The sequence below is a fragment of the Paraciimarium castrense LEGE 11436 genome, assembly GCF_056633055.1.
This window is the reverse complement of the sequence record NZ_JBSJOW010000002.1, coordinates 1-55,479: the sequence shown is the minus strand read 5'-3', so window position 1 is coordinate 55,479 and position 55,479 is coordinate 1. Positions and strand designations below refer to the sequence as shown.

The 55,479-nt window shown below is 68.5% G+C and carries 55 protein-coding genes and 1 pseudogene (1 of these 56 only partly in view); 33 read left to right on the top strand and 23 right to left on the bottom strand.

Annotated elements, in window-relative coordinates:
* From ACWJIO_RS04090 to ACWJIO_RS04075, 4 genes are all read left to right on the top strand, one after another.
* Positions 1-917, top strand: partial view of a S9 family peptidase gene (locus tag ACWJIO_RS04090; protein ID WP_480311603.1) — the 3' end only. Its footprint begins 1,024 nt before the window's first position; only the last 917 of its 1,941 coding nucleotides appear in the window; the start codon falls outside the window, past its left edge; the stop codon is at positions 915-917.
* Between the two features lie 71 nt (positions 918-988).
* Entirely contained in the window at positions 989-1,546 is a 558-nt protein-coding gene (locus ACWJIO_RS04085; RefSeq protein WP_480311601.1) for a hypothetical protein, read from the top strand.
* Entirely contained in the window at positions 1,543-2,430 is an 888-nt protein-coding gene (locus ACWJIO_RS04080) for a hypothetical protein (protein ID WP_480311600.1), read from the top strand. Before ACWJIO_RS04085 ends, ACWJIO_RS04080 begins: the two co-directional genes overlap by 4 nt.
* A gap of 63 nt (positions 2,431-2,493) precedes the next feature.
* Positions 2,494-3,912: a sodium/glutamate symporter family protein gene (locus ACWJIO_RS04075; protein WP_480311598.1), complete on the top strand. Its 1,419-nt coding sequence runs from the start codon at positions 2,494-2,496 to the stop codon at positions 3,910-3,912.
* A gap of 24 nt (positions 3,913-3,936) precedes the next feature.
* Here the strand turns inward: ACWJIO_RS04075 and ACWJIO_RS04070 are convergent, their stop codons facing one another.
* The 8 genes from ACWJIO_RS04070 to ACWJIO_RS04035 all read right to left on the bottom strand — a co-directional run bounded on the left by ACWJIO_RS04070 (position 3,937) and on the right by ACWJIO_RS04035 (position 11,737).
* The gene (locus ACWJIO_RS04070; RefSeq protein ID WP_480311597.1) at positions 3,937-4,611 is read right to left on the bottom strand and encodes a class II aldolase/adducin family protein; all 675 of its coding nucleotides are present in this window, start codon (positions 4,609-4,611) and stop codon (positions 3,937-3,939) included.
* A gap of 48 nt (positions 4,612-4,659) precedes the next feature.
* Entirely contained in the window at positions 4,660-5,868 is a 1,209-nt protein-coding gene (mtnA, locus tag ACWJIO_RS04065) for an S-methyl-5-thioribose-1-phosphate isomerase (protein WP_480311595.1), read from the bottom strand.
* Positions 5,865-6,494: a sulfotransferase family 2 domain-containing protein gene (locus tag ACWJIO_RS04060; protein WP_480311594.1), complete on the bottom strand. Its 630-nt coding sequence runs from the start codon at positions 6,492-6,494 to the stop codon at positions 5,865-5,867. The genes mtnA and ACWJIO_RS04060 overlap by 4 nt, the downstream gene beginning before the upstream one ends.
* A 33-nt stretch (positions 6,495-6,527) precedes the next feature.
* On the bottom strand, positions 6,528-7,778 hold the full coding sequence (locus ACWJIO_RS04055; RefSeq protein ID WP_480311950.1) for a SufS family cysteine desulfurase: 1,251 nt from the start codon (positions 7,776-7,778) through the stop codon (positions 6,528-6,530).
* A gap of 93 nt (positions 7,779-7,871) precedes the next feature.
* Entirely contained in the window at positions 7,872-9,011 is a 1,140-nt protein-coding gene (gene sufD / locus ACWJIO_RS04050) for a Fe-S cluster assembly protein SufD (protein WP_480311592.1), read from the bottom strand.
* Complete coding sequence (sufC, locus tag ACWJIO_RS04045) at positions 9,011-9,826, bottom strand: Fe-S cluster assembly ATPase SufC (protein WP_480311590.1); 816 nt, start codon at positions 9,824-9,826, stop codon at positions 9,011-9,013. The genes sufD and sufC overlap by 1 nt, the downstream gene beginning before the upstream one ends.
* An 87-nt stretch (positions 9,827-9,913) precedes the next feature.
* Positions 9,914-11,353, bottom strand: a complete 1,440-nt coding sequence (gene sufB / locus ACWJIO_RS04040) for a Fe-S cluster assembly protein SufB (RefSeq protein WP_480311589.1) — start codon at positions 11,351-11,353, stop codon at positions 9,914-9,916.
* Positions 11,354-11,374: 21 nt separating this feature from the next.
* Entirely contained in the window at positions 11,375-11,737 is a 363-nt protein-coding gene (locus ACWJIO_RS04035; protein ID WP_480311587.1) for a ferredoxin-thioredoxin reductase catalytic domain-containing protein, read from the bottom strand.
* Positions 11,738-12,203: 466 nt separating this feature from the next.
* Between ACWJIO_RS04035 and sufR the strand changes: the two genes are divergently transcribed.
* Entirely contained in the window at positions 12,204-12,854 is a 651-nt protein-coding gene (sufR, locus tag ACWJIO_RS04030; protein ID WP_480311948.1) for an iron-sulfur cluster biosynthesis transcriptional regulator SufR, read from the top strand.
* A gap of 38 nt (positions 12,855-12,892) precedes the next feature.
* The gene (locus ACWJIO_RS04025) at positions 12,893-13,261 is read left to right on the top strand and encodes a hypothetical protein (RefSeq protein ID WP_480311586.1); all 369 of its coding nucleotides are present in this window, start codon (positions 12,893-12,895) and stop codon (positions 13,259-13,261) included.
* Positions 13,262-13,288: 27 nt separating this feature from the next.
* Here the strand turns inward: ACWJIO_RS04025 and ACWJIO_RS04020 are convergent, their stop codons facing one another.
* Positions 13,289-14,194 (bottom strand): EamA family transporter, encoded by a 906-nt coding sequence (locus ACWJIO_RS04020; protein ID WP_480311585.1) that lies wholly within the window; start codon positions 14,192-14,194, stop codon positions 13,289-13,291.
* Positions 14,195-14,243: 49 nt separating this feature from the next.
* Between ACWJIO_RS04020 and ACWJIO_RS04015 the strand changes: the two genes are divergently transcribed.
* The 8 genes from ACWJIO_RS04015 to ACWJIO_RS03980 all read left to right on the top strand — a co-directional run bounded on the left by ACWJIO_RS04015 (position 14,244) and on the right by ACWJIO_RS03980 (position 20,800).
* On the top strand, positions 14,244-14,849 hold the full coding sequence (locus tag ACWJIO_RS04015; RefSeq protein WP_480311583.1) for a phycobiliprotein lyase: 606 nt from the start codon (positions 14,244-14,246) through the stop codon (positions 14,847-14,849).
* A gap of 88 nt (positions 14,850-14,937) precedes the next feature.
* Positions 14,938-15,696, top strand: coding sequence for a phycobilisome rod-core linker polypeptide (locus ACWJIO_RS04010; RefSeq protein WP_186698546.1), 759 nt, complete (start codon positions 14,938-14,940; stop codon positions 15,694-15,696).
* Positions 15,697-15,947: 251 nt separating this feature from the next.
* Complete coding sequence (locus ACWJIO_RS04005) at positions 15,948-17,060, top strand: DUF4912 domain-containing protein (RefSeq protein WP_480311581.1); 1,113 nt, start codon at positions 15,948-15,950, stop codon at positions 17,058-17,060.
* Positions 17,061-17,066: 6 nt separating this feature from the next.
* Positions 17,067-17,267: a hypothetical protein gene (locus ACWJIO_RS04000; RefSeq protein ID WP_480311579.1), complete on the top strand. Its 201-nt coding sequence runs from the start codon at positions 17,067-17,069 to the stop codon at positions 17,265-17,267.
* 194 nt (positions 17,268-17,461) lie between these two features.
* On the top strand, positions 17,462-18,787 hold the full coding sequence (locus ACWJIO_RS03995; protein WP_480311578.1) for a phospholipase D-like domain-containing protein: 1,326 nt from the start codon (positions 17,462-17,464) through the stop codon (positions 18,785-18,787).
* 16 nt (positions 18,788-18,803) lie between these two features.
* Positions 18,804-19,046, top strand: a complete 243-nt coding sequence (locus tag ACWJIO_RS03990; protein ID WP_186698543.1) for a hypothetical protein — start codon at positions 18,804-18,806, stop codon at positions 19,044-19,046.
* Between the two features lie 49 nt (positions 19,047-19,095).
* Positions 19,096-20,331, top strand: a complete 1,236-nt coding sequence (locus ACWJIO_RS03985) for an FAD-dependent monooxygenase (protein ID WP_480311575.1) — start codon at positions 19,096-19,098, stop codon at positions 20,329-20,331.
* A gap of 34 nt (positions 20,332-20,365) precedes the next feature.
* Positions 20,366-20,800 carry a hypothetical protein gene (locus ACWJIO_RS03980; RefSeq protein WP_480311574.1) on the top strand — a complete coding sequence of 145 codons (435 nt, stop codon included), beginning with the start codon at positions 20,366-20,368 and terminating at the stop codon, positions 20,798-20,800.
* A gap of 31 nt (positions 20,801-20,831) precedes the next feature.
* On the opposite strand, the gene ACWJIO_RS03975 is transcribed toward ACWJIO_RS03980, so the two are convergent.
* Positions 20,832-21,200 carry a hypothetical protein gene (locus ACWJIO_RS03975; protein ID WP_480311947.1) on the bottom strand — a complete coding sequence of 123 codons (369 nt, stop codon included), beginning with the start codon at positions 21,198-21,200 and terminating at the stop codon, positions 20,832-20,834.
* A gap of 220 nt (positions 21,201-21,420) precedes the next feature.
* Here ACWJIO_RS03975 and ACWJIO_RS03970 point away from each other — a divergent pair, with 220 nt between their 5' ends.
* The gene (locus ACWJIO_RS03970; RefSeq protein ID WP_480311573.1) at positions 21,421-23,094 is read left to right on the top strand and encodes an alpha-D-glucose phosphate-specific phosphoglucomutase; all 1,674 of its coding nucleotides are present in this window, start codon (positions 21,421-21,423) and stop codon (positions 23,092-23,094) included.
* Positions 23,095-23,114: 20 nt separating this feature from the next.
* Here ACWJIO_RS03970 and ACWJIO_RS03965 read toward each other — a convergent pair whose 3' ends face one another.
* The 5 genes from ACWJIO_RS03965 to ACWJIO_RS03945 form a co-directional block, all read right to left on the bottom strand.
* Entirely contained in the window at positions 23,115-26,414 is a 3,300-nt protein-coding gene (locus ACWJIO_RS03965; RefSeq protein WP_480311572.1) for an efflux RND transporter permease subunit, read from the bottom strand.
* 6 nt (positions 26,415-26,420) lie between these two features.
* Positions 26,421-27,449, bottom strand: a complete 1,029-nt coding sequence (locus ACWJIO_RS03960) for an efflux RND transporter periplasmic adaptor subunit (RefSeq protein ID WP_480311571.1) — start codon at positions 27,447-27,449, stop codon at positions 26,421-26,423.
* 163 nt (positions 27,450-27,612) lie between these two features.
* Positions 27,613-27,912, bottom strand: a complete 300-nt coding sequence (locus ACWJIO_RS03955) for a hypothetical protein (protein ID WP_480311569.1) — start codon at positions 27,910-27,912, stop codon at positions 27,613-27,615.
* Positions 27,913-27,921: 9 nt separating this feature from the next.
* Positions 27,922-31,353 carry an efflux RND transporter permease subunit gene (locus ACWJIO_RS03950; protein WP_480311567.1) on the bottom strand — a complete coding sequence of 1,144 codons (3,432 nt, stop codon included), beginning with the start codon at positions 31,351-31,353 and terminating at the stop codon, positions 27,922-27,924.
* Between the two features lie 51 nt (positions 31,354-31,404).
* On the bottom strand, positions 31,405-32,505 hold the full coding sequence (locus ACWJIO_RS03945; RefSeq protein ID WP_480311566.1) for an efflux RND transporter periplasmic adaptor subunit: 1,101 nt from the start codon (positions 32,503-32,505) through the stop codon (positions 31,405-31,407).
* Positions 32,506-32,656: 151 nt separating this feature from the next.
* Between ACWJIO_RS03945 and ACWJIO_RS03940 the strand changes: the two genes are divergently transcribed.
* On the top strand, positions 32,657-34,864 hold the full coding sequence (locus ACWJIO_RS03940) for an AAA family ATPase (RefSeq protein WP_480311946.1): 2,208 nt from the start codon (positions 32,657-32,659) through the stop codon (positions 34,862-34,864).
* A gap of 47 nt (positions 34,865-34,911) precedes the next feature.
* Here the strand turns inward: ACWJIO_RS03940 and ACWJIO_RS03935 are convergent, their stop codons facing one another.
* Positions 34,912-35,586 (bottom strand): alpha/beta hydrolase, encoded by a 675-nt coding sequence (locus tag ACWJIO_RS03935; protein ID WP_480311565.1) that lies wholly within the window; start codon positions 35,584-35,586, stop codon positions 34,912-34,914.
* 176 nt (positions 35,587-35,762) lie between these two features.
* Between ACWJIO_RS03935 and bcp the strand changes: the two genes are divergently transcribed.
* On the top strand, positions 35,763-36,230 hold the full coding sequence (gene bcp, locus ACWJIO_RS03930) for a thioredoxin-dependent thiol peroxidase (protein WP_480311564.1): 468 nt from the start codon (positions 35,763-35,765) through the stop codon (positions 36,228-36,230).
* Here bcp and ACWJIO_RS03925 read toward each other — a convergent pair.
* Together ACWJIO_RS03925 and ACWJIO_RS03920 are read right to left on the bottom strand one after the other, a co-directional pair.
* Positions 36,208-36,924 (bottom strand): type III pantothenate kinase, encoded by a 717-nt coding sequence (locus ACWJIO_RS03925; RefSeq protein ID WP_480311563.1) that lies wholly within the window; start codon positions 36,922-36,924, stop codon positions 36,208-36,210. The two genes, bcp and ACWJIO_RS03925, sit on opposite strands and share 23 nt — an antisense overlap.
* Positions 36,911-37,678 (bottom strand): phosphoadenylyl-sulfate reductase, encoded by a 768-nt coding sequence (locus tag ACWJIO_RS03920; protein ID WP_480311562.1) that lies wholly within the window; start codon positions 37,676-37,678, stop codon positions 36,911-36,913. The genes ACWJIO_RS03925 and ACWJIO_RS03920 overlap by 14 nt, the downstream gene beginning before the upstream one ends.
* A 73-nt stretch (positions 37,679-37,751) precedes the next feature.
* On the opposite strand from ACWJIO_RS03920, the gene ACWJIO_RS03915 reads away from it, so the two are divergent.
* The 5 genes and pseudogenes from ACWJIO_RS03915 (at position 37,752) to ACWJIO_RS03895 (ending at position 43,201) form a co-directional block, all read left to right on the top strand.
* Positions 37,752-38,975, top strand: a complete 1,224-nt coding sequence (locus ACWJIO_RS03915) for an NAD(P)/FAD-dependent oxidoreductase (protein WP_480311561.1) — start codon at positions 37,752-37,754, stop codon at positions 38,973-38,975.
* The gene (locus tag ACWJIO_RS03910; protein ID WP_480311560.1) at positions 38,965-39,603 is read left to right on the top strand and encodes an HAD-IA family hydrolase; all 639 of its coding nucleotides are present in this window, start codon (positions 38,965-38,967) and stop codon (positions 39,601-39,603) included. The genes ACWJIO_RS03915 and ACWJIO_RS03910 overlap by 11 nt, the downstream gene beginning before the upstream one ends.
* Positions 39,522-41,180: pseudogene (gene hflX, locus ACWJIO_RS03905) on the top strand (GTPase HflX); the annotation flags it as partial. The gene ACWJIO_RS03910 and the pseudogene hflX, both read left to right, overlap by 82 nt.
* A gap of 165 nt (positions 41,181-41,345) precedes the next feature.
* Positions 41,346-41,981 carry a peroxiredoxin gene (locus ACWJIO_RS03900; RefSeq protein WP_480311945.1) on the top strand — a complete coding sequence of 212 codons (636 nt, stop codon included), beginning with the start codon at positions 41,346-41,348 and terminating at the stop codon, positions 41,979-41,981.
* A gap of 41 nt (positions 41,982-42,022) precedes the next feature.
* Positions 42,023-43,201, top strand: a complete 1,179-nt coding sequence (locus ACWJIO_RS03895) for an anhydro-N-acetylmuramic acid kinase (protein WP_480311944.1) — start codon at positions 42,023-42,025, stop codon at positions 43,199-43,201.
* On the opposite strand, the gene ACWJIO_RS03890 is transcribed toward ACWJIO_RS03895, so the two are convergent.
* Positions 43,187-43,507 (bottom strand): ribbon-helix-helix domain-containing protein, encoded by a 321-nt coding sequence (locus ACWJIO_RS03890; RefSeq protein WP_480311559.1) that lies wholly within the window; start codon positions 43,505-43,507, stop codon positions 43,187-43,189. The two genes, ACWJIO_RS03895 and ACWJIO_RS03890, sit on opposite strands and share 15 nt — an antisense overlap.
* A gap of 187 nt (positions 43,508-43,694) precedes the next feature.
* On the opposite strand from ACWJIO_RS03890, the gene ACWJIO_RS03885 reads away from it, so the two are divergent.
* Positions 43,695-43,946: a hypothetical protein gene (locus ACWJIO_RS03885; protein WP_186698509.1), complete on the top strand. Its 252-nt coding sequence runs from the start codon at positions 43,695-43,697 to the stop codon at positions 43,944-43,946.
* A 93-nt stretch (positions 43,947-44,039) separates the two neighbouring features.
* Positions 44,040-44,303 (top strand): hypothetical protein, encoded by a 264-nt coding sequence (locus ACWJIO_RS03880; RefSeq protein WP_480311558.1) that lies wholly within the window; start codon positions 44,040-44,042, stop codon positions 44,301-44,303.
* Here ACWJIO_RS03880 and ACWJIO_RS03875 read toward each other — a convergent pair.
* Complete coding sequence (locus ACWJIO_RS03875; RefSeq protein WP_480311557.1) at positions 44,281-44,520, bottom strand: hypothetical protein; 240 nt, start codon at positions 44,518-44,520, stop codon at positions 44,281-44,283. The genes ACWJIO_RS03880 and ACWJIO_RS03875 overlap by 23 nt on opposite strands.
* A gap of 187 nt (positions 44,521-44,707) precedes the next feature.
* Between ACWJIO_RS03875 and ACWJIO_RS03870 the strand changes: the two genes are divergently transcribed.
* The gene (locus ACWJIO_RS03870; protein ID WP_480311556.1) at positions 44,708-46,441 is read left to right on the top strand and encodes an ABC-F family ATP-binding cassette domain-containing protein; all 1,734 of its coding nucleotides are present in this window, start codon (positions 44,708-44,710) and stop codon (positions 46,439-46,441) included.
* Positions 46,442-46,569: 128 nt separating this feature from the next.
* The gene (locus tag ACWJIO_RS03865; protein WP_480311554.1) at positions 46,570-46,797 is read left to right on the top strand and encodes a hypothetical protein; all 228 of its coding nucleotides are present in this window, start codon (positions 46,570-46,572) and stop codon (positions 46,795-46,797) included.
* 24 nt (positions 46,798-46,821) lie between these two features.
* On the opposite strand, the gene ACWJIO_RS03860 is transcribed toward ACWJIO_RS03865, so the two are convergent.
* Positions 46,822-47,937, bottom strand: a complete 1,116-nt coding sequence (locus tag ACWJIO_RS03860; protein WP_480311943.1) for a trypsin-like peptidase domain-containing protein — start codon at positions 47,935-47,937, stop codon at positions 46,822-46,824.
* Between the two features lie 476 nt (positions 47,938-48,413).
* Here ACWJIO_RS03860 and ACWJIO_RS03855 point away from each other — a divergent pair, with 476 nt between their 5' ends.
* From ACWJIO_RS03855 to ACWJIO_RS03825, 7 genes are read left to right on the top strand one after another with little or no spacing between them, the layout of a single operon-like run.
* Complete coding sequence (locus ACWJIO_RS03855; RefSeq protein WP_480311553.1) at positions 48,414-48,716, top strand: DUF2973 domain-containing protein; 303 nt, start codon at positions 48,414-48,416, stop codon at positions 48,714-48,716.
* A gap of 57 nt (positions 48,717-48,773) precedes the next feature.
* Entirely contained in the window at positions 48,774-49,157 is a 384-nt protein-coding gene (locus tag ACWJIO_RS03850) for a hypothetical protein (protein ID WP_480311551.1), read from the top strand.
* A gap of 51 nt (positions 49,158-49,208) precedes the next feature.
* Entirely contained in the window at positions 49,209-51,761 is a 2,553-nt protein-coding gene (gene hrpB / locus ACWJIO_RS03845; protein ID WP_480311550.1) for an ATP-dependent helicase HrpB, read from the top strand.
* Between the two features lie 12 nt (positions 51,762-51,773).
* Positions 51,774-51,968: a hypothetical protein gene (locus ACWJIO_RS03840; protein WP_480311548.1), complete on the top strand. Its 195-nt coding sequence runs from the start codon at positions 51,774-51,776 to the stop codon at positions 51,966-51,968.
* A 4-nt stretch (positions 51,969-51,972) separates the two neighbouring features.
* Entirely contained in the window at positions 51,973-53,172 is a 1,200-nt protein-coding gene (xseA, locus tag ACWJIO_RS03835; protein ID WP_480311547.1) for an exodeoxyribonuclease VII large subunit, read from the top strand.
* 2 nt (positions 53,173-53,174) lie between these two features.
* Positions 53,175-53,432 (top strand): exodeoxyribonuclease VII small subunit, encoded by a 258-nt coding sequence (xseB, locus tag ACWJIO_RS03830; protein ID WP_480311545.1) that lies wholly within the window; start codon positions 53,175-53,177, stop codon positions 53,430-53,432.
* Positions 53,429-53,821: a DUF2834 domain-containing protein gene (locus ACWJIO_RS03825; protein WP_480311544.1), complete on the top strand. Its 393-nt coding sequence runs from the start codon at positions 53,429-53,431 to the stop codon at positions 53,819-53,821. The genes xseB and ACWJIO_RS03825 overlap by 4 nt, the downstream gene beginning before the upstream one ends.
* 64 nt (positions 53,822-53,885) lie before the next feature.
* Here ACWJIO_RS03825 and ACWJIO_RS03820 read toward each other — a convergent pair whose 3' ends face one another.
* Together ACWJIO_RS03820 and ACWJIO_RS03815 are read right to left on the bottom strand one after the other, a co-directional pair.
* Positions 53,886-54,290: a zinc ribbon domain-containing protein gene (locus tag ACWJIO_RS03820; RefSeq protein WP_480311543.1), complete on the bottom strand. Its 405-nt coding sequence runs from the start codon at positions 54,288-54,290 to the stop codon at positions 53,886-53,888.
* A 144-nt stretch (positions 54,291-54,434) separates the two neighbouring features.
* Complete coding sequence (locus tag ACWJIO_RS03815; RefSeq protein ID WP_480311542.1) at positions 54,435-55,313, bottom strand: YhjD/YihY/BrkB family envelope integrity protein; 879 nt, start codon at positions 55,311-55,313, stop codon at positions 54,435-54,437.
* Positions 55,314-55,479: the final 166 nt, after the last annotated feature.

Below are 55,479 nucleotides of genomic sequence, written 5' to 3'. Positions count from 1 at the left end.
ATCTGGCGGGCCTGGATGCCGCCGCCGGCACCGTGCTGGCCCTGGCCGGCAATCCAACCACCCCCCAGGGGTTGCTGGAGCTCGGTCTGGCCAGCGGCAGCTGGCGCCACACCCCTGCGGCCCCCGCCCCCCTCGCAGCCGAGCAGATCGAGCCACCCCGGGCCCTCTGGTTCGAGGGCCACGGCGGGGCCCCCACCCATGCCTGGTTCCATCCGCCCTGGGGAGGCGCCACGGCTGCTTCCCCCCTGCTGGTGAAGGGCCACAGCGGCCCCACCGGCATGGCCCGCCGGGGCCTGCAGCTGGCCATCCAGTTCTGGACCAGCCGCGGCTGGGGGGTGGTGGATGTGAACTACGGCGGCTCCACCGGTTTCGGCCGCGCCTACCGGGAGCGGCTCGATGGCCAGTGGGGCGTGGTGGATGTGGCCGACTGCGCCGCTGCGGCCCAGGCCCTGGTGGCCGCCGCGGCAGCCAGCGGCCGGCGGATTGCCATCGAGGGTGGCAGCGCCGGTGGCTTCACGGCCCTGGCGGCGCTCTGCTTCACCGACGTGTTCCAGGCCGGCGCCAGCCGTTACGGAGTAGCCGATCCGGCGGCCCTGGCACGGCAGAGCCATCGCTTCGAGGCCCGCTATCTCGATGGGCTGATCGGCCCCTGGCCCACAGCCGAAGCCACCTATCGGACCAGGTCTCCCCTGGAGCACGCCGGGCAGATCCACTGCCCGGTGATCTTCTTTCAGGGCCTCGAGGACACCGTGGTGCCACCCGAGCAGACCGACACCATGGCCGCCGCCCTGGAAGCCCAGGGGGTGCCGGTGGAGGTGCACCGCTTCGCCGGCGAAGGCCATGGCTTCCGCAGCGGCAGCGTGCAGGTGCAGGTGCTGGAGGCCACGGAGGCCTTCTTCAGGCGTCACTTTGCATGACGACTCCAGCCGGCACCAGGACAGATGGCCTGGCGACGACTAGCAACAGTTCAGCCTCATCACTGCTCGCCATGTCCCGCCTGCTGCGCTGGGGCCTTGCCCTGGTCCTGGGCTCCGCACTCCTGATCGCGGGCCTGCTGCTGCTGCCGTTCTCGCAGTGGATGCCCGGCGGCACGGTGGGCGACATCCCCACCAGCGCCGTGGTGAACGGCAGCGCCTTCAACCGCCTGTTCCCCAGCCCCGGCCCCGGCGAGGAGCTGGTGTTCACCCAGGAGAAGCGGGGCTTCAGCCAGGCCCGCCTCAAGCAGGGTGGTGAGGCCCTGGCCCTGCTGGCCATCTCCGACACCACCACGGCGCCTGAGGCGCGTGAGAAGTTCCGGAGCAGCGCCGACAGCCTCAAGGGCTGGCCCCTGGTGGAGCAGGGCCAGCAGGCCAGCGCCCTGCTGGTGGCCGAGCGCTTCCAGGTGAAGGTGATCGGCCAGGAGAAGGGGCTGGACCTCACCCAGCGCCATGAGCTGCTGGAAGCCTTCGACCTGCCCGGCCTGGCCGCCCTGCCCCAGCCCAAGGGAACCCGCCAGGCCCTCAAACCGGCCCGGCCGGCGCTCGATCCCGCCCCTAACCCCGCATGAGCCGCACCGTTCTGGAACGACTGGAGCGCCTGCCCCGGCGCAACCTCACCGTGCTGGCCCTCAAGGGCATCAGCACCCTGGTGCCGGGAACCTGGCAGAACACCACCCAGCCCGAGCTGCTGATCGCCGAGGTGCTGGGCAGCAGCGATCCCCAGCTGATCGCCCAGGTGCGTGCCCGCGCCGACACGCTCAGCCGCGCCCGCCATGAGGGCTATGGCCGCGCCCTCAGCCTCTACGACGCCGTCAACCGCTCCCAGAAGGCCAGCGGTGGACTGCGGCTGGCGGCCAACATCGGCGCCGCCCTGCCCCTGGTCAAGGGCCTGGCCAACCTCACCCCCGCCAGCGACACCCTGCAGGCCACCGACCTGGCCCTCAAGGTGTCGGCCGAACTGCTGGCCTTCACCCAGGTGAACGGCCTGCCGGGAGACAGCTTCGGTGACTTCAGCGCCTCCCTGGCCGACTACGCCGGGGAGGCCCGGGTGCGGATGGCGGCCATGCTCTGCTTCGACGCCCTGCTGCCCCTGGGTGATCGGGCCCTGGAGCGCCTCGATGGCCTGCTGGGCCAGGTGGGCAGCGGCGATCTGAACCAGCTGCCGGGCTACCGGGCCATGGCGCCCCTGATTCCCGGCCGCGGCGAGCAGGCCCACCTGGGCTTCCTGCGGAGCGGGGTCGACTCCTGGCTGGGCTGGGCCGGGGGCTTCGTGAGCAGCCTCGGCCTCAGCGGCCAGAAGGCCGTGCAGGCCCTGGAGGGCAGCCTCGGGCCCTGGCAGGGACGCTTCGAGCAGCTGGCCACCTTCCTGGATGCCTTCACCGACACCTACCAGCACACCGGCACCCAGGCCGTGGCCAGAAGGCTGGTGGAGCGCGCCGCCGCCGAGATCTGAAGCCCCCTCCAGGCCCGAAACCGAGCCCTAAGATCCCGAGGTCAGCCAGAACCGGCTGATGTGATGGGCCTGCAGGCGTTGGTGAGTTCGGAACTGATCGCGCGGGGTTCGGCTGTGCTCGGGGCCGGGGGTGCCGTGCTTCTTGAACGGGGCGCCTGGCTGCTGCTGGCCCTGGGCCTGCTGGCTCTGCTGCTGCTGCTGGCCGGCTGGGTGGCGCGGCGCCTGTCGCTGATGGTGTGGGGCATTCCCGAGGCGCTGCTGGCCGGGGTGCTCGGCCTGCTGCTGGCGCCGGCGGGAGTCCTGCCCTGGTTGCCCCAGCCGGTGATGGACATCTGGGCAGAGCTGCCCCAGGTGCTGCTCACCCTGGTGTTCGCCTGCCTGATGCTGGGCAAGCCCCTGCCCACCCTGGCCGGGCTGTGGCGGCCGGTGTCGGGGCAGGTGTCCCTGGCGCTGGTGCTCGCCTTCGGCCAATACCTCGTGGGAGGCCTGGTGGTGCTGTGGATCCTCGAACCGCGGCTGGGGGTGAGCCCGGTGATGGCCTGCCTGATTGAGGTGGCCTTCGAGGGTGGGCACGGCTCCGCCGCCGCCATGGGGCCGAGTTACGCAGCCCTCGGCTTCCCGGGTGGCCAGGCTCTGGGCCTCACCCTGGCCTCCGCCGGTCTGGTGGCCTCCACCCTGGTGGGGGGCCTGGTGGTGCTGCTGGGCCGGCAGCGCGGCTGGCTCTCGATCGACAACGCCGCCAGCCTCAGCGCGCTGCCCCGCACCGGCGGCCTCGAACCCAAGCCACGCCCTGGCGCCTCCGTCTGGCTGGTGAATCTGGCCCTCTCGGGCTGTGCGGTGCTGGTGGGGCTGGCCCTGCTGGCGCTGCTGCGGCTGGGTGGCGCCCTGGTGGGGGGCGGCGTCGACACCGTGGTGGAAGACCTGCCCGTGTTCCCCTTCGCCATCCTGGGATCGCTGCTGGTGCGGCTGCTGCTGGAGCGCACCGGCCAGGCCGGCAGGGCCTCGGCGCCGGTGCAGACGCGGCTCAGCACCCTCTCCGCCGACCTGCTGATCACGGCCGCCACCGCCGGACTCGACCTGGCCTTGCTCCGTGCCGACTGGCTGCCCCTCTCAGTGCTGATCGGTGCCGGCCTGGTCTGGAACCTGGCGGTGGTGCTGCTGCTGGCGCCGCGGATCCTGCCTCGCGACTGGTTTGAGCGGGCGGTGATCGAGTTCGGCCAGGCCACCGGCGTGGCGGCCAGTGGTCTGGTGCTGCTGCACATGGCCGATCCCTTTGACCGCAGCAGCGCCCTGCAGGCCTTTTCGATCAAGCAGCTGATGCTGCAGCCGTTTCTGGCGGGGGGCGTGATCACCGTGGTGGCGCCCCTGGCCGTGGCCGGCTGGGGGCTGGCCACCTGGACGGGCCTCTGTCTGGCGCTGGTGCTCGTGTTCGCCACCACGGGCATGGTGCTGGCCGGAGCACGGCCCCAGCTCCCGGCCTGAGAGCGGGCGGCCGAACCTGAGGGATCAGGCCCGCCGCTGCTCGCCGTAGTGCAGAGCGGCCATGCTGTGCGCCACCCGGGCCATCTCCTCGGCCGAGAGCTGGGGCGGTTCGCCCAGCTGCAGGGCCTGCAGATACATGTGGGCGAGGGTTTCCACCTCGATCGCCAGGCCCAGCGCCTGCTCGGGGCTGTCTCCCAGGCTCACCTGGCCGTGCTGGGCCAGCAGGCAGGCGCGGCGCCCGCTCAGGGCCTGCAGGGCCAGATCGGAGAGCTGCTGGCTGCCGAAGGTGGCGTAGGGCGCACAGCGGATGTCCGGCCCACCGGCCATCACCACCATGTAGTGGAACGGGGGAAGGCCGCGGCCATGGCAGGCCAGGGCGGTGGCCTGGATCGAATGGCAGTGCACCACAGCGTTCAGCTCCGGCCGGCTGCGCAGCAGGTCCGCATGCAGCCGCCACTCGGAGGAGGGCCTCAGACCCTCCGGACGCGACACGGCATCCAGGGGCTGGCCATGGACATCGATGGCGCACAGGTCCGCGGGCTGCATCCGTTCGTAGGGCGTGCCACTCGGGGTGATCAGCAGGCCCCCGGGGATCCGGGCTGAGAGGTTGCCGGAGGTGCCCTGGTTGATCCCCGCGCTGTTCATCCGCCGGGCCGCCAGCACCAGGGCCTGGCGCAGCTCGAGCTCCGGGCTGGCCATGGGCGGAGACGCGGGAATCCCGAGGCTAAAGACCAGCGGGGCTGGCCTCTACTGCAAACCTCCCTGAGCCCCCGCGCGGCCCGAACTGCCCGAGCCGCCCGCACCGCCCAGGTCCCCATAGAGCCCCAGCAGGCCGGCCTCGCTGGCCGGGGCCACGCCCCGTTCGGTGATCAGGGCTGTCACCAGCCGGGCCGGGGTGACATCGAAGGCCGGATTGAAGCCCTCGCTGCCCTCCGGAGTGAGGGCCACTGTGGCGGATTCCATGGCAGCGGACCTGGTGGCAGCGGACTCTCCAGCAGCGGCGATGGCGCCGGTGTTGAGCAGGCGACCGCTGATCTGGGTCACCTCACTGCCGGAGCGGGCCTCGATCGGAATCTCCGCGAGGCCGTCGCGCAGGCTCCAGTCGATGGTGGAGCCCGGCAGGGCCACGTAAAAGGGCACGCCGTTGTCGTGGGCGGCAAGGGCCTTGAGGTAGGTGCCGATCTTGTTGCAGACATCGCCGCTGCGGGTGGTGCGGTCGGTGCCCACGATCACGGCGTCCACCAGGCCGTGCTGCATCAGGTGACCGCCGGCGTTGTCCACGATCACGGTGTGGGGCACGCCCTCCCGGCCCAGTTCGAAGGCGGTGAGGCTGGCGCCCTGGTTGCGGGGCCTGGTCTCGTCCACCCACACGTGCAGGTCCAGGCCGGCGCGGTGGGCCTTGTAGATCGGCGCCAGGGCCGTGCCCCAGTCCACCGTGGCCAGCCAGCCGGCATTGCAGTGGGTGAGCACCTGGAACGGCCGCCCCTGGCGTTCCAGGGCTCGGCCGGCGGCCAAGGCCTCAAACAGCACCAGGCCGTGGTCGCCGATGGCCGCGCACATGGCCACGTCCTCCTCGGCGATCGCCGCGGCCTCGAGGCGTGCCGCCTCGGCCCGCTCTCGTTCGGGCAAGGCCTGCACCCGCTGCCGCACCCGCTGCAGGGCCCAGCGCAGGTTCACGGCCGTGGGCCGGGTGGCATTGAGCTGGTCGTAGGCCTGGGCGAGGGCGGTGTCGCTGGGGTCGCTCTGCAGGGCCAGCATCAGCCCATAGGCCCCCGTGACACCGATCAGGGGCGCCCCCCGCACCACCATCGTGCGGATCGCCTCGGCCGCCGCGTCACAGCTGCTGAGCTGGCGGGTGGTGAAACGATGGGGAAGCAGGGTCTGATCGATGACCCCCACCGAACGCCCACCCGGCTCCAGCCAGATGGTGCGCCAGGCCTGGCCGTCAATGTTCATCGTTGGGAGGGGAAGGGGGGAGAGCAGGGGCTGTAGCCCAGTTGCTGGAAATCAGCCCGATACATGCGGCTGAGCGACTCAAGCGCAGCCCCATCGAGATCGACCTGCCGATAGTGCTGCTTCGAGGCGTTGATGCGCGGTGTGCCCGCCTCGAGCCGGGCATCCACATTGAGCAGCCTCAGCAGGGTGTTCACATCGTCGGCAAAGCGCTCGAAGCGGCCCAGGAACTGGGGCTGAACAGCTCTGATCCGCCGGAGCTGGGGCACGAAGCCCGCATGCCGGCGGTAGAGATCCTCGGCCTGCAGGGCCGCCACCACCTGCGGCAGGCTGGGCTTCTCATCCAGCAGCCAGAGCCGAAAACTGGAAATCACACCCCGGTGGGCGGGCTGCCGGTAGCGGCGCTCATGGCGCACCGCCATGTCCACGTAGTAGTTGCAGGCGCTGATGAAACGATCCACCGGATGCCGCACGAACGTGAAGCGGAACCAGCGCTGCCAGTCACTGGGCAGGCCCTTGCTGGAGTGGTGCTGGTGGCGATGGGGAAAGCCGAGCAGCCGCTCGATGGTCTGCCCCCCGGTCTTGGGAATGTGCAGGAACAGCGCCTTGCGCTCGGGAAGCAACAGCATGGGGGCGTGGAGAGGGGGGCCGGGAGCCCGGTCTCAGCTGTGCTCCCGCAGGAAGCCGATCGTGCCTTCCAGCTCCTCCGCGAAGCGGTCGATCTCCTCGGGGGAGGTGGTGAAACTGAGGCTGGCCCGCGCCGAGCCGGGGATCCCGTAGAGCCGATGCAGCGGTTGGGTGCAGTGGTGGCCGCTGCGGATGCAGATCCCGGCCGAGTCGAGCAGAGCCGCCAGATCATTGGCGTGCAGGCCCTCCACGGTAAAGGCCGCGAGGGCACCGCGATCGGGCTGCTGGTCTGGAGTGGGCCCCAGGATCGTCACCCCATCGATGGCCTTGAGCCGCTCGAACAGGCGGCGCGTGAGCTGTTGCTCCCAGCGGTGGATGCGCTCCAGCCCGATCGATTGCAGATAGTCGAGGGCGGCCCCCATGCCGATCGCCTCGCCGATGGCCGGGGTGCCGGCCTCGAACTTGTGGGGCAGTTCAGCCCAGCTGCTGTGGTCAAGAAACACGTCCTGGATCATTTCGCCGCCCCCCAGGAAGGGCGGCATCGCCTCCAGCAGGGCCTCGCGGGCCCAGAGGAAGCCCATGCCCGTGGGGCCACACAGCTTGTGGGAGCTGCCCACGAGGAAGTCGCAGTCGAGACGGGCCACATCCACCGGCAGGTGGGCCAGGCTCTGGCAGGCATCCACCAGCAGCAGTGCCCCCACGGCATGGGCCAGGGGCGCGATCTCGGCGATCGGTGTGAGGCAACCGAGGGTGTTGCTCACCTGCACCAGGCTCACCAGCCGGGTGCGGTCATTGAGCTGGGCACGCAGATCGTCGAGGTCGAGCTCGCCGGTGGCCGTGAGGCCCACGTGGCGCAGCACACAGCCGGTGCGGGCGGCCAGCAGCTGCCAGGGCACCAGATTGCTGTGGTGCTCCATCACCGAGAGCAGAATCTCATCGCCCGGCTTGAGGTTGGTCTCGCCCCAGGTGCGGGCCACCAGGTTGATCGCCTCGCTGGCATTACGGGTGAACACGATCTCCCGGGGGCTGGCCGCGCCCACAAAGGCGGCTGTCTTGGACCTGGCGGCCTCAAAACCCTCCGTGGCCCTGGCGCTCAGCTGGTGGGCGCCGCGGTGCACGTTGGCGTTGTCATGGTCGTAGTAGCGCTGCAGGGCCGCCAGCACCTGGCGCGGCTTCTGGCTCGTGGCGGCGTGATCGAGATAGATCAGCGGCTGCCCGAGGCAGGCCGTCTGGGCGAGCAGGGGAAAGTCAGGCCGCGTCTGCAGGGCCAGGTTGTCAGGCGCCATCAAGGCCGACTCCGCTCCCGCAGGGCTGGAGAGCGGGGCGCTGTCGGGGCTGGCGGCAGCCTTGGCGATGGCGGAGGTGATCGGCATGGAGCTTCAGGCTTCTCCCAGCAGGCTCTGGAGGGGGCGATGGCGGGCGGCGGCGGCGGGCAGCTCGCGCAGCACCTCCTGGCAGAAGCCGCGCTTGAGCAGGGCGGCGGCCTGGTCGGCAGCGATGCCACGGCTCTGCAGGTAGAAGAGCTCCTCGCGCTGCAGGCGACTCACCGTGGCGCCGTGGGCGCACTTGACGTCATCGGCCACGATCTCCAGTTCGGGCTTGGTGTCAATCCTGGCGCGGTCGGAGAGCAGCAGGGTGCGACTCAACTGGGCCGCATTCGTCTGCTGCGCCGCCCGGGGCACCTGCACGGCACCGTTGAACACACTGCGGCCGCGATCATCGGCCACGGCCTTGTGCAGCTGATCGAGCGTGCCGGCCGGGCCCTCGAAGCGCACATGGCTGTGGGTGTCGGCCACCTGCTCACCATCCACCAGCTGCAGGCCCCGCAGGCAGGCATGGGCAGCCCCGTCGGGCTGCACCAGACGGGGCTCGTGGCGCAGCAGGGCCCAGCCAGCGCTGGCGTTCACCAGCTTGAGCCGGCTGCCGGGGGCCTGGCGCACGGCCGTGTGGGCCAGCAGGGTGGCCTGGCCCCCCTGGCCGATGGCCAGGCTGCCGAGGTTGAGGCGACTGTCAGCGGCCATCGCCACTTCGATCACCAGACTCAGAGCCTGGGCTCCAGCGGCGGTGATCAGCAGGAAGAGGTCAAGGCTCGCCCCCGGCTCCAGCACCAGCAGCAGCCGCCGTGACCCCAGACCCTCGCCGGCGCCGGCCTCCCACAACAGCTCGAGGGGATCGGCGCTGCTGCTCACCCGCAGGGCCAGCAGGGCCGGATCAGCACCGGCATTGAGCCGCACCGGCCAGTGTTCACTGCAGCCGGTGGCCGCCAGCGAGCGGCCCTGCTCGGCAGCCGCCGCCTCGGCGGAGAGGCGGCTGATGCCGGCCGGAAGGGTGGCCAGATCCCAGAAGCTGGCGGCGGGGTCGGCGAGGCGCTGAGGCAGGGTCTGCAGCGCCGAAAGATCGGTGAAGCGCCAGTCCTCCTGGCGGCGGGTGGGCAGTGCGGCCCCGGCCAGGGCGCTGAGCCAGGCCTCGCTGGAAGCGGTGGCGGCAGGGGCCACGGCGGCCTGGGAGCTGGCAACCATCAGCCCACCTCCAACGGCTGACGCTCGGCGCCTGCTTCGAGGCGTGCGACCTGCTCGTCCACCCAGTCGTAGCCAGTGCGCTCCAGTTCCAGAGCCAGCTCCTTGCCGCCGCTGCGCAGGATCCGGCCCGCGGCCATCACGTGCACATAGTCCGGGGTGATCACCTCCAGCAGGCGCTGGTAGTGGGTGATCAACAGGGTGGCGTTGTCGGGGCTGGCGAGCTGGTTGACGCCGCCGGCCACGATGCGCAGGGCATCGATGTCGAGGCCGGAATCGGTTTCGTCGAGGATGGCCACCACAGGCTCCAGCAGGGCCATCTGCAGGATCTCGTTGCGTTTTTTCTCACCGCCGCTGAACCCCTCGTTGACGCTGCGATCGAGAAAGGCGGGGTCCATCTGAACCACCGCCAGGCGCTCGCGCACCAGATCCTCGAAGGCGAAGGTGTCGAGTTCCTCGGCGCCCTGCTGGCTGCGGCGAGCGTTGGTGGCCACCCGCAGGAATTCGAGGTTGCTCACACCAGGAATCTCCACCGGATACTGGAAGCCGAGGAAGAGGCCGATGCGGGCCCGTTCTTCTGGATCCAGCACCAGCAGGTTGTCGCCGCGGTAGTGGACCGAGCCTGCGGTGACGGTGTAGGCGGGATGACCCGCCAGAACTTTCGAGAGGGTGCTCTTGCCACTGCCGTTGCGGCCCATCACGGCGTGCACCTCACCGGCTCTGATCGTGAGGTTCACCCCTTTGAGGATGGGCTGGTCCTCCACCGAAGCCTGCAGGTCGAGGATCTCTAGGAGTACAGGGGCGTCTGGGCGAATCACAGGAAATCAGGAACGGAACGGGAGCTGAACGGTGCTGAGCTGAACTGATCTGAAGAGTGGGGCAAAGGGGCGCTGGGATGACGGGGCCTAACCCACCGATCCCTCCAACTTGAGGGCCAGCAGCTTGTCAGCTTCGGCGGCGAACTCCATCGGCAGCTGGTTGAACACATCGCGGCAGAAGCCGCTCACCATCATCGAGACGGCCTCTTCAAAGCCGATCCCCCGGCTCTGCAGATAGAAGAGCTGGTCTGCCGAGATACGGCAGGTGCTGGCCTCGTGCTCCACAGCAGCCTCGGGCTGCTGGCAGCGGATGTAGGGATAGGTGTTGGCAGCCGCCTGATCGCCGATCAACATCGAATCGCACTGGCTGTAATTGCGGGCACCCACGGCTTTCGGCCCGATCTGAACCAGGCCGCGGTAGCTGTTGGAGGAATGGCCGGCGCTGATGCCCTTGCTCACGATCGTGGAGCGGGTGCGGGGGCCCACGTGCACCATCTTGGTACCGGTGTCAGCCTGCTGACGGTTGTTGGTGAGGGCCACGGAGTAAAACTCCCCCACAGAATCAGCGCCCTGCAGCACACAACTGGGGTATTTCCAGGTGATGGCTGATCCGGTTTCCACCTGGGTCCAACTGATCTTGCTGCGCGCGCCCCGGCATTGGCCCCGCTTGGTGACGAAGTTGTAGATGCCTCCCACTCCGTTCTCATCACCGGCGTACCAGTTCTGGACGGTGGAATACTTGATGGAGGCATCATCGAGAGCAACCAGCTCAACCACGGCAGCGTGCAGCTGGTTGGTGTCAAACATCGGGGCCGTGCATCCCTCGAGGTAGCTCACGGAGGCGCCCTCCTCAGCCACGATCAAGGTGCGCTCAAACTGGCCCGTATCGCCGGAGTTGATGCGGAAGTAGGTGGACAGTTCCATTGGACAGGCCACCCCCTTGGGGATGAACACGAAGGAACCATCACTGAAGACGGCGGAATTGAGTGCCGAAAAGAAGTTGTCATTGGTGGGCACCACCGTGCCCAGATAGGCCTCGATGAGCTCGGGAAAATCCTTGACGGCCTCGCTGATCGAGCAGAAGATCACACCGTCTTCGGCGAGCTTTTCGCGAAAGGTGGTGGCGATGGACACGCTGTCGAACACGGCATCCACAGCCACGTTGGAAAGGCGCTTCTGCTCGCCCAGGGGGATGCCGAGTTTGTCGAAGGTTTCCAGCAGCTTGGGGTCAACCTCATCGAGGCTTGCCTTTTTCTCTTGCTGCTTGGGAGCGGCGTAATAGATGATCTCCTGGTAATCAATGGCCGGATGGCCCAGTGCTGCCCAATCGGGCTCCTGCATCTGCAGCCACTGCCGGTAGGCACGCAAGCGAAAGTCCAGCAGAAACTGGGGTTCCTCTTTCTTCGCCGAGATCAGCCGAACCACGTCCTCGCTGAGACCCTTGGCAATCTTCTCGGTTTCAATATCAGTGACGAAACCGTACTTATACGGCTGAGAAACAAGTTCTCCGACGGTGGCTGTGGACATATTGGGGAAAGCGGGGGTGGATCAGCCGGCGGCGAGGGTCTTGACTTCTTCGATGCTGATGGTCTGCTTCTCACCGCGGAAAGGGTTGTCTTCGGTCAGGAACAGCATGCAGTGGCACTCCTTGCGCTCCCGCATCGGCACGCAGGGGCAATTCCAGAAGGCCTGGGCCACTTCAGCCTCCTTGTCTTCGTAGTGGCGGCAGGGGCAAAGGGCACCGCCAAGGTCGTCCTTGTGCCGCGCCAGGCCCTCCAGCACCACCGCCGTCACCCCCGGATCACTGCAGAAGTAGGTGCCGGTGCGTTGGGCGTAGGTCTCCGCAAACTTCCGGATCACCTCCAGGCTCTCGGGGCTGGGTGCGGAGCTGGAGGCGGCGGAATCAGACATGGAGAGGAAAGGGGCGACAGAGAGAAGGCGGAGCAGGGCCGACAGGCTCGGAAAACTGGGTCCCGACCGGGAAGCAGGGCTCAGGGCGCCGATCAAAACCAGCTGTAAGGCCGGGTTGAGCGAGGAGACCAGGATCTGCTCGGGGACGGCCAACCTGGCCGAAACCGCTGATTACGAAACCCTCAGGTTTCCTTTCTCGCAGCTTAGGGCACAGATCCTGGGCCTGGGTTCTCTCCCATTGTGCCGTCCAGGTGAGGGCCGGCGGGTCTGGCCACCCAATCGCCACGAACCCGTGGCATCGTGTTGGGGCCTGGTGTCGTTGATGCGATTCCCTATCGCTGCGCGCACCTTGACCACAGCATTCGTTTCAGGTTCAGCCCCGGATGGCCTCGCCACCCCAGCCAACAGCGACACCTCCGCGGCTTCCTTCGCGTCCGTGGGCCGTTCCCAAGCCCCAGGCGCCGCAGTGAACAGCGCCGACACCACACCCTCCTCCACCCGGGAGGCAGCCCTTGCTCTCCTCCTACGCCACGGGGAGTCCACAGCGGCAGCTCTGGCCCAGCGCCTGGATGTCTCCGTTCAAGTGATGCGGCGCCACCTGCGCACCCTTGAGGAAGAGGGACTGGTGGGCTCCAGCCTCAGCGCCGCCGGTCCGGGGCGCCCGAGCAACCAGTGGCATCTCACCCCCCAGGGCCAGGGCAGGTTTCCGGACGGCAGCGAAGATTTTGCCCTCGGCCTGCTCCAGTCGATGACCGAGTCGCTCTCCGAGGAAACCGTGAACCTGCTGCTCTGCCAGCAGGGAAGCCAGAAAGCCCAGGCCTATCGCCGGCATGTGGGGGCAGGCAGCCTGAAGGAACGGCTGGAGCGGCTTGTGGACCTGAGGCGCCAAGAGGGCTATGTGGCCGAGTGCAGTCCCGATCCCGATGGCCACTCCTGGGTGATCCAGGAATTCCACTGCTCCGTGATGCGGATCGCCGAGCAGTTTCCCTGCGTCTGTGATCAGGAACTGCGCCTGATCCGCGAAACCTTCCCCGACTGCGTGGTGGAGCGGGTGCAATGGCGGCTGGAGGCAGGCCACTCCTGCGGGTTCCGGCTCCAGCCCGCCCTCGCCTCCTGATCTCCCCCAGCTCCATGCCGTCGTCCCCCATGCAAGGGATGCAAGGTCCGCTCAGCGCCAGCGAGCTGGCCGAACTGGAGGCCACCTTGCTTCCCGCCCTGGAGCGCCATCACCTCAGACTTCTGGCCCATGGCCTGCGCACCCTCCAGGTGATCGCTGAACGGCGCGAGGGGCCGCCGCCTGATCGGGCTGCCCTGAATCACTGGGCCAGCGGGGTTGCCCAGCTGCGCGACGACCCCTCCTTTCAGCAGATCTTTCTCGATCAGCTCGAGGCCGCGGGCCGCCAGCTCGAAGCGATGGCGGCGAGCCAGGGCAGCACGGCCCTTGCCCTGGAGCTCTCTGAGCTCTGCCAGGCCGCCAAGGCCGCCGCAGATCAGCGCCTCAGGATCGATGCCGCCCCAACCTGACCACCGCAGGCCGCAGGGCTGAGTGCATCAGCCCACCAGGAGCACCACCCCTGCCAGGGCCGCCAGGGCCGCCAGCCAGCCGCTCAGGAGAGGCCGGTCCCCCTCCAGCGGCGCCAGCAGCACCGCCATCACCGGCGCCGTGGCCAGCAACGACACCGCCAGCCCTGCCGGCAGCCGGCTCAGGGCCACTTGCTGCAGGCCGATCCCGGCCGTCGTGCCGAGCAGGGTGGCCAGCAGCACCTGCCCCCAGAGGGAGCGCATCGAGCCGGCCCCGCGGACGGACCGGCCGGCCGGCCGGCGCCAGCGCCGCACCAGGCCGGGCAGCAAGGGCAGCATCACCACGCTGGCCGCAGCCAGGCGCAGGCCCGTGGCCGCCAGGGGGCTGATCGCGCCGTCCAGGAGTGCCGCCCGTGCCAGGAGGGCGCCGGCACTGCCACAGACCATCGCCGCTGCCGCCAGCAGCAGGCCGGCCGCAGCAGGCCCGCCACCCCCGAGCGCTGAGGGGGTGGCCTGACGGGCCGCCAGCACCAGGGCCACACTGATCAGGCCGATGCCGGCCCACTGCTGCAGGCCCAGGGCCTCCCCGAGCAGGAGTGCTGCCACCGCAGCGGTGAGGGCGGGGCCACCGGCCTCCACCGTGAGGGTGCGGCGGGTGCCCAGGCGCCGCAGGGCTGCGAAAAAGAGACTGTCGCCCGCCGCGATGCCCAGCACCCCACTGGCGGCCAGCAGCCCCAGACCCGAGCCAGGCAGGGCGTAAAGCCCGCGGGCCCCCACCACCAGGGCAAGGGGGAGCGCCAGCATCGCCAGGGCCAGCAGATTCTTGAGCAGGTTCAGCCGTGCCGCGCCCAGAGACGGAGGGAGCCGTCGCCACAGGCTGCTGGCGAGGGTCCAGCCGAGGGCGGCTCCGAGGGCCGCAGCCACGCCGATCACCACCTCGTTCGGCCCGCTGGCTTGCGATCATCGTGCCAACTGCCGACCCAGCGTGACTGACGCCATCGCCGATGCCCTCGGTTTCTTCCGGTTGAGCTGCGGCCGCTGGCGCTCCCAACGCAGCAGCCACCACCTGCTCCACCGCCGTGCTGAAGCCGGCGGCTCCTGGATTGAGGTGGTGGAACTTGCCGCCAACGATCCGCGCCTGATCGCCATCGCCGAGCTGCACGGCCAGCCCCCCGGCGGCCTGGTGGGGGGCTGCCGGGTCACCTGGAATGCCTCGATGGCCTGGGACCAGGCCGGCGAAGCCCACGAGGGAGAGAGCGTCTTCGGGCTGATCCCCACCGATGCGGCAGGCCGCCAGGGGCTGCTGCTGCGCGACCGGGGCTATGCCGAAACCGCTCCAGTGGCCGGCCACTTCGCCATGGATGAGCGCGACGGCCTGCTGTTGACCACCAGCTACGAGACGATGAACAGCCTGGAGCGCTTCAGCTTTGCCGGACCCGACGTGCGGCTGCGCACCAGCACCGTGGAGGGCCTCTCCAACACCGCGTCGTTCTGTGTGGAAACCAGGATCTTGGTTGATCCCCAGCCCGCCGCCGGGGCCGCCATGGAGCGCGGCAAGGACGGACAGAGCCTCTCGGCGCTGGGCTGGTAAACGTTACGGACTGTGAGTGCTGCCGGGGCTGCGGCGGTGGGGCTGCGGCGGCACTTCTACGATCACGGCCGACGGATGCTGAAAACGCGTGGCCCTGCCCCTCCTGAAGTACGCACCCACCACCCAGAACTCGCGGGTGGACCCTCTGCGGGTGGGTTCTGATGAGGATCCCAAGGCTGCGGCCATGGACAAAGCCATCGACCGCGAAGATCAGAATTTCGTGATCGAAGCGGCCTACCGCCAGATTTTCTTCCACGCCTTCAAGGTGGACCGCGACCGCACCCTCGAGTCGCAGCTGCGGGACGGCCAGATCACGGTGCGGGACTTCATCCGCTCCCTGTGCCTCTCCGACACCTTCAACCGCAGCTTCTACAACCTGAACAGCAACTACAAGGTGGCCCGTCACTTGGTGGAGAAGCTGCTGGGCCGTCCCACCCATGGCAAGTCTGAGGAGATTGCCTGGTCGGCCGTGCTGATGACCCGCGGGGTCAAGGGCATGGTGGACGACATCCTCGATTCGGAGGAGTACCTGGGCAGCTTTGGCTACGACACCGTGCCCTACCACCGCAACCGGGTGGTGGGCAGCCGGGATCTGGGCGAGACCCCGTTCAACATCACCAGCCCCCGCTACGACGCCTACTACCGCAGCATCCTCGGCTTCCCCCAGGTGGTGTACACCGGCACGGCCAAGGCCTACCCGGAGCGCTCCCGCCAGCGCCGAGGCGGCTTCCCCGAGGACTATCTGCCCTGGGTGCGCAGCCTGCCGGCAATGCGTGCCAGCAGCGCGGCTTCCGCTGCCGACATCAACTACCTGGCCAAGGTGCCTTACCGCAGCATCGGCCGCTGACGCGACCGCTCAAGACCCACAAACCAAGCGGCCCAGGGCCGCTTTTTTCATGGCGGTTGGCGTGACCCTGGGCGGCTGGGGTGGACTCCGCCGGCAGGGCCGCCGTGATCCTCGGCGCGTCCGGAGCGTGCGTCCTGGTCAGTGGATGCTGACCCCATCGATCCGGGCAAGGCCGTTCGGTGAAAAGTGCTCCACACTGATCCCAAACGAAACCTTACGCAGTGAGCCAAGCCCTGTCCTCGTTGGCCCGTATGACCCTCCGGCAGCTGCGCCAGATTGCCAGCGATCTGGGCGTCAGTCTGTACAGCCGCAAATCCAAGGATGAGCTGGTGTCGGAGATCGAGGCCCGCAAGGACGACCAGCCGGACGAGGGGTTCGGCCAGGTGCAGGGAAGTGAGGCCTCCCAGGGCGAGAGTCCATCGCTGAAATCGATTGAGGCCGACATGCCTCCGGCCCCTCGCCCTGCTGCTGAGACCAGTGTGGTGTTCCTGCCCCGTGACCCTCAGTGGGCCTATGTGTTCTGGGACATCACCGAGGCCGATCGCAACACTGCCTTTGCGGCAGGGGCCAACCAGCTCTGCCTCAGACTCGCCGATGTCACAGGCCTCTCCGGCGGCTCTGCGCACCCCCATACCCTCCAGGAGGTGGTCGTCGACAGCCATGCCACCGAGTGGTACCTGCCGGTGCCCCTGAGCGATCGCGATTACCGGGTCGAGCTCGGTTACCGCAAGGGCTCGGCGGGTGGCTGGATCTCGCTGGCCTTCTCCTCTGTTGCCCGGGTTCCGGCCCTCCACCCCAGCGAACAGATCCTGGATCAGTTCGTTCCCTTCACCCTCGACACCAGCGCGCCGGCTCCGGCGGCGATCAGTACCGCTGCCACACCATCGACCTCCCCAGGCGGAGATCAGGATCTGCACGAGCGGCTGTACCAGAGCGCCACATCCCAGTGGCGGCGCATCAGCCGGGGCTCCGAGGCCTTCCACGAGCTCGACTCCTCAGGGCTCGACAGCAGCAGCCTCCATGCCTCAGGTCTGGGGATCTGGGCTAGCGGCCGCAGTGAGTCCGGCATCGGTGGCGTGGCCCCACGCCAGCGCTCCTTCTGGCTGGTGGCCGACGCCGAGCTGATTGTCTACGGCGCCACCGACCCCTCAGCCAAGCTCGCCATCGGCGGCGAGGACGTACCCCTCTCTGCCGACGGCACCTTCCGCGTACAGGTGCCCTTCCGCGACGGTCGTCAGATCTATCCGATCGAGGCCGTGGCTGCAGACGGCGATCAGAGCCGCAACATCACACTCGAGTTCAGTCGCACCACTCCGGAAGACAACAGCAACCCGGCCGATCAGGCTGTAGCCGAGTGGTTCTGACCTGAGGTGACCGTGCCCGCCCCCTCCACACCGCTGCGCCTCGTGGTTGCTTTCACCCCGGTCGCCGGGGCCCTCGCCTTTCCTGTGGCGGTGCCCCTGGTGCTGCGCTGGGTGGGATTGCCAGCAGCGGTGCTCACGGCCGTGGTAGTGGGAACCCTGTGGTTCGTGCTGATGCTGCGCACAGCCGAGATGCCCTCGCACCACTAGAGCTCTCGCCCTGATTCCGCCCGTGAGGCAACACTGCCCTCAGCAGTGGATTACCACCAATGAGGGGTGCTTTGCGGGCCTGGACGAGGTCTCTCGGCTCTGGGAGCTCCATCCCGGCAAGCACCCCTGAGATCCGACGTGGCCTGAACCTGGCTCTGCTCGCGGCTGCTGGGCTGCTGGTCGGCTGCACAGGTGTGGCCAGGGTCGGCGGTGCCCCGCAGCCCGAGCCGCCCCTGCCCCAGGGGTTCTCCGTAGCGTTCAACCACCGGCTGGGCAACCGCTACCGGAGCCCTGTGAGCGGCGAGTGGCGCCAGGGCGACGACCTGGAGGCGATGCTGCTCAGCGCCATCGCCTCAGCCCGTCGCAGCATCCTGGTGGCCGTTCAGGAACTCTCCCTGCCCCGGGTGGCTGAGGCCCTGGTGGCCCAGCAACGGCGCGGCATCAGGGTGCAGGTGGTGCTGGAGAACACCTACAGCCAGGCGTGGTCGGAGCAGCACCTGGCCGAGCTCACTCCCCGGGAGCGACGGCGGCACCAGCAGCTCCAGGCCCTCGGCGGGGGGGATGCGGTGGCGATCCTGCGGCGCGGCGGCGTGCCGATGCTGGATGACACCGCCGATGGCAGCGCCGGCAGTGGCCTGATGCACCACAAGTTCCTGGTGGTCGATGGGGCGGTGGTGGTGACGGGCTCCGCCAACTTCACCGCCTCGGGCCTCCATGGCGATGCGGGCGCCCCCCAGAGCCGCGGCAATGTGAATCACTTGCTTCGGATCGAGAGCCTGGAGCTGGCCGCCCTGTTCAGCGCCGAATTCAGCCGCCTGTGGGGGGACGGTCCGGGGGGTGCGGCCGACAGTCGCTTCGGCCTGGGCAAGGACAGCCCCGGGCTGCAGAGGGTGAGGGTGCGGGGCACCCCCGTGGCGGTGCTGTTCGCACCCCATCGGCGCCGTGATAGCGCCAATGGCCTGCAGCAGCTGGACAGCCTGCTCAAGCAGACGGGCCGCAGCGCCGATCTGGCCCTGTTCGTGTTCTCCGATCAGCAGCTGGGCGACACCCTGGGGCAGCTGAACCGCCGCGGCGTGGCGATCCGGCTGCTGGCCGACCCGGGCTTTGCCAACCGCTCCTTCAGCGAAGTGCTGGATCTGCTGGGGGTGGCCCTGCCCGATCACCGCTGTGCCCTGGAGGCGGGCAACGCCCCCCACAGCAAGCCCCTCGAGGGGGTCGGCACCCCGCGCCTGGCCGCCGGCGACAAGATGCACCACAAGCTGGCGGTGCTCGACCAGCGGACCGTGGTCACCGGCTCCTTCAACTGGAGCCCGAGTGCCGCCCACCAGAACGATGAAACCCTGTTGATCATCGAGTCGCCCCAGCTGGCGGCCCATTTCAGCCGGGAAATCGACCGTCTCTGGAAAGGGGCGGAGCTCGGCATCACCGCCCGGCTGCAGCGCAAACGCGACCGTCAACTGCGGCTCTGTGGCCGTGGCCGGCAACGGCTGGGCCAGGATGGCCCCGTACGATCTGGCTAGAGAAGCTCCACTGCTGATGGACTCAAGATCCGCCGCCAAGGCTGAATCGACCACCCTTGATGCGATCCAACTGATGTTGCGGGATCTTCAGACCCGCCATGACGAAATTCGCCACCGGGCTGCGTTCCGGGGTTGCACGAAGGAGCTCCTGGATGTGCAACAGGAGCTGGTGGATTACCTGCTCACCAAAAAGAGCCAACTGATGGGCCAGAGTGAGAGAGAAAGCCTCACCAACCGCAACTACAACGCCTTCCTCTGATCCCTTACCGGACACCGCCCCCTGCGCAACCGGCCCTTCCGTTGTGGTGGTGGGAGCAGGCCCGGCGGGCGCCTGCCTGGCCCTGCTGCTGGCCCAGCGCGGTGTGCCGGTGACCCTGGTGGAAGCGGCCTCCAGGCTGGAGCGCCAGTTCCGCGGAGAAGCCCTGATGCCCCACGGTCTGGAGGCCCTCAAGGCGATGGGGCTGGCAGAGGAGCTGGCCCACCTGCCCCACCGCACCCTGTCGGGCTGGCGCTTCTGTCTCGATGGCCAGCCCCTGTTCCGGGTGGCCGAGCCGCTGGAGGGGGAGGACCAGCCCAGCTGCACCCTGGTGAGCCAGCCGGCCCTGCTGGCAGCGGTGATCGCCCGCCTGCGGGCCCTCGGCAACGCCCGCGTGTTGCTGGGCCAGCGGGTAAGCGGCCTGATGCGGCAGGCCGGCCGCATCAGCGGCGTGCAGCTGGCCGGGGGCGAACAGTTGCCGGCCAGCCTGGTGGTGGCCTGCGACGGGCGCCAGTCGAGCCTGCGCGAGGCGGCCGGGCTGGAGCTCAGGCGCAGGGCCAGTGCGATCGACGTGCTCTGGTTCGCCCTTCCGGAGACCGGTGCTGATCCCCTGGAGGGCGATTTCACCACAATGGTGGGCGCCGAGGGCATCTTCAGCGCCTTTGTGTCCGCCAGCGGTGGCCTGCAGCTGGGCTGGGTGCTGCAGGCCGGCGCCGCCGAGCCCAGCCTCTCCCCGCGCCAGTGGCTGGAACGCATGGCCCGCCAGAGCCCCCCCCGGCTGGCCTCCGCGCTGCGCTCCCAGCCCCGCGAGCCGGGCGAGCCGATGCGGCTGCGGGTGGAGGTGGGCCTGGCCAAGCGATGGTGGTGCCCTGGCCTGCTGTTGCTGGGGGATGCCGCCCACCCGATGAGTCCGGTGCGGGCCCAGGGCATCAACCTGGCGCTGCGGGATGCCTGGGTGGCCGGCCAGCTGCTGGGGGAGGCCCTGGCCAACGCCCCGGCCCAGGAGGGCAGCGCCCTGGCCGAGAGCAGCGCCCTGGCCGAGAGCCTCGATGCGGTTCTGGCCAGGATCGAGGCACTGCGGCAGCCCGAAACCCTTGGCCTGCAGGCCCTGCAGGCCAAGGAGGCCGCCCGCGGCCTCTGGCTGCAGCGGCAGGGCGGGCTGCGTCGCCTGCTCAGGGCGGGTTCAGCCTGGTTGGCACCGCCCCTGGCCGGCCACTGGCGGCACAGTCAGCGCCCCCTGCGCCTGGGCCTCACCGGCCTGACCACCTGGGGCGAAGATTCGCCGTAATGATGGGGAGGCGTCCAGTGCCTTCAGCCCCGCCATGAAACGCCCTGCCCCGCTGCTGGTTCCCGCCCTGGCCGTGCTGGCCTTGACTGCTCTGGGCCAGGGGCCCGTCAGGGCTCGTGACCCTGACTACCCCAGCCAGGATCTGTTGCGTCAGCTGCAGCTCAACACGATCGCCTGCGGCCGTGACAACCTGGCACCCGACTGCGATCAGGCCCGCAGCGCCGCCGATCCCCTGCTCGACCATCCGAGGCTGAGCGGCAACTGCAAGGACTCGCTCTGGATGATCAGCCAGGAGGCTGTGGTGGTGCCCCGCAACGACTTCCAAAGGCGCGAGCGGCTGATTGGCGAAGCCTCAGACATGATTCGCTTCTGCAGGCAGCTGAGCCAGCCCCTGAGGACCACCAGTCCGGCTCCAAGGCCCCAGGCTCCCGGCGGCGGCCGGGGATTCGGGCTGGTCCCCGGCTCCTGAGGGCCGCAGCGGCAGCGGCGGCGGCGCGGGCCTACAGCGCGCTGGCCTCCCCCGGGGCAGGGCTGCTGGTCACGGAGAGATCCAGAACCTTCTGGGAGGTGGTGTCCATGAACGGCAGTGTCCAGTTCAGTTGCACCACCGCATGATCGGCGAGTTGGCAGAGGGGATTGCTCTGGCCGGCCGCCTCACAACTGGCTGAGAGGCCCAGCAGGGCATTGGTGAGCTTGCCCCGCAGGCAGCTCTCCGCGCCGCCCCGGCTCAGCACCGCCTCGGCGGCCTGGCGCGTGTGCTGCACGGCCTGGTCGTAGGTCCTGGCTCGGGCCCCGCCCGCCAGGCAGGCGGGCTGCGCAGAGGCCCTGTCGACACCAACACCCAGGGATGCCAGGGTCAAGGCTGACACAGCCAAAATGGCCCCAACCAGCTGCGTTGGGGCCCGCAGGGGCGAGATTGGGCCTCGTAGCCGACGCCGTGGCCGGCCAGCAGCGGCATGGACAGGCATGGTCTGCAGCGGCGTAAAGACCTCCACCCTAACCAGAGCACAAAGCTGTGCCAGGCGTTGCCCACGACCCAGGAGACCACTCGGGCCAGCGGTAGTTTGGGGGCCCCCCAACCGGCGCCCCATGGCCTTTACCGTTCGGCAGGTGCCCCTCGCCCAGCCGTTCAGCGACCAGCGACCGGGCACCTCCGGCCTGCGCAAGAGCAGCCGCCAATTCGCCACTCCCCACTACCTCGAGAGCTTCATTGAGGCGATCTTCCAGGTGCTGCCCGGCATGGAGGGCGGCACCCTGGTGCTGGGCGGCGACGGTCGCTACGGCAACCGCCACGCCATTGAGGTGATCTGCCGCATGGCGGCCGCCCATGGCCTGGCCCGGGTGATCACCACCACAGACGGCATTCTCTCGACCCCGGCCGCCTCCCATCTGATCCGTGAACGCCAGGCCATCGGCGGCATCATCCTCTCGGCCAGCCATAACCCCGGCGGCCCCGAGGGGGACTTCGGCGTCAAGCTGAACGGAGCCAATGGCGGGCCAGCTCCCGAATCCCTCACCGACGCCATCTATGCGGTGACCCAGCGGTTGGAGAGCTATCGCATCGCCGAAGCGCCCAGCGGGGAGCCGGCCAGTGCAGACACGGAAGCCGCCCGGCGCCTCGACGCCCCTGGCCAGTGGAGTCTCGGGCAGCTGCAGGTGGAGGTGATCGACGGCGTGGAGGGCTATGTGGCCCTGATGCAGCAGCTGTTCGACTTCGACGCCATCACCGACCTGCTGCGCTCAGGCTTCCCGATCGCCTTCGATGCCATGCATGCGGTGACGGGCCCCTACGCCAAGCGGATCCTGGAGGGGCTGCTGGGCGCTCCGGCGGGCACCGTGCGCCATGGCGTTCCTCTTGAGGATTTCGGCGGGGGCCACCCGGATCCCAATCTCACCTATGCCCATGAGCTGGCCTCTCTGTTGCTGGAGGGGGACGCCTACCGCTTCGGGGCCGCCTGTGATGGAGACGGCGACCGCAACATGATCCTGGGCCGTCACTGCTTCGTGAACCCCAGTGACAGCCTGGCGGTGCTCACCGCCAACGCCAGCCTGGCCCCGGGCTATGCCGGCGGCCTGGCCGGGGTGGCCCGCTCCATGCCCACCAGCGGCGCCGCCGACGTGGTGGCCAAAGAGCTGGGCATCGACTGTTTTGAGACCCCCACGGGCTGGAAATTCTTCGGCAATCTGCTCGATGCCGGCCGGATCACCCTCTGCGGCGAGGAGAGTTTCGGCACCGGCAGCCACCACATCCGCGAGAAGGACGGCCTCTGGGCGGTGCTGTTCTGGCTGCAGATCCTGGCCAGCCGGCGCTGCTCGGTGGCGGAGATCATGGCCGCCCACTGGGCACGCTTCGGCCGGCACTACTACTCCCGCCATGACTATGAGGCCGTGGCCAGCGAGGCGGCCCATGCGCTCTACGGGCGGGTCAAGGCCATGCAGCCCGGCCTGATCGGCCAGGGCTTCGCCGGCCGCACCATCGCGCTGGCCGACGACTTCGCCTACACCGACCCGGTGGATGGCTCCGTGAGCGGCGGCCAGGGCCTGCGCCTGCTGCTCGATGACGGCAGCCGCGTGGTGCTGCGCCTCTCCGGCACCGGCACCCAGGGGGCCACCCTGAGGGTGTATCTGGAGAGCTACGTGCCGCCAGGAGGCGCGCTGCAGCAGGACCCCCAGGTCGCCCTGGGCGATCTGATCAGCGCCATCGACGCCCTGGCCGAAATCCGCAGCCGCACCGGCATGGAGAGGCCCACGGTGATCACCTGAGCGATCCTCAGCTGAGGAGATCACCTGAGAGCAGAACTGACCTCAGCCTCGGGGGCCGCGTCGTCATCGTTGCGGCCGCCGAACCAGCGCTCCTCCAGCCCTTTCACCGTCACGTAAAACGGCGGCACAACCCCAAGGGAAAGCACAGTGGCGACAAGCAATCCGCCAAAGATCACCGTGCCCAGCGACTGCTGACTGTTCGCTCCTGCCGTGCTGGCCAGCACCAGGGGCAGGAAGCCGGCCAGGGCCGCGATGGCCGTCATCAGGATCGGCCGCAGCCGCGATTCGGCCGCGGCGATGGCCGCTTCCGCCGCCCCCATGCCTTCCTGCAGGTGCAGCTCTGCGACCTCCACGATCAGGATGCCGTTCTTGGCCGCCAGCCCGATCAGGGTCACCAGCCCCACCTGGGCATAGATGTTGAGATCGATCGAGCGCAGGGCCAGAAAGGCCAGGGCCCCGAGCATGGCCAGGGGCACGGTCATCAGGATCACAACGGGCGTCACATAGCTCTCGTACTGGGCGGAGAGCACCAGATACACAATCAGCACCCCTAGCCCAAACACCAGCACACTGGCATTACCGGCTGAGAGTTGCAGCGCCGCAATGCCGGTGAAGGCGTAGCCGATGTTGTTGAAGTCAAGCCTGGTGAAGATCTTCTGAATGGCTGCCAGCGCCTGCCCAGAACTCTTCCCCACAGCCTCCGCACCCTGAACCAGGATCGTGCGGTAGAGGTTGTAGTGACTGATCACGGGGGGGGCACTGGTCAGTTCACTAGTGGCGAACTGAGACACCTGCACCAGGTCGCCATCCTGGCTGCGCACGTAGTAACTCAGCACATCATCCAGCTCGCCTCGGCCAGCGGCATCGGCCTGCACATAGATGTTGCGAGCCTGGCCACTTTCATAGGTCAGTCCTGAAAAGTTACCCCCTGCCAACACGGCAATCGTCTGCATCGCCTGCTGGAAATCCACATTCAGGCTGCCCATGATCGAGCGGTCGATCTTGAGGCCAAAGGCCGGTGCACTGGGGATGAACTGGGTGTAGAGGTTGGAGAAGAAACCACTGCCCTGCCCGGTGGCCACCAGTTTCTGGGCCAGGCCATCGAGCTCGTTGAAGCTGTAGGAGCCGTTGGAGAGATCGTTGAACTGGAAGTAGAAGCCACTCTGGGCCGAGAAGCCCGGAATGGCCGGCGGCTGGGCAGCTCGCGCCAGGCCCAGGCTGAGTTTGGAGAGCTTCTCATTGAGGCGATCCACAATGGCAGGGGCTTTGTGATCCGTGCCGGAGCGCTCCTCGAGTGGCCTCAGTCCAAAGAAGAAGAGGCCCTGATCAGGGCTGCTGCCATTGAAGCCGGCACCGCTGATGATGCCGGCACTGGTGACATCCTCCTCCTGCTTGAGCACGGCAGCAATCTGTTCACCCAGCTTCTGCGTCTGGCTGAGGGAAGCCCCGTTCTGGAGCTGATAGAAGCCCAACCCGAAACCCTGATCTTCCTCAGGGATGAAGGCCGTGGGCAGCGCACCGAAGGCCACCACGGTGAGGGCGATGCCCCCCAGCAACGCCGCGAGGATGACTCTGCGGCGGTGGATCAGCATGGCGATCAACCCCGCATAGCCTTTCTCAAGGCGGGCAAAACCTCTGTTGAACAGCGAGAAGATCGCCCCAAGCCGGCTGCCCGCAATGCCGAACACCAGCACGCCGGCCACATAGGCCCCCGGCCCGAAGGAGGCCGCACTGAAACGCCCGAAGGCCAGGCCCACCAGCACGCCGGCCAGGATCCAGCCCCATCCCCTCGGCTGCGGCGGTTTCTCAGCACGCAGCACCAGGGCCGCCAGCATCGGCGAGAAGGTGAGCGCATTGAAGGCGGAGATGGCGATCGAAAAGGCAATCGTGAGCGCAAACTGGCGGTAAATGATGCCAATCCCACCCGGGTAGAACGCCACCGGCACGAACACAGCCATCAGCACCAAGGCCGTGGCAATGAGGGCACCGATCAGTTCACCCATGCACTCCAAAGCCGCTTGCCTGGGGCGCAGGCCTGCTTCGATGTTCCTGGCCACCGCCTCGATCACCACGATGGCGTCATCCACCACCAGACCCGTGGCCAGCACCAACCCCAACAGGGTGAGTTGATTGATCGAAAAGCCGAACACCTTGATGAAAGCAAAGGTGCCCACCAGCGAGATCGGAATGGCCAGGGTCGGCACCACCGTGGCGCGCCAATCCTGAAGAAAAAGGAACAGGATCACCAACACCAGCACGATGGCCAGCCCAAGGGCATCAATCACCCCATCCACCGCTGCCTCAATGAACTGGCCCACGTCGTAGATCTGGGTGAGGATCACACCGGGTGGCAATCTGTCGGTGAACTCAGCCATCAACGCCACCACCGCCTGAGACACCTGCAGTGCATTGCTCTCCGGTGTCTGATAGACGCCGATGGTGATGGCAGGATGGGCCTCAATATCCACGCCCTGGGTGGCGAAGGTGTTGAAGCCATACCTGGCCTCGCCCACATCCTGAAGACGCAACAGATTGCCCTGAGGTGAACGGCCGACGATCAACTGGTTGAGGTCATCAACCGATACGAGATTGCCGTTGTTCTCCACCAGGATGGGATAGGTGAAGGCCTGGTTGCCACTCGCAGGCGGCCCTCCCACAAGCCCACCGATCGCAACGGTGTTCTGGCTCTGCACCGCCGAAACCACCTGGTCAGCGGTGAGCTGATTGGCCGCCAGCCTGACCGGGTCCACGAACAACCAGAAGGCTGGATTGCTACCTCCAAAAAGAGTGACCTGAGCCACTCCTGGAACGCGGCCTAGCTGGTAGTAAAGCTGCTCGTAGATCAGGCCATTAAGATAGGCGGCATCAAATTGTCCTTCCGTAGAGGACACCTGATAAGCCAGCAGGATAGAAGGGGTGGTCTGAATGACAGAAACACCCGTACTGGACACCTGGGATGGCAATTGAGGCATTGCCAGGGAAACCCTGTTTTGCACATTGACTTGGTCAATATTGATATCAGTGCCCTCATCGAAGAACACATTGACGGTGCTCTGACCGGTATTCGTCGTCAGCGAGGAAATGTAGGCTGCATTGGGCACCCCGTTGATCTGCTGTTCGAGCACATTGGTCACAGCCTGCTCGGTAACCAGGGAGTTGGCCCCTCCATAGGTGGCCGTGACCTGAATCTGGGGTGGAGCAATCGCTGGCAGATTCTCGATCGGCAGAGTTGGAATCGCAATCAGCCCGATCAGCACGATCAGAATGCTGCAGACCGTCGTGAGGACCGGTCGCTTGATGAAACGATCTGAGAGTGACATGAACCCTCAGCTGGCTGCAGCAATGCTGACAGGCATGCCGTTGCGTAACAGGGCTGTATTGCTCACCACCACCCGGTCACCTGCAGAGATGCCAGACAAGACCGGATAGCTGTTGCCCTGCAGCGGCCCCAGCTTGACGGCGGTCTGTACAACCACTGTCGTGGAGGGGGGCAGCTTCTCCAGCCGCTCGCGGGTGGCCTCGGGAATGTCTTTCGAGCCGCGGATCTTCGGCAGAATGGTGCTCAGTTGCTCAATGCGATAGACAAACGGCTGCTGGGCCTGCATCGATACGGCCTGCACCGGTACGGCCAGCTGCTGACTGATCTCGGTGATGATCCGGTTCTGCACAAACTGACCGGTTTTCAGCTGGTCAGCGGAATTGGGAAATTCCGCCTTGACCAGCACGGTGTTGGGGGACGTGCTACTGCCGCTCACGCCGAAGTAAGGCGAGATGAACACCACCTGGCCCGTGGCGGTAACCGGCGGGTTGCCCTGGGTACGCAACTGAACCTGCTGCCCCAGACGGACCCGGGAGGCCTGGATCGCTGGCACGTCCATCAGAGTCCAGAGTCGCCGGTTGTCGACAATGCCGGTGATCGCCTGGCCCTTCCGCACAAAGTCGCCGAGTTTCACAGAGTCGAGATCACCGATTTCTCCAGCGATGGGCGCACGCACCACCTTGTAACCGAGATTGGCCGCCTGGACCTTGACCTGATCACGACTCTCGATCGCCTGGGTGACATAGAAATCCCTCTCCTTGGTGGAGACTGCGCCCTGCTGATTCAGAAAGATGTAACGCTCTGCATTCACCTGGTTCTTGCGCGCCTCGGCCTTGCTGGCATCGAGGGTGGCGCTCTCCTGCACGTTGTCGAGCACCAGGATCGGCTGGCCGGCCTGAACCTGCTGGCCCTGTCGGGCCAGGATCTGCACGACCCGTCCCTCGGCCTCGGGTCGCAAGGACACATCCGTGGTGGAGGACAGGCGGCTCATGACCTCAATCGCCGGCGTGAAGGTGTCCTTGCCCAGGGTGGCCACTTGGACCTGCAGCGGTGAGCGGGCCTCGGGTGACCTCGCTGCGCAGGCACTGCTCAACAGCACCACAGCAGCAACAGTGACGCGGAGCACAGGTGGTTGGCAGCTGCCCCAAGGTAACCGGACAGGGCAGCCCTGGCCCTCTTCTGATGGCTGAGGGATCGCGTCAGCGGCGCAGCCTCCTGCGGTTGCGGTAGGCCGGATCGGTGCAGGCGGTCTGCAACTGGCGAATGGATTCGATCGCCAGGCCGCTCAGCCCCCCGGCCGCTGCCAGGAGGCGTCGGAGCCATTGCAACTCCTCGGGGTCGATCTCGTTGGGGGTGTGGGCCACGATCGACTCCATGAAAATGCCGATCGCGCCACCGATCACCACACCCACCAGCAGGGCGATCAGCACCTTGCGACCGTTCATCACCGGGGGACGGCGGGCGGCTGAACGCGGGGAATCGGGCTTGATCTCGCTCATGGTTGGGCTTCAGGGCTGCAGTCCTGGGGTTGGCCCGGGCCCTGGCTCCTGCTCAGCATCGCCGCCCATCAGCGCCTTGACAACCACATAGAACACCGGCACCACCAGCAGGGAGAGCACAGTGGCCACCAGCAGACCGCCGAACACCACTGTGCCCAGGGAGGCCTGGCTGCGGGCACCGGCGCCGCTGGCCACCACCAGGGGCAGGAAGCCGAACAGGGAGGAGATGGCCGTCATGATGATCGGCCGCAGCCTGGCCCGGGCCGCGTCCCGGGCCGCCTCCAGCGCTCGGGCACCGGCGGCCATGCGCTGGTTGGCCAGGTCCACGATCAGGATGCCGTTCTTGGCCGCCAGGCCGATCAACATCACCAGCCCCACCTGGGCATAGATGTTGAGCACCTCACCGCGCAGGGCCAGGAAGGCCAGTGCCCCCAGCATCGCCGTGGGCACTGTCATGAGGATGATCAGGGGATCGGCATAGCTCTCGTACTGGGCAGCCAGCACCAGGTACACCACCAGGATGCCAAGGGCGAAGATCACCACCGCCAGGGCACCTGCCTTCACCTCCTCCCGGGAGATGCCTGTCCAGTCGAAGCCCAGGCCCTGGAGAGACTGGCCCTCAAAAATCTGACGCATGCTGTTGATGGCCTGGCCGGAACTCTTGCCCGCCGCTGGCTGGCCATCGATCTTGATCGAGCGGTAGAGGTTGAAGTGGGGCACCACGGCGGGACCCTCGATCGATCGCACCGTGAAGAATTCCGAGAGCGGCACCTGTTCGCCGGCGCTGTTGCTCACGTACAGGGACTTGAGGCGCTCGGGGGTGGCCCGGGTGATGTCATTGGCCTGTACGAAAACCCGGCGCACCTTGCCCTCCTGGAAGGTGTCATTCACGTAGAGGCCACCGAAGTTGATGCTGAAGGAGCGCATCGCCTCCCCGAAGTCCACCCCCAGGGAAGCCAGCCGATCCCTGTCCACGTCGATCGCCAGCTGGGGGGCGGCCGGCGAGAACTGGGTGCGCACCGGTGGTGCGGAGCTGAAGGTGGGGTCGGCGTTGGCGGCTTGAATGAGCTGGCCTGCCGCAGCGAAGAATTCCGGCAGATCAAAGCGGCCCCCACTGCGATCGAGCAGCTGGAACTCAAAGCCACCGGACTGGCCATAGCCGGGAATCGAGGGAGGCTCCACCACCACCACCCTGGCCTCCTGGATCTCCTGGGCGAAGCGCCGGTTCAGCCTCCCCACAATCGCTTCCACGGACTGATCCGGATTGGTCCTCTCGCTCCAGTTGCGGGTGCCTAAGAAGAAGAGACCGTTGTTGGGGGCATTGCCGTCAAAACTGGCGCCACTGAACAGGGCGGCCGTCGTGATCTCCTTTTCCTCACGCAGGATCGCGGCCACCTTGGCGTTGATCCGATCGGTGACCTGAATCGATCCCCCGTCCGGCGCTTGCAACACACCGATGGCATACCCCTGATCTTCCACTGGCACGAAGCCACCCGGGATGGCACTGAAGGCCACACCCGTGAGCACGATGCCTCCCGCCAGCACGGCCATCACCAGGCCTCGCCGACCCAGCACCCAATCCAGCAGGCCGTGGTAGCGACGCTCCATGCCGGCGTAGAAGCCGTTGAAGCGCCGGAAGATCAGCGGAGTGAACCAGCCCAGCGTGATGCCCAGCGCCGTGAACGCCAGCACCACGATCGGGCTGGTGCCCCCGGCCAGCAGCAACCCGCTCACGGCGCCACCGATCACGAAGGGCAGGCGCAGCGGCAATCCCGTGATCAGACGCAGCGCGTACCCCACCACCAGGCCCACCGCGAGGGCCACCAAGCTGCCGAAAACACCGCTACCGGCGCTGAGCACGCCGTAGACGAAACCGATGGCCCCACCTGCGATCGCATAGGTTCGCCGCCCTGGGGGCTCGCCCTCCTGGGCCAGCAGCAGGGCCGCCAGCATCGGCGAGAAGGTGAGGGCATTGAAGGTGGAGATCGCCACCGAGAAGATGATCGTGGCGGCGAACTGCTTGTAGATCGCCCCGGTGGCGCCGGGGAAGAACAGCACCGGCAGGAACACCGCAAACAGCACCACCGAGGTGGCAATCACCGCTGTGAACAGCTCATCCATGGTTCCCATGGCCGCCTGCACCGCCGTCTTGCCTTCGGCTTTTTTGGTGGAGGTGTCTTCGATCACGGTGATCGCATCATCCACCACCAGCCCAGTGGCCAGAATCAAGCCGAACAGGGTGAGCTGATTGAGCGAGAACCCGAACGCATTCACCAGGGCAAAGGTGCCGATCAAGGCCACGGGAATGGCAATCCCAGGCACCAGCGTGGCTTTCCAGTCCTGCAGAAAGAGAAACAGAATCAGCACCACGAGCATCACCGCATCCCGCAGGGAGCTCACCACCCCTTGAATCGAGGCGTTGATGAAATCAGTGCTGTCGTAGATCTTCTCCATTTTCAGGCCCACCGGCATGCTTGCCTCGAATTCATCGAGCACCTCCTTGATGCCCTCGGATGTATCCAGAGCATTGGTGCCGCCCAGCTGGTACACCGCCATACCAACCGAAGGCACGCCATTGATGTCGGTGGCCTGCAGAGCATAATTTTCCCCTCCCAGGCTGGCCTCACCCACATCGCGGAACCGCACCACAGCACCCTCGGGTGTGTTGCGCACGATCATGTTGTTGAACTCCTCAACGTTGATCAAGCGACCCTGGAGCTGCACGGTGAAGGTGAACTGCTGTCCTGCAGGAGCGGGTTCGCCGCCCACCTGGCCCGCCGGTACCAACCGGTTCTGGCTCCTCAGGGCATTCACCACATCATTGGAGGTGAGCCCGAAGGCAGCCAGCTTGTCAGGATCGAGCCAGAGCCGGAAAGCCAGGCGGCGTTCGCCGAAATAGGTGAGGTCACCAACCCCGGGAACACGCCGGATCGAATCGGTGAGGTTTTGATCCAGCAAGCCGCTGATGGTTTCAGCAGAGTAACTGATTCTCTCGGGATCTTCGCTTGTAAAATTATAAACAAGCAGAATCTGATTGGAGGCCTTGTTCACCACCACGCCAGACTGACGCACTTCATCCGGCAGCGACGGGTTGGCCAGGGCCACCCTGTTCTGCACATTCACCTGGTTGATATCTGGATCCGTGCCGCTGTTGAACGACACCGTGATCTCACTGCGGCCATCGGCGGAGCTGCTGGAGCTGATGAAGTCCATCCCCTCCACCCCATTGAGCTGCTGCTCCAGCACGTTCGTGACGCCCTGTTCCACCGTGATGGCATCGGCACCGCCGTAGAGGGAACTCACGTTCACCGTGGGCGGCGCGATATCAGGGAGGCTCTCGATCGGCAGCACGGGGATCGAGATCAAACCGGCGATCACGATGATCAGGCTGCACACCGTGGTGAGCACCGGCCGAACGATGAAGGAATTGGAGGGCGACACAGGGGCAGATCGGCAGGTCCGGAAAGCTCAGCAGTTCAGGAGCTCAGGGGTTCAGTTGAGCTTCACCGGGCTGCCGTGGCGCAGGTTGAGCAGGTTGGTGGTGATCACCTGAGCTCCGGGCCCGACCCCCTCCAGAACGGCATAGCGGTTGTTCTGGAGGGGGCCGAGGCGCACGGGGGTCTGCAGGGCGAAGCGGGTGCTGGGGGGCAGCTTGCTCAGCTGTTCCAGGGGGGCTTTGCCGGGCTGGCGGCGCAGGTCGCTGAGGGTGCCGAGGCGATACACGAAACTCTGCCCGGACGACTGGGTCACAGCAGCGAAGGGAACCGCAGGCAGGGTCTGGCGCTCCAGCTCCACCAGGGTCTGGAGTCGCAGGCCGGTGCGCAGGGTGCCGCTGGGATTGGGCAGCTCCGCCTTCACCAGCAGGCCCTGGCTGGAGGCCGTCACCACCGGATCGATGAAGTCGATCTGGCCTCGCACCAGGGTGCCGCTGGCGTCTGGGCGCCGCACGGTCACGGACTGGCCCACCCGCACCCGGGCCGACTGGACGGCCGGGATGTCGATCCGCATCAGCAGCCTGTCGTTGCGGATCACCTTGGTGAAAGGGGTGCCGGCCTGCACCACATCCCCCTGCCTCACTTCCAGATCACTCACCACGCCGGCGATCGGAGCCCGCAGGTTGCTGAAGGCGAGGTCGGCCTCGCGGGCCTTGACCTCCTCATTGGCCTGCAGGCAGCGGGCCCGGAAGCTGTCGCGCTGCAGCACGCTCGCCGCACCCTTGGCGGCCAGGAAATCGAAGCGGCGGAAGTCGATGCAGAGGTTGTCGCGCTCCTCGCTGGTGGCGGCGAGCTGGGCGCGGGCCTGGGTCTGGTCGAGCTGCAGGATCGGCTGGCCCTGCTGAACCAGTTGCCCCTCCCGCACCAGCAGGCGGTCGATGCGGCCCGTGGCGCGGGTGGCCAGGGACACCTCATCGAGGGCCTCCAGGGTGCCGATGGTGTCCACGCTGTCCTGAAAGGCTGCTGTTTCCACCGGCACAGCAGCAACCCCCACCACCCGCGGCGGCGGCGGCGGCGGCTGGGCACAGCCCACCAGTACCAATCCCGTGGACGTGAGCGCCAGCGCCAAAACTGCCCGGGCGCTATGCCGTTCCCGCAAAAGAAGCCCAAGCCACTGGGCGACAGTCTGGAGGATGGCGGTGCCTGCTGCCAGCCGACGCGGCAGGCGCCAGGATCGTCCACAGCGCACCATCGCGGCAGCCCCCTTGAGCGACCTGTTCAGCCATCACGGTGAGCAGCGGCGCCAGGCCATGGCGCCGCTCGCGGATCGGCTGCGGCCCCAGGCCCTGGAGGACTTCGTGGGCCAGGAGGCGATCCTGGGGCCCGGTCGGCTGCTGCGGCGCGCCATCGCCGCTGACCGGGTGGGCAACCTGATCCTGCATGGGCCACCCGGCACGGGCAAGACCACCCTGGCGCGGATCATCGCCGGCAGCACCCGCGCCCACTTCACGAGCCTCAATGCCGTGCTCTCGGGGGTGAAGGACCTGCGCAGCGCCGTGGAGGAGGCCCGCCGGCGCCTCGAGCAGCACGGCCTGCGCACACTGCTGTTCGTCGATGAGGTGCACCGCTTCAACACCGCCCAGCAGGACGCGCTGCTGCCCTGGGTGGAGAACGGCACGGTGACCCTGATCGGCGCCACCACCGAGAACCCCTACTTCGAGGTGAACAAGGCGCTGGTGAGCCGTTCGCGGCTGTTTCGGCTGCAGCCCCTGGAGGCCCCCCAGCTGCGGCAGTTGCTGCAGCGGGCCCTCCGCGACCCTGAGCAGGGCTATGGCCAGCTGACGGTGCAGGTCAGTGCCGAGGCTGCCGATCACCTCGTGGATGTGGCCGGTGGCGATGCCCGCAGCCTGCTCAATGCCCTGGAGCTGGCGGTCGAGACCACCGCGCCCGGGCCCGAGGGGACGATCCGGATCGATCTGGCGATCGCCGAGGAGTCGATCCAGCAGCGCGCCGTGCTCTACGACAAGCAGGGGGATGCCCACTTCGACACGATCAGCGCCTTCATCAAGGCCCTGCGCGGCAGCGACGCCGATGCGGCCCTGTTCTGGCTGGCCCGGATGGTGGAGGCGGGGGAGAACCCCCGCTTCATCTTCCGGCGCATGCTGATCGCGGCGGGAGAGGATGTGGGCCTGGCCGATCCCCAGGCGGTGGTGGTGGTGGAGGCCTGCGCCGCCGCCTTCGAGCGGGTGGGGCTGCCGGAGGGCCTCTACCCCCTCGCCCAGGCAGCGCTCTACCTGGCCGCCACCGAGAAGAGCAACAGCGTGCTCGGCTTCTTTGACGCCCTCAAGTGCGTGCGTCAGGCCCATCGCCAGCAGGTGCCATCCCACCTGCGCGACGCCAACCGCGATGGCGAGGCCTTCGGGGACGGCATCGGCTACCGCTACCCCCACGCCTACGCGGAGCACTGGGTGGCGCAGCAATACCTGCCCGACAGCCTGCAGGGGCAGCTGTTCTGGCAGCCCGGGGGCCTGGGTTGGGAGGGGGGGCGGCGGCAACGCCTGCAGCAGCGTCGGGCCGCCCAGCTGGCCGCGGCCGCCGAGAGCGCGGCCGAGGGGGGAGAGATCCTCAGTGGCAGTCCGGAGGACCCTCACCTGGAGCGCTGGCTGCAGCGGCAGGCCGCGGCCGAGGGCTCCCGCCTGGATCAGCTGCGCCGGCGCTTCTGGGCTGGGGCCCGCTGGCAGCGCCACGACCGGGTGCTGGTGCTGGAGGCCCACTCCCTGCTGTGGGCCCTCGATCCCCTCGAGGCCACCCCCGAGGGCGGCGTGGTGATGACCGTGCCCAGCGAGGCCGAGCGGCAGCGGCTCGCCGCCCAGCTGCAGGTGCTCGATGCCCTGCGCCGCCCGGAGATTCTGGTGGTGCCACCCGACGACCCCACCGCCCTGCTGCAGGCCCTCGGCGCCGGGGCCGCCGGGCGCTTCGAGTGGATCGCGGCACGCCATCCCTGGCGTCAGGCCAGCGCTCCCGTGCTGACCGCCTGGATCGGAGCCCTGGTGCCGCTGCTGAGCGCCGGCGGCCAGGGACGGCTGCTGTTCAGCCAGCCCCAGCTGGGACCGGCTGAGGCGCTGCAGCGCATCTGGTCCAGCGGCGCACCACCGGCAGCGCTGGCCAGGATCGTCAGCGCCGAACAGCAGGCCCTGGCGCCCAGCCAGCCCCCCCTCGCAGCCGTGGTGGAGATCCTGCAGCACCACGGGGCAAGCCTGGGCCGGGAGTGCTGGGACGAGGCCATCCCGTTCACCCTGGACAGCGGTCGCATCGAGCGCTGGCTGGCGCCTGAGAGCCGGTACAGAGAAGCCCTGGAAGCCCAGCTGGGGGCCAACGAAGCGGCAGCGGCCCTGGACATGATGGCGACCCTGCTGCGCCAGAACCTGGGGCGTTGCCTTCCCCAGACCCTCGCCCACACCCTTGTGCAGGTGGGGGGGGCCAGGGAGCGCCTGAACAGCAAAAAGCCCCGGGAATAGCCCGGGGCTGACAGAAGCACTGAGGCGGCTGGCCCTGGGGCCGAGGCTCACCAGAGGCCGCGGATCGGCATCGGCTCAGCCATGGGGGCAGGGGCGGGAGCCGTGGTACGCACTTCAGCCACGGGATCGGCCATCTGGTTGGCCTGGATGCAGGCCGGCAGGAACACGTACCAGGACAGCAGGGAGGTGCATTGGGCATCACCCTGGCAACGACCCTCGGCGCAGACGTTCTGGGCACCGGTGTAGGTGCCGCAGAAATCGGCCAGGCGCATGTCGGTGGGCAGGGCGGTCATGATGCCGGCCGAGGAGATTTCCCCGTCACGGGCGTCTTCAATGATCGCGGAGCGCAACGCCTGAACGGCGTAGGTGTTCATGCTCCAGTAGGGGAAGTAGCTGGTGGACTGGTCCTTGAGGAACTTGACGCCGTCATCGGAGTAGAGGAAGCGGGTGACGCCCACGAGATCCACGTCGTAGGTCTTCTTCATGCCGTCACGCACCTCATCGGCCGTCCAGCCGGAGTTCTGCAGGCCGCCCTGGAGGCCGCGATCCGTGACATCACCGGTTTCCAGGTAGGTGTCAACGGCACCCTGGTCGGTCGACCAGACAGCGCCTCCGGTGTTCCAGCGCATGGGCAGATTGTTATCGACTGCAGCCGAGGCGGGCAGGGCGGAAGTAGTCAGGGCCGCACCAACGAACAGTCCGGCCAGCAGGCTCTTGATCACGAGTGTTGAGTCAATTCATTCATCAAAGTAGCCTTCGCTGCCACCCTTGCCCGCAAGGCGCAAGACGAGTCAACAAACCGACACCCTCGCTCCAAGCGACCTGGCACCCCAGACCATCAAGCCACCTCCGATCGAGGCGAGCCCGTAATCTTTCCCTAGTGTCCGTTGCCTGAACGATGGCCCTGGCGATCGGCGATGCCGCCCCGCAATTCATTCTGCCAGACCAGAACGGCTCCCCCGTGAGCCTTGAGAGCCTCAGGGGCCAGAAGGTGGTGGTGTACTTCTATCCGAAGGACGACACCCCTGGCTGCACCAAGGAAGCCTGCAACTTCCGCGACCAGTGGAGCGCCTTCGCCGATCACGGCATCACCGTGCTCGGGATCAGCAAGGACGGGGCCAGCAGCCACGCCAAGTTCATCGCCAAGTACACCCTGCCCTTCACCCTGCTCAGCGACGCCGAACCCTGCCCCGTGGCCACGGCCTACGAGAGCTACGGCCTCAAGACCTTCATGGGCCGCGAATACATGGGCATGATGCGGCACACCTTCGTGATCGATGCCGAGGGCAAGCTGGAGCGGATCTACACCAAGGTGAAGGCCGACAGCATGGCGGACACCATCCTCAGCGACCTGGGGCTGGCCTGAGCCTGGCCAGGGCCCGCAGGGCCAGATCAGGGTCGGAGCCTCGACCCAGCAGACCAGCGAGTGCGGCTCCATCACCGCCGGTGATCCAGAGCGTGCAGCCGGGCGTGAGCTGGCAGGCCTCCCGCCAGGCCATCTCCACGGCGGCGGCCAGTCCGCGCAGCACGCCTGAGCGCATCGCCATGGCGGTGTCGCTGGGCCAGTCCTCCGGGGGATCCAGCTCCCGCCCTTCCGGCTCCAGTGGGCCGAGACCGGCCGGGAGCTGGGCCGTTGCGGCCGCCAGGGCCCGCCACTGCAGCGCCGCCCCTGCCAGGATCCGGCCGCCGGCGAAACGTCCATCGCCCCCAACCCGGGTGAGGCTGAGGGCCGTGCCCGCATCGGCAACGAGCACCGGCCCGGCGCTCTGCTGCCAGGCCTGCCAGCCCACCAGGGCCCGATCAACCCCCAGCCAGGCAGGCGCCGCAACCAGCGGCACCTGCTCCAGAGCCAAGCGCGTGGCAGGGTCGAGCCCCTGCTGAACCGCCACTGGGCCCACCGCCGCCCAGGCCGTTGGTGCGAGGCCTTGGCCCGCATCGGCTGCGGGGGCACCACTCCAGCAGTGCAACCGATCCTGGCGGCCGCGGGCCCAGTGCCAGCGGCTGTTGCCGATCAGCAGCCACAGGCCTGGATCTTCCTCCGCCGGATCAGATGCCCTCACCCATCAACCCGGGCAGGTGGATGCCGCACTCCTGTTGAAGCCCACCGAAGCGGGTGGAACGGCCAGGGCTGGAGCCGTCGTCCGGGCCACTGGAATGCCAGTCACCGACGCTGGAATAGCCCTGGGCAAACAGGGGGTGCTGGGGCAGCTGGTGCTCCTCCATGTAGTAGTACACCTCGCGGTTGCTCCAGTTGAGCAGGGGCCGCAGGGCCCAACGGTTCCGCACGGCGTCGAGCACGTCCATGCCGCGGCGGTGCTCGGTCTGGGATCCGCGCACTCCGCTGGCCCAGCAGGCCACAGCGAGCTGCTGCAGGGCCTGATCCAGCGGCTCCACCTTGCGGATGCGGTGGTAAGTCTCCATGTCTTCAACCCGACCGGTCTCCCAGAGCCGGCCGTGCAGGGCCTCCATGCGGGCGGGGCTGAGACTGGCCTGGGCCACGTGCAGGTCGATGCTGAGCTGCCCGCGCAGCTGCTCGGCGTAGTGGTACGTCTCGGGAGGGAGATAGCCGGTATCGACCCAGATCACGGGCACCCGCAGATGGCGCTGCTGCCCCAGGGCGCTCACCATGTGCAGCAGCACCGCAGATTGGATGCCGAAACTGGTGGTGATGGCGAAGCCGTCACCAAACATGTCCAGCGCCCAGGCCAACTGCTCCTGAGGGGAGAGCCCCACCAGACAGCGCCGGGACGGCTCCAGGGACACCACCTGGCCGCTGCGGTCGGTGGGCAGGGTTGGGGCCTGTGCAATCACCATTGACCCATCATCGCTCCTTGGCCAGACCACTGGTTAGGGTTCCGGCTGTGTGTGGGCGCCCCCCTACCGAGCCATGACGGCCACCACGGATGCCCTCGAGCTGAGCCGTGCCGCCCAGGCCAGCGCCCCGGTGGTGATCGTGGGCGGCGGCTTCGCGGGGCTGTACACCGCCCTGGCCCTGGCTGAGCAGCGGCAACCGCCGCCGGTGCTGCTGATCGAGCCGAACGACCGCTTCGTGTTCCTGCCCCTTCTCTATGAGTTGCTCAGCGGCGAACTGCGCAGCTGGGAAATCGCGCCCCGTTACGACGCCTTGCTGGCCGGCAAGGGGATCGCCTGGCTGCGCGATCGCGTGACCCACATCGACAGCACGACAAGGCAGGTGACCACCCGTGGCGGCCGCCGGCTGGACTTCGGCCAGGTGGTGGTGACCACGGGTGGCGACACCAGCAGCTTCGGCATTCCCGGAGTGGAGGCCCATGCCCTCGGCTTCCGCAGCCTGGAGGATGTGGAGCGGCTGCAACAACTGGTGCAGCAGCTTCGGGCCCAGCAGCGTCCGCTGCAGCGGCTGGCGATCGTGGGGGCTGGCCCGAGCGGGGTGGAGCTGGCCTGCAAGCTCTCCGATCTGCTTGGCGGCACGGCCCTGGTGGAGCTGATCGAGCAGGCCGGCGAGCCGCTGCAGCAGGCCAAGGCCTTCAACCGGGAGCAGGCCGTGCGGGCCCTGCAGCTGCGCGACGTGCGGCTGCGCACCCACACCCGGGTGCGCGAGGTGGGAGCCAACCGGCTGGAGCTGGAGGGGCCGACGGGGGCCGAAACCCTGGCCGTGCAGGCCACGATCTGGACCGCTGGTCTCGCCTTCCAGCCGCCGGCGATTGAGCCGGCGCCGACGAGCGACCGCCGCGGGCGGCTGCTGTGCGAGGAAACCCTGCGCTTGCGTGGCTCCACCGATCTGTTTGCGGCGGGGGATATCGCCGGCGTGAACAGCGGCGAGGGCGACCTGCCGGCCAACGCCCAGGTGGCCTTTCAGCAGGCCACCTGCCTGGCCGCCAATCTGGCGCGCGCCAGGGCTGGGGAGCCGCTGGAGCCCTTCGGGTTCCGCGACCTCGGCGAGATGATGAGCCTGGGCGTGGGCGATGCCAGCCTGGTGGGGAGCGGACTGACCCTGGCCGGCCCGGCCGCCTTCCAGTTGCGCCGCCTGGCCTACCTCACCCGGTTGCCCGGCCGCAGCCATCAGCTGCGGGTGGCCGCCGGCTGGCTGGCCGACTGGAGCCCTGCTGCCGCGGCCGTGCATGGCAGCTGAGCGCCCGAGGGGCCTGTTGCTCGATGCCATGGGCACCCTGATCGGCCTGCGCCGATCAGTGGGCCACACCTACGCCGCCGCGGCCTGCCGCCATGGGCTGAGACTGGATGCTGAGGCCCTGAACGCGGCATTCCGAAGGATGTTTGCAGCTGCGCCGCCCCTGGCCTTCCCCTCGCTCCAGGGCGCTGCCCTGCGCCAGGCCGAGCAGGACTGGTGGACCGCGCGGGTGAACGCCACCCTGGCGGCCGTGGGCGTGGAGCAGCCCCCCGCAGATCTGGGCCCGGAGCTGTTCCACTGCTTCGCCGACGCCTCCCTCTGGCAGCCCTATCCCGAAGTGCCCCCCCTGCTGCAGCGCTGGCACGGGCAGGGCCTGAAGCTGGCGGTGGTGAGCAACTTCGACAGCCGCCTGGAGCCCCTGCTGGAGCAGCTCGGGCTCCGCCGCTGGCTGCACGCCGTGGTGGTGTCGAGTGCCGCGGGAGCCGCCAAACCGGAGCCCACGCCATTGCTGCTGGCCCTGGGGCAGCTGGAGCTGCCTGGCTCAGCCGTGTGGCACGTGGGCGACAGCCCCGAGGACGAAGCGGCCGCGGCGGCGGCGCAACTGCGCTGTGTGCGGGTGCAACGACCTTGAGACAGGGGGTGCTCTCCGGGCGGACCGCCGGGCTGAGGCCCGCCCAGCGGCGACGGCTGGAGCAGCTCTGCCACCGGCGACACCCGGAGGATGGCGTGGCCGAGCTGCTGTGCCTGCAGCGGTTGGCGGCCGAGAGTCGGGAACTGGAGCTGCCGCTCACCTTGGTGGTGGATGGGCGGGGGCTGTGCCGGCTGCTCTGGGTGGGCCCGCTGGAGCAGTCGGGCCAGCTGTTGGAAAAGCTGCCGGGCTCCCAGCGGCGCCAGGGCCGTGCCCTGCGCCTGCTCACCTGCTGCGGCCGGGCCCGCCACCTGGAACCCAGCAGCCAGGAAGGGGTGGTGGGGCTCGACCTCCAACCCCAGCTGTGGCTGCGCTACGGCGACCAGGCCGAGGCTGGGGGCCACTGGAAGGGCGCCCTGTTCGTCCCCAGCGGCCAGCAGGGCCAACCCTGGAGCAGCGAACAACTGGGGGAGCTGGGCACCCTCTGCGCCATCGACCCCGGCCTCTGGGCCCCGTCCACGGGCGAGGCGGACAGTGCTGGCGCCGAGCCCACGACGGCCCGGAGTACCGCAGGCCAGGAACGGGTGCTGCTGCTGGCCCTCACACCGGGCGACCGGGCCGCCGCCCAGCGGCTGATCGGCGAACTGGAGGGGCTGGTGCGCAGCGCCGGCGCCACGCCGGTGGGGGTTGTGGAGCAGCGCCGCAGCCAGGTCTCGCCCCACACGGTGTGGGGCGAGGGGAAGCTGGCGGAGGCCGCCCTGGAAGCCCGGCGCCTGGGGGCCACCCTGGTGGTGACGGATCGGGAGCTGAGCCCACTGCAGGCGCGCAACCTGGAGCGCCTGCTGGATCTGCCGATCAGCGATCGCAGCGAGCTGATCCTGGACATTTTTGCCCAGAGGGCCGCCAGTGCGGCCGGGCGCCTGCAGGTGGAACTGGCCCAGCTGCGCTATCGCCTGCCCCGGCTGAGCGGGCGCGGCCGCAGCCTCTCGCGCCAGGGGGGTGGCATCGGCACCCGGGGGCCGGGCGAAACCCAGCTGGAAAAGGATCGCCGCGCCATCGCCCGGCGCATTGAGCGCCTGCAACGGGACGTGCGCCAGCTGGAGGCCCACCGGGCCAGGTTGCGGAGCGGGCGGCAGGCCCTCAAACGATTGGCCCTGGTGGGCTACACCAACGCCGGCAAGAGTTCCCTGCTCAACGCCCTCACCCGGACGGAGGGAGCGGAGCCGGTGCTCGCCGCCGACAAGCTCTTCGCCACCCTCGATCCCACCACCCGCCGGCTCGGCCTGGGAGGGGCCGGCGGCCTGCCCGGCGAGACCCTGCTGCTCACCGACACGGTGGGATTCATCCGCGAACTGCCGCCTGCGCTGATGGAGGCCTTCCGCTCCACCCTGGAGGAAACCCTCGACGCCGATGGCCTGCTGCTGCTGGTGGACCTGAGCGATCCGGCCTGGCCGGAGCAGCGCCGCACGGTGCTGGCCATTCTCGAGGCGCTCGGGGCCGCCATGCCTCGCCGGCTGGTGGCCAATCAGATCGACCGCTGCCCTGCCGCCGAGATCGAGCGGGCCCAGGCCCTCGAACCCGATGCCCTGTTCGTGTCCGCCACCGAAGGGCTTGGGCTGCAGCGGCTCAAGGAGGCCCTGCTCGACTGGCCCCCGTCAGCGGGTGGGGGGACTGTGGCAGCATCGAACACCATGGGCGAAGGCGCCCTTCCCTTTCCTGCCACCCGTCCCGTCCCCGTCCCTGCCATGGCGCTTCAACTCGGCGATACCGTTCCCGATTTCACCCAGGAATCCCAGCTGGGTCCGATCCACTTCTATGACTACGCCGGCGAAAGCTGGGTTGTGCTGTTTTCCCACCCCGCCGACTACACCCCCGTCTGCACCACTGAGCTGGGGGAAGTGTCACGCCTGCGCCCCGAATGGGAGAAGCGCAACGTCAAGACCATCGCCCTGAGTGTGGACTCCGCCGAGAGCCACAAGGGTTGGATCGGCGACATCAACGAAACCCAGAACACCAGCGTCGACTACCCGATCCTCGCCGATGCCGACAAGACGGTGAGCGATCTCTACGGGATGATCCATCCCAAGGCGCTCAACAACCTCACGGTGCGCTCGGTGTTCATCATCGACCCCAACAAGAAGCTGCGCCTGCAGATCACCTACCCCGCCAGCACGGGCCGTAACTTCGACGAGATCCTGCGGGTGATCGACTCCCTGCAGCTCACCGACTACCACCAGGTCGCCACCCCGGTGAACTGGAAGGACGGTGAGGACTGCGTGGTGGTGCCCTCCATCCCCACCGATGAGGCCCGCGTCAAGTTCCCGAAGGGGGTCACGGAAGTGAAGCCCTACCTGCGCATGACCCCCCAGCCCAACAAGTGAGGCTGACCTGAAGCGGGGCCGCCATGGCCCTCTCTTCCCCCATGAAGGTGCTGGGGCTGATGAGCGGCACCAGTGCCGATGGCGTCGATGCGGTGCTGGCCAGCTTTGCTGGCCCCGCCGCCCGGCCGCGCTGGGAGCTGCTCAGCCGCGCGGCCGTGCCCTACCCCGCCGACCTGCGCCAGCGCCTGATCGCCCTGGGCCAGGGCGAGCCCTGCAGCGCTGCCGCCATCCTTGAACTGGCCGAAGCCGTCACGGCGATGCAGGCGGAAGCCGCTCTGGCCTGCGATCCCCACGGCCAGGCGGAGCTGGTGGGCTGCCACGGCCAGACGGTGTGGCACCGCCCCCCATCGCCTGAACGTGAGGGCAACAGCTGGCAGCTGCTCGAAGCCTCCAGGCTGGCGGCCCAGCTCAGGCGACCGGTGGTGCACGACTTCCGCGCCGCCGACCTGGCCCTCGGCGGCCAGGGGGCCCCGCTGGTGCCTCCGGCCGACGCCGCCCTGCTGGGGCGCATCGACGGCTGGCGGGGGGTGCTCAACCTCGGCGGCATTGCCAATCTCACCCTGATCCCGCCGGCCCACGGTCCTGAGCGCCACGCCAGCCTGCTGGGCTGGGACTGCGGCCCCGCCAACACCCTGGTGGACCTGGCGGTGGAGCGCTTCAGCGGCGGGCGCCACAGCTTTGATGCCGGTGGCGCCTGGGCCAGCCGTGGCCACATCGATCACGCCGTGGTGGAGACCTGGCTGCAGGAGCCCTATTTCCAGCAGCCTCCTCCCAAGTCGACCGGGCGGGAACTGTTCGGCCGGGCCGATCTGGAGCGGCGGCTGCAGGATCTCAGCGTCTCAGCTGGCGGCCCGTCGGCCAGGAGCGCCCCGGCGGAGCTGGACCCGGCCGACGTGCTCGCCAGCCTCACCGCCTTCAGTGCGGCGGCCGTGGCCCAGGAGCTGAGGCATGGGCCCCAGCCGGTGGAGCTGCTTCTGGCCGGCGGCGGCGCCCGCAATCAGCTGCTGGTGGCCCAGCTGCGGCAGCGCTGCCGGGGCGTGATCGTGCGACCGCTGGCCGATTTCGGCCTGCAGGACAGCGACCGCGAGGCCCTGGCCTTTGCCCTGCTGGCCTGGTGGAACCATCGGGGCCATCCCGCCAATGCCCCTGCGGTGACCGGTGCGCGGCGCTCCAGCCTGCTGGGGGTGTGGGTGCCTCCCCCCGGCTCAAGCCCCGGCTGACGGGCCCGGCCTCTGCAGGCGCAGCCGCTTCGGGGCCCCCCGCAGCCTTGGGGGGCGCTGCTGTCCCTGGGTCTCCAGCTGCTGGCGCAGGTCGTCGGCACTGACGGGGGCCCCGACCTCGCTGCCGCGGCGGGCCTGCTCCAGTCGGGCCACCCCCTGCTGGATCAGCACCTTGGCCATGTTGCTCACGGTGCGGGAGTCCTGCTCGGCCAGGGCAGCCAGCCGTTCGCAGAGCTCCTCAGGCAACACCACCTGAATCCTGGGCGACTTGGGGCGCCCGCTGGATGAGGTTTGCCGGGTCGGCACGCCAGGAAGCCAGAGAGGGTGAGCGGAAGCAGCGACTGGATCGCCTGGGGGCGCAGCCAGGGAGCGAGCCATGGACGCCCCGGGGTTCCAGCCGGATCCTAATGGCAACTCTCAGGTGCGCATGGATAGTATCCATGCTTATGGTGGAGGCAGCCCATCCGTTCCCCGATCCCCCGGAGCTGGCACCATGCCCCAGAGCCGTAAGCGCCGCACCGCCGAACGCAGTGATGTGCTGGTGTCCGCCGTGATCAGCACCTACCTGCTCACCCACCTGCACCACGTGCTGCAACGAGCCGAATACGGGGCCCAGCAGGAGGGCCGCACCGCCCTGGCCGACAACTACGCCGAGCTGCGCAAGGTGCTCTGCCTCGATGCCCGCACCATGGAAGACGCCTCCGCCTGCGGCACCCCCGTGAACGACAACCCCAAGGCCGCCTGAGGGCCTGAACCCCGGGGGCTTGGCAACAGGCCGCAACGGCCTCCAGCCGGATCGCGCTGGCGTGCATAGGTTCGGAGCAGTTGGATTGCCGTCATGGTCGAGAGCTCAATCAGCAGCGGCGAAGGGTCGAGCGACCACGCCAGGGCCCTCTATGAGCGCATCAGCGCCGATGCCGAACTCACCCAGAAGCTGTTCCGCCAGGCCCTCCAGGATCCGGGCGGTGCCCTCGATCAGATCGTGAGCCTCGGGGCCGACTACGGCCTGCCGGTGAGCCGCGAGCAGGTCAAGGCCCATGTGGCGTCCCTGCAGGACGGGGCCAGCAAGCAGTGGCTGCTCAAGGCCCGCGGTGGCCTCTGATCCCCTGGGGCGTTGGTTTCAGCACTGCCGACACCGCCAGCGGTGTCGGCAGTGCTGAAACCAGCATGGCTCGATGCTGCGGCAGGGCTGAGCGCGCTGGCTCGGCGGGGCGGCGGGCGCCTCCACCCTGGGCCCAGCTGAAGAACAGCCAGTAGCTCACGATCGCCAGACCCGCCGCCACCACCAGTGCCGCCACCTGTTCCAGACGTCTGATCATCGAGAAACCCTGCCGGCTCGATCAAGTCTGGCCGAGACGGCTGCGGTCAGGTGGAGGGCCCCGGGCGCGCTTGCAGCGTGCCATTAGCAGGGCGCTGGCTGAGCTGCCGCGGCAATGATGCGAAAGGATGAGGTGCCGGCGCCCATCCACCGGCGCCCGCCTGTCCCCCCTCACCCCGCTCCGCCCCGTGCTCCGCCTCGAACGTCTCGGCAAGATCTATCCCACCGGGGAGGTGCTGCGGGATGTCACCTGGGAGGTGAAGCCGGGCGACCGCATCGGCCTGGTGGGCGTGAACGGGGCGGGCAAGTCGACCCAGATGAAGATCATCGCCGGCCTCGAGGAGGCCAGCAGCGGCCAGGTGGTGAAGCAGGGCGACCCCCGCATCGCCTACCTGCAGCAGGAGTTCGACGTGAACCCCGAGCGCAGCGTGCGCGAGGAGCTGTTCCAGGCCTTCGGCGAAGCGGCCGAGGTGCTGGTGCGCCAGCACGCCGTGGAGCACGCCATGGCCAGTGAGCAGGCCGCCAGCGATCCCGACCACCTCGACGAGCTGATCCACGAGCTGGGCCGCCTGCACAGCCGCTTCGAGGCCCTGCACGGCTACGAGCTCGACGCCCGCATCGACAAGCTGCTGCCCACGATCGGCTTCAGCGCCGAGGGGGCCGAGCAGCTGGTGGGCGATTACTCCGGCGGCTGGCAGATGCGCATTGCCCTGGGCAAGATCCTGCTGCAGGAGCCCGATCTGCTGCTGCTCGACGAGCCCACCAACCACCTGGATGTGGAGACGATCCAGTGGCTCGAGGGCTATCTGATCCAGCAGAGCGCCGCCCAGGTGGTGATCAGTCACGACCGCACCTTTCTGGATCGGGTCTGCACCCAGATCGTGGAGACCGAGCGCGGGGTCTCCCGCACCTACCTCGGCAACTACAGCCAGCACCTGGAGCAGAAGGCCCTGGAACGGGAGGCCACCCAGGCCGCCTTCGAGCGCCAGCAGAAGGAGCTCTCCAGCCAGCAGGCCTACATCGACCGCTTCCGGGCCAGCGCCACCCGCTCCACCCAGGCCAAGAGCCGCGAGAAGCTGCTGGAGAAGGTGGAGCGGGTGGAGGCGCCGATCGAGAGCATCGGCGGGCCCCGCTTCCAGTTCCCCGAAGCGCCCCGCTCCGGCCGCCTGGTGGCCGAGATTGCCGACCTCAGCCACAGCTACGGCGATCAGATCCTCTTCCTGGGAGCGAGCCTGGAGGTGGAACGCGGCGACCGCATCGCCTTCGTGGGCCCCAACGGCGCCGGCAAGTCCACCCTGCTGCGCCTGGTGATGGGGATGGAGCAGCCCAGCGAGGGCCACGCCCGCCTCGGCGAACACAACGTGATCGCCGGCTACTTCGAGCAGAACCAGGCCGAGGCCCTGGACCTGAGCAAGACCGTGATCGACACGATCTTCGAGGTGGTGCCCGACTGGACCCAGACCCAGGTGCGCTCCCTGCTCGGCAACTTCTGTTTCAGCAACGAAAGCGTGTTCAAGCAGGCCGGCAAGCTCTCCGGCGGCGAGAAGGCACGCCTCGCCCTGGCCCTGATGCTCCTGACCCCCTGCAACCTGCTGGTGCTGGATGAGCCCACCAACCACCTCGACATCCCCGCCAAACAGATGCTCGAGGACGCCCTGATCGCCTACGAGGGGGCTGCGCTGCTCGTGAGCCACGACCGCTACTTCATCAGCAGGGTGGCGAACCGCATCGTGGAGATCCGCGATGGTGAGCTGGTGCTGTACCGGGGCGACTACGCCTACTACCTGGAGAAAAAGGAGGAGGAGGCGGAACTGGCGCGCCAGCTGGCCATCAGCGAGGCCAGGGCGGCCAAGACGACGGCCAACCGGGAGAAGCAGCAGGCCAGGGCGGCTGGCCGCAAGGGGAAGGGCAAGGCCGCCTGAGGGGCCCCGAAGCGTCCGACATAACAGGAAACGGGGACAACAAAGCCGCCCTGTTGCAACGGCTACGAGCAGGACTGAAACAGTTTGTAGCTTTGGCCCGGATCCATCGCCCCTTCGCGACGCCTGCCATGTCGGAACCCCTCTCCCTCAGCCTCGGTCAGCAATTCGAGCTGGAAAGGATGAGCCGTGCCATCGACGACACCGCCGACCTTCAGGCCCTGCAGGGGATCGCCAAGCAGCTCCTGCAGGCCTGGCACAGCCAGAAAGCCGCCACCCAGTGGGTGATGCGCCAACAGCTGGGAGCCCCCTCCCAGTTCGGCACCGGTCTGCCCAACCCGTGGGGTCAGGAGGCGTGAGCCGTCCCGGCCGGGGCGGCGCTGTCAGGCTCCGCCCATCTGCACCGGCACCAGCGTCACCTCCCGGCTCTGCCCCTGGCGGCTGATGTTGAGGGTGATCTCGCCGCCCACACCGGCCCGCTCCACCGCAGCCACCACCTGGGACGGCTCCAGGACCGTTTCCCCGCCGGCGGACACCACCACGTCACCCTGCTGCAGGCCAGCTCGCTCGGCAGGCCCGTCGGCCAGCACCGAGGCCACCCGCACACCCCTGCTCAGGCCCGTGCCATCGCCTGGGCGCACCAGATCCATCACGATACCGATCATCGGATGGCTCACCTTGCCGGTGGCGAGCAGCTGTCTGGCGATATCCCGGGCCCGGTTGATCGGAATCGCAAAGCCCAGACCAGCGCCTGGCCCCTGCCGCACGAGCGTGTTGATGCCGATCACCTCACCTTCGGCGTTGAGCAGCGGTCCACCGGAGTTGCCGGGATTGATCGCGGCATCGGTCTGGATCAGCTCCAGCCGCTTGTCGGTGATGCCCAGCTTGGCCGCGTTGCGGTTGAGGTTGCTGATGATCCCCATGGTCACCGTGTTGTCGAGGCCGTAGGGGTTCCCCACCGCAATCGCCCAGTCACCCACCTGCAGGTCTTCGGAATCGCCGAGGGGGGCCACCGGCCAGGGTCCGCGGCCGCCCAGCCGCACCACCGCCAGGTCCGTGAGGCGATCGAGGCCCACCACGGTGCCCTCCACCCGCCGGCCGTCCTGCAATCCCACGGTCACCTTGTCCGTCTTCTCCACCACGTGGGCGTTGGTGAGGATGAGGCCGTCAGGCTGAATGATGAAGCCGCTGCCCTGGCCCCGCTCGGTGCGCTGGGAGGGGGGAGCGGCCCGTTGCTGAGGCAGCCCGAAGAACTGGCGAAAGGCCGGATCGTTGAGGAGAGAACTGGAGGCGCCACCCCGGCCGCCCTGCACCAGCACGGTGCGCTCGGTGTCGATCGTCACCACAGCGGGGCCGGCGCGGCGCACGGCTGCGGCTACGAACGACTGACGGCCCAGGGCCGCCCCGGCCGCCGATCCCCTGGGCTGGGCCGCGGCAGCAGGCGCCAGGCGCTGACTGATGGGCGTGAGCCACCCCGGAGGGGCGACCAGAGCGGCCAGCACCGATCCTGAAACCAACAAGGAGGCGGAGAGCCCCGGCAGAACAGCCCGGCAACGGGTGTGCCTGGCTTGGGCTGGCCGGGAACGGGCGGGAAGGGAACGCAGGCGCAGGTGGGCCATGGCGATCGGATCAGAAAGTCTGGGGGCGGTGAAGGCGGCTCGAAGCCAGCGATGCAGCGGCAACCGAGGACAAGCGGCGAACCGACAGGGAGGGGACTTCAACCGTACGCAGGAGGGAAGACGGAACGCTGCTGAACGCTCCAGACGCCGTAGCGCCACACCACACCCTAGATTAAGCAAAGATTTGTATCGACCCATGGACACTGAGCGACTGCTACTGGCCTTTCTGGCCTTCGGAGCTGCCTGCACCACCCTGTGGGCCTGGATGCTGGCCAACAGCGGAGCCAATTCCCGCCAATCCGGGCAATGATGGGGCAGACGGTCCGTCCGAGTCCCACTGCAGCAGGCCCCAGGCCATGAGCGCGATCCTCTCCCAGATCTTCCCGATCCTCTATGGCATCTGTTTCCTGGCCCTGCTCTGGCAGGCCTTCAGGGTGATGGGCCAGGGCTTCAGGGCCGTTTCGGACCCAGGGGATCGCCCCCCGGAACGCGCCAACGCAGGCCCTCCCACCATCCCTGGGGCCGCCGATCGCACGGGGCGGCTCACCATCCACCCCGAGCTGCTGGACGCCGAAGGCCAGCTCACCGATGAAGATCTGCTCACGGTGCGCTTCAGCGGTGACAACGAGCGGCCGGCCTTCCCCAGCGACCCCAGCTGAGGCCCCGTCACTGAATAGGCTCACCGGTGAGCACGTGATTTCAGGGAGGGCGAGCATTTGGATCCACGCACGCGCATCGTGGCCGCACTGTTGCGGAATCTCAAGTTGCCTCCTCGCTTCCGCCTCAAACTGGTGAAGGACGACCCGATCCGGCTGGAGTTGAGCCTCACCCCCGCCTATGGCAAGGCGCCGGTGCTGGTGGGCCTCGTCGAATCCCAGGACCTGGTGGCCCGGCGCGACCGGGAAGGCCGCATCCCGCGGGATCTGCAGGGCACCTGGGATTGGACCGTGCGGCACGGCACGGTGAGCACGGGCGGCTGGAACCCCTATCTCAAAGAGGCCCTCCAGACGATGTTCGAAACCGGCCTGCCCGCTGTGGTCTACGAGGAACTGACCGGCGAGGCGTACCACCCGGTGGACGGCGTGAGGCACGTGCGCTGAGCTCGCAGCCTGCGACCAGGCAGGGCGCGATGGCCCCGGGAGCCTGAGCTGATGCAGCCGCTGCCGATCGATGCTCTGCTGGCCAGCATCGAGGCCACCCTGGCTGTACCAGGAGCCACCCTGCTCCTGCAGGCTCCGCCAGGGGCTGGCAAAACCACCCGAGTGCCAGGGGTCGCGTTGCGAGCCCTGGGCCAGGCCGATGGCCCCGCCTCGCGGGTTTGGATGGTGGAGCCACGGCGCCTGGCCGCCCGGGCCGCGGCCCAGAGGCTGGCTGTCGAGCTGGGCGAACCGGTGGGGCAGCGGGTCGGCTACAGCGTGAGGCTGGAGCGGCGCGTCAGCGCGGCCACCCGTATTGAGGTGCTCACGGGGGGGCTGTTCCTGCGCCGGCTCCAGGCCGATCCAGCCCTGGAGGGGGTGGGTTGCGTGGTGCTGGATGAGTTCCATGAGCGCCACGCCGACACCGATCTGGGCCTGGCCCTGGTGCGCCAGGCCAGGGAACTGCTGGCCCCCGACCTGCGCCTGGTGGTGATGTCTGCCACGCTCGAACTGGAGGCCCTGGCGGCCCAGATGCCCCAGGCAAGCGTGCTGCACAGCGCCGGCCGCAGCCATCCGGTGAGCGTGGAACACCAGCTGCCCCGCCCAGACGAGCCCCTGGCCCGGCAGGTGCTGCGCGCCCTCGAGAGCCAGGGATGGCCGGAGCCACCAGCCGCAGCCGATACCACGCTGGGCACCACCGCCCTGGTGTTCCTGCCGGGTCAGGCAGAGATCCACGCTTGCGGGCGGGCCCTTGAGGCCTGCGCCTGGGGCGATGCCATCGACTGGGTGGCCCTGCACGGCAGCCTGCCCCTGGCACAGCAGAGCGCCGCCATCGCTGCGGCCAGGCCCGGGCGCCCCAAGGTGGTGCTGGCCACCAGCATTGCCGAGAGTTCTCTCACCATCGCCGGCGTGGGCCTGGTGATCGACGCCGGCCTCAGCCGCCGCAATCGCTTCGATCCGGGCACAGGCCTGGACAGCCTGGTGACGCTGCCGGCCAGCCGGGCCAGTGCCGAGCAGCGCACCGGCCGGGCCGGGAGACTGGGACCGGGGCACTGCGTGCGGCTCTGGTCCCCCGCTGAGCAGCAGCGACGCCCCGCCCATGACCCTCCGGCGCTGCTGGAGTCCGACCCGCTGCCCCTGGCCCTGCAACTGGCCTGCTGGGGCGATCCCCTGGGCCAGCAGCTGGCCTGGCTCGATCCGCCGCCCGCCGCGGCCCTGGCGGAGGCCCTGCAGCTGCTGAAACAGCTCCAGGCCATCGAGGCCGACGCCAGGCTGAGCCCCCACGGGCGCCGCCTGGCGGAGCTGGGCCTGCACCCCCGGCTCGGCCACATGCTGGTGGTGGCAGAGCAGTGGGGAGCCCAGCCCCTGGCCAGCGCCCTGGCCGTGCTGCTGAGCGAGCGCGACCCCCTCAGCCGCCAGGCCGCCGGCAGTGATCTGCTCGCCCGGCTGGACTGGCTGCGCCGCCAGTCCAGCGGCCACCCCCTGTGCCGCCTCCAGGCCCAATGGCTGCGCCAGGCCGCAGCGGGCTACACCTCGGATCCCGCCGTGGGCCGGCCCGGAAACACCCCCGGCGATGACGCCACCCTGGCGGCCCGGCTCGTGGCAGCCGCCTATCCGGAACGGCTCGCCCAGGCCCGGGCCGATGGCCGGGGCCGGTTCCTGCTGCGCAGCGGCCGGGGGGCCAGCCTCCACCCCCAGGACCCGCTGGTGGGGGAGCCGGCCCTGGCCGTGGCGGTGCTCGATGGGGCCCAGCAGGATGCGCGCATCCTGCTGGCGGTGCCGCTGCCGCTGGAGCAGCTGCACGCCCTGGCGGAGCAGCAGGGGCAGTGGCTGGAGCAGGCCCGTTGGGATGCATCCGCCGGCAGGGTGCGCTGCGAGCGGACCCTGCGGCTCGATGCCCTGGTGCTGGAGCGTCGGCCCTGGCCCCAGGCCGACGCAGCGGCGGTGGCGACAGCCCTGCAGGAAGGGCTGCGCCAGCGGGGGCTGACGGTCCTGCCCTGGACGGCGGCCACACGCCAGCTGCAGCAGCGGCTCAACCTGGCCCACCAGCACCTGGGGGAGCCCTGGCCAGACCGACGGGACAGCACGTTGCTGGAGCAGCTCGGCAGCTGGCTGGGCCCGTGCCTGGAGGGGATGCGCAGCCTCGACGACCTGGGCCAGCTCGACCTGGCTGAGGCGCTCTGGGCTGAGCTCCCCTGGTCGCAGCGACGCGAGCTGGATCAGCTGCTGCCTTGCAGCCTGACGCTGCCGACAGGGCGCCAGGTGCGACTCGACTACAGCGGCGGAGCACCGGTGCTGGCGGCGAAACTGCAGGAGTTCTTCGGCGTGGCGGAGGGGCCGACCGTGCTCGGCGGCAAGCTGGCGGTGAGCCTGCACCTGCTCAGCCCGGCGGGGCGGCCAGCGGCGATCACCTCGGATCTGGCGGGGTTCTGGGCGGGCGGCTATCGGGACGTGCGCCGGGAGCTGCGCGGCCGCTATCCCAGGCATCCCTGGCCCGAGGACGGCGCCCAGGCCCAGCCCACCCGCCTCACCAAGGCGGCCCTCGGTCAGACTGGGCCCACATCGTGATGAGTGGTGGCGATGGCGCGCTTCCTGGCCGGCAGGCCGCTGTTCCCGGGTAACCGGCGGGATGGATCCAGGCTGCTGAGCAGTGCCCTGGTGATCTGCTGCATCGGTCTGGTGCGGCTTGACCACCCCGCTGGCCAGCTGGTGGCCGTCCTGGCGGGCCTGGTGAGCCTCTATTGGTGGCGCTGTTACCAGCACCTGCAGGCCTGAGCCGATGCTGGCGGTTCCCTCCCCGAGCACCTGGCCCCCAGGCCAGGGCCTGCCGCGCTACAGCGTCAGCGAGCTCAATGCCGCCATCGGGGCGCTGATCGAGCGGGGCTTTGCCCCCCGCTTTCTGCTGGAGGCCACCGTGAGCAGGCCCCAGCTCAAGAAGGGCCACCTCTGGATGACCCTGGTGGATGAGCAGGCCTCGATCTCCGCCGTGGTCTGGGCCTCCCAACGGCAGAAGCTCAGCCTTCAGCCCGCCGAGGGCGATGGGGTGGTGGTGGTGGGCAAGCTCAACTTCTGGGCCAGCCGCGCCTCCCTGTGCGTACAGGTGCTGGACCTGAGGCCCAGCCTCAGCAGCGTGATGCGCCGCTTCGAGCAGGTGCGGGGGGCACTGATCGGCGAGGGGCTGTTCGATGAGGAGCGCAAACGGCCTCTGCCCCACGCCCCCCAGCGCATCGCCCTGCTCACCAGCGTGCCCAGTTCCGCCCTGGCCGACATGCTGCGCACGGCGGCGGAGCGCTGGCCGGCCACGGCCGTGCTGCTGGTGCCGATCCCTGTGCAGGGAGGCGTGGAGGCCCCCATCTGCGCCGCGCTGCGCAGCCTCTATGGCCGGGTGGCCCGCGAGGGCATCGAGGCGATCGTGCTGGCCCGCGGCGGCGGCAGCCGCGAAGACCTCGCCGTCTTTGACGGGGAAGACCTGGCCCGGCTCCTGGCCGAGAGCCCGGTGCCTCTGGTGAGCGGCATCGGCCATGAAGACGACACCACCATCGCCGACCTGGTGGCGGACTATCGCGCCGCCACACCCACCGCCGCCCTGGTGGCCCTGCTGCCGGAGCGGCAGACGGTGCTGGCCAGCCTGCTGCAGACGCGCCGACACCTCGGACAACTGATCCGCTGGCACCTGCAGAGCCAACGCCAGCAGGCCGGGCGCCTGCAGGAACGCCTGCAGCAGTTGCACCCCCGTCAGCTGCTGCAGCAACGCCAGCGGAGCCTGCAGCAGACCCAGGCCCTGCTGCAGGCCCTCTCCCCCGAGCAGGTGCTGCGGCGGGGCTTCAGCCTGATCCGCTCCGCTGAGGGAGAGCTGCTGCGCTCGGTCGCGGCTGTGCAGCCTGGCTCCCGGGTGGTGCTGGAGTGGGCCGATGGGCGCGCCGTGGCCGGGGTGCGCGAGATTGGGCCCAAGCCCTCTGCGGACCAGCCCCGATCCTGACCATGGCCAGCAAGAGATCCCGCAGCGCCGAAACGATCGCGGCCGGCCTCAGCTACCGCGAGGCCCACACGGCTCTGGAGCTGATTCTGGCCGAGCTGCAGAGCCCTGATCTGGATGTGGAGGAGATGGCTGGCCACTACCGGCGGGCCCAGGCCTATGCCGAGCGCTGCGAACAGATCCTGGGCAAGGTGGAGCAGGAGGTGTTGCTGTGGGATCCCAGCGGCGATGACAGCAGCGACCCCACCCCCTACACGCCATGACCCCGTCTTCCAACCCAGCTCCTGCCACCTTCAGCCCCGAGCAGCCCCCCAGCGCCTGGCTGCGCTGGCTCTACCTGGCCCTGGCCGTGGCAGGTGCGGTGCTGCCCTGGCTCGCCAATCTCGACTACATGCGCGCCTATGGCGGCAGCTTTGATCTCGGCCTGTTCGTCGGCCTGGCCAACGCCAACCCAGCCGCCGCCTCCCTGTCGCGGGATCTGGCGATCGGGGCCACGGCGGTGCTGATCTGGATCGTGCAGGAAAGCCGCCGCCTCAAGATGCGTAGGTTACCCCTGGTGATTGCCACCTGCCTGCTGATCGCCTTCGCCTGCGGCGCCCCCCTGTTTCTCTATCTGCGCGAGCGACGGCTCGACGAACTCTCCCGCGCCTGAGCTCGGTCTGAGCGCGTGCTGGCCTGGCCCAGCGGTGGCCCGCTGCTCGCCTGCCGCTGCTCCATCAGCGTGGCGACGTTCCCTCGTCGTCGAGATCCTGGGAGGACAGCACGTCCACATCGATCGTGGCCGAGGCGGCGTCAACGCCTGTGGATGGACGCGACGCGAAGGAATCACCCCCGAACACCTGGGCCTGCTCAAAGCCAGTGGCGTCGCCGTCCAGCCCGGTGCCGCAGGCCGGGCACACCGGCGCTCCGAAGCTGGTCAAGCCGCAACTGGGACACACCCTGATGCGCCGCTTCAGCAGCTGCCAGGCCACCACGCCCGCGCCAGCCAGGAACAGCGGCAGCAGCAACAGGGTGAGGGTGATGCCACCGAGCACGTCCAACAGCACGCGACCGGCAGGCGAGGGAGCCAGCAACAACAGCCCCAGCAGGCCGATCCACACCCATGGGAATGACCTCGACATGGTTCCAGAACGGCGTAGAGGGCTGGCGGTGTCAAGCCGGAGCTGCACACGGTTCCATCCTGGCCTGGCAGGCCCTGCGCAGCTGGGATCGACATGATCAGGAGCCCTGGCGTCTCGTTCCGTTGGGGGCCTGGGCAGGGTGCTTCAGGGGCGCCCGCGGCGGGGGCGACGGATCACCACACTGAGGCACTGGGAGTAGTAGATGAGCACCCCGATCAGCCACACCCAGAGGCCAAACACCAGCACGCCACCCACCAGCCCGTAGGCCTGAAAGCGCAGGCCAAGGGCCACAAGCACCCGGCCCAGCAAGAGATTGAGGACAGTGAATGAAGCAGCGAGGAATCCAGCTCCAGGCAAGAGATCACGCCAGGGGACATGGCGCGAGGGCAGCATCCAGAGCAGCAGCAGCGACGCCAGCAGACTGAACCCCAGGGTGCTGAGCAGACCCACCCCCAAATCGAACGGTTGCTGCAGATCCAGCATCCGCGGAAAGATCGTGGGCAGCAGATCCCTGAGCACCAGGCTGCCGGGGAGGCTCCACTGATAGGCCAACCGATCCATCACGATCACCAGCGCCAACAAGCCCATCAGAGCCAGGGCCTTGAGCCGCAGCGCGCAGTAGCGCCAGAGCAGGCGGCGCCAGCCAATCTCCCCAAGCCCAAGGGGTCGATCCCACCAGATGCGATCAGCCCCCCGCTGCAGGGTGAGATAGGCATTGCTGGCCGTCAACACCAGCACCACCACACCCAACAACCCTGCACCCACGCCCTGGCGCAGGAAGGCGTTCAAGCCGGAGGTCACCGCCGGCATGGCTGTGCCGGGCAGTACTTGCTGGGCGCCGCTCAACAGGCGATCCACCAGTCCCTCATCTTGCCCCAGCACTCGCGAGGCCAGAGACAACGCAATCAGGCCAATCGGGAACACCGACTGCATGGCGTGATAAGCAAAGGCCGCACTGAGGTCGACACAGTCGTGGTGAAACCACAGGCGCAGAGCAGCCCAGAGGGCCCGCCCCCATCCCATGGGCGTCATCGATCGAACCGAGCCTTGGCTTCCGGGCAACGCTTCCTCCATGGCTCAGGAGTCCACCATGCCGCACCAGCCCGCGTCCGATGGACGCCACAGGAAATGGGTACAAAAAAGGCCACCCCTAGGTGGCCTCGATGAACAGAGCAGAGCACAAAAAGTT

Coding starts and splice junctions, on each gene's coding strand:
- ACWJIO_RS04085 (WP_480311601.1), top strand. CDS start 989: ATGTCCCGCCTGCTGCGCTGGGGCCTTGCCCTGGTCCTGGGCTCCGCA.
- ACWJIO_RS04080 (WP_480311600.1), top strand. CDS start 1,543: ATGAGCCGCACCGTTCTGGAACGACTGGAGCGCCTGCCCCGGCGCAAC.
- ACWJIO_RS04075 (WP_480311598.1), top strand. CDS start 2,494: ATGGGCCTGCAGGCGTTGGTGAGTTCGGAACTGATCGCGCGGGGTTCG.
- ACWJIO_RS04070 (WP_480311597.1), bottom strand. CDS start 4,611: ATGGCCAGCCCGGAGCTCGAGCTGCGCCAGGCCCTGGTGCTGGCGGCC.
- mtnA (WP_480311595.1), bottom strand. CDS start 5,868: ATGAACATTGACGGCCAGGCCTGGCGCACCATCTGGCTGGAGCCGGGT.
- ACWJIO_RS04060 (WP_480311594.1), bottom strand. CDS start 6,494: ATGCTGTTGCTTCCCGAGCGCAAGGCGCTGTTCCTGCACATTCCCAAG.
- ACWJIO_RS04055 (WP_480311950.1), bottom strand. CDS start 7,778: ATGGCGCCTGACAACCTGGCCCTGCAGACGCGGCCTGACTTTCCCCTG.
- sufD (WP_480311592.1), bottom strand. CDS start 9,011: ATGGTTGCCAGCTCCCAGGCCGCCGTGGCCCCTGCCGCCACCGCTTCC.
- sufB (WP_480311589.1), bottom strand. CDS start 11,353: ATGTCCACAGCCACCGTCGGAGAACTTGTTTCTCAGCCGTATAAGTAC.
- ACWJIO_RS04035 (WP_480311587.1), bottom strand. CDS start 11,737: ATGTCTGATTCCGCCGCCTCCAGCTCCGCACCCAGCCCCGAGAGCCTG.
- ACWJIO_RS04025 (WP_480311586.1), top strand. CDS start 12,893: ATGCAAGGTCCGCTCAGCGCCAGCGAGCTGGCCGAACTGGAGGCCACC.
- ACWJIO_RS04005 (WP_480311581.1), top strand. CDS start 15,948: ATGACCCTCCGGCAGCTGCGCCAGATTGCCAGCGATCTGGGCGTCAGT.
- ACWJIO_RS03990 (WP_186698543.1), top strand. CDS start 18,804: ATGGACTCAAGATCCGCCGCCAAGGCTGAATCGACCACCCTTGATGCG.
- ACWJIO_RS03980 (WP_480311574.1), top strand. CDS start 20,366: ATGAAACGCCCTGCCCCGCTGCTGGTTCCCGCCCTGGCCGTGCTGGCC.
- ACWJIO_RS03970 (WP_480311573.1), top strand. CDS start 21,421: ATGGCCTTTACCGTTCGGCAGGTGCCCCTCGCCCAGCCGTTCAGCGAC.
- ACWJIO_RS03965 (WP_480311572.1), bottom strand. CDS start 26,414: ATGTCACTCTCAGATCGTTTCATCAAGCGACCGGTCCTCACGACGGTC.
- ACWJIO_RS03955 (WP_480311569.1), bottom strand. CDS start 27,912: ATGAGCGAGATCAAGCCCGATTCCCCGCGTTCAGCCGCCCGCCGTCCC.
- ACWJIO_RS03940 (WP_480311946.1), top strand. CDS start 32,657: ATGGCGCCGCTCGCGGATCGGCTGCGGCCCCAGGCCCTGGAGGACTTC.
- bcp (WP_480311564.1), top strand. CDS start 35,763: ATGGCCCTGGCGATCGGCGATGCCGCCCCGCAATTCATTCTGCCAGAC.
- ACWJIO_RS03920 (WP_480311562.1), bottom strand. CDS start 37,678: ATGGTGATTGCACAGGCCCCAACCCTGCCCACCGACCGCAGCGGCCAG.
- ACWJIO_RS03915 (WP_480311561.1), top strand. CDS start 37,752: ATGACGGCCACCACGGATGCCCTCGAGCTGAGCCGTGCCGCCCAGGCC.
- ACWJIO_RS03910 (WP_480311560.1), top strand. CDS start 38,965: ATGGCAGCTGAGCGCCCGAGGGGCCTGTTGCTCGATGCCATGGGCACC.
- ACWJIO_RS03900 (WP_480311945.1), top strand. CDS start 41,346: ATGGCGCTTCAACTCGGCGATACCGTTCCCGATTTCACCCAGGAATCC.
- ACWJIO_RS03895 (WP_480311944.1), top strand. CDS start 42,023: ATGAAGGTGCTGGGGCTGATGAGCGGCACCAGTGCCGATGGCGTCGAT.
- ACWJIO_RS03885 (WP_186698509.1), top strand. CDS start 43,695: ATGCCCCAGAGCCGTAAGCGCCGCACCGCCGAACGCAGTGATGTGCTG.
- ACWJIO_RS03880 (WP_480311558.1), top strand. CDS start 44,040: ATGGTCGAGAGCTCAATCAGCAGCGGCGAAGGGTCGAGCGACCACGCC.
- ACWJIO_RS03875 (WP_480311557.1), bottom strand. CDS start 44,520: ATGATCAGACGTCTGGAACAGGTGGCGGCACTGGTGGTGGCGGCGGGT.
- ACWJIO_RS03865 (WP_480311554.1), top strand. CDS start 46,570: ATGTCGGAACCCCTCTCCCTCAGCCTCGGTCAGCAATTCGAGCTGGAA.
- ACWJIO_RS03855 (WP_480311553.1), top strand. CDS start 48,414: ATGAGCGCGATCCTCTCCCAGATCTTCCCGATCCTCTATGGCATCTGT.
- hrpB (WP_480311550.1), top strand. CDS start 49,209: ATGCAGCCGCTGCCGATCGATGCTCTGCTGGCCAGCATCGAGGCCACC.
- ACWJIO_RS03840 (WP_480311548.1), top strand. CDS start 51,774: ATGGCGCGCTTCCTGGCCGGCAGGCCGCTGTTCCCGGGTAACCGGCGG.
- xseA (WP_480311547.1), top strand. CDS start 51,973: ATGCTGGCGGTTCCCTCCCCGAGCACCTGGCCCCCAGGCCAGGGCCTG.
- xseB (WP_480311545.1), top strand. CDS start 53,175: ATGGCCAGCAAGAGATCCCGCAGCGCCGAAACGATCGCGGCCGGCCTC.
- ACWJIO_RS03825 (WP_480311544.1), top strand. CDS start 53,429: ATGACCCCGTCTTCCAACCCAGCTCCTGCCACCTTCAGCCCCGAGCAG.
- ACWJIO_RS03820 (WP_480311543.1), bottom strand. CDS start 54,290: ATGTCGAGGTCATTCCCATGGGTGTGGATCGGCCTGCTGGGGCTGTTG.
- ACWJIO_RS03815 (WP_480311542.1), bottom strand. CDS start 55,313: ATGGGATGGGGGCGGGCCCTCTGGGCTGCTCTGCGCCTGTGGTTTCAC.